Source organism: Bacillus cereus group sp. RP32, assembly GCF_040459735.1.
Lineage (GTDB): Bacteria > Bacillota > Bacilli > Bacillales > Bacillaceae_G > Bacillus_A > Bacillus_A wiedmannii.
Window position 1 is genome coordinate 5,247,501 of the sequence record NZ_JARVHO010000001.1, and the last position, 50,000, is coordinate 5,297,500.

A 50,000-nucleotide genomic window follows, 5' to 3' on the forward strand; every position below is an offset into this window, starting at 1 on the left:
AAAATGCAATAGTTTTTCTAATAAAATTTTTAACTTAGTAAAAAAGTATAAAAACAGCACATTTCTTCTATATAAATATAATTTCTCGCACCATCAAGAGCTACTATCCCTACGTAGCTCATACTCAAATAAAAAAAGCTTTGGAGAAATCTCCAAAGCTTAGTCTTGTTTATGACGCATAGCAGGGAATAATAATACATCACGAATAGATGGTGCATTCGTTAACAACATAACAAGACGATCAATACCAATTCCTAGCCCACCTGTAGGAGGCATACCGTACTCAAGAGCTTCAATATAATCATCATCCATCATGTGAGCTTCATCATTACCTTGTTCGCGCTCTTTTAATTGCGCTTCAAAGCGTTCTTTTTGATCAATCGGATCATTTAGCTCAGTGAATGCATTTGCATGTTCACGTGCAACGATAAATAATTCGAAACGATCTGTGAATCGTGGATCTTCGTCATTCTTTTTCGCAAGTGGCGAAATTTCTACCGGATGACCGTAAATAAATGTTGGTTGAATTAATTTATCTTCTACTTTTTGTTCGAAGAATTCGTTTATAATATGACCAACTTCCATCGTATCCTTAATACCTACATTATGTTCTTTTGCAAGTTCACGCGCTTCTTCTACACTCATTGGATTCCAGAAATCTGCTCCAGAATGTTCCTTGATTGCATCTACCATATGAAGACGTGTCCATTCTGGTTCTAGATTAATTTCATAATCACCATATTGGATTGTTGTTGTACCTAGTACTTGCTTCGCAATATGCGCAACCATATTTTCTGTTAGTTTCATAATATCTTTATAATCAGCATACGCTTCATATAATTCAATCATTGTAAACTCTGGATTATGACGAGTTGATACACCCTCATTACGGAATACACGACCGATTTCATAAACTTTTTCTAATCCACCCACAATAAGGCGTTTTAAATGAAGTTCAATTGCGATACGCATATATAATTCCATATCTAACGCATTATGGTGCGTAATGAAAGGACGCGCGGAAGCTCCACCTGCAATTGCATGCATCATAGGTGTTTCCACTTCAAGATAACCATTGTCATCTAAGTATCTTCTCATTTCACGAATGATTTTACTGCGAGTAACGAATGTTTCACGGCTTTCCATACTTGTGATTAAGTCTAAGTAACGTTGACGATAGCGTTGTTCAACATCTTTTAATCCATGATATTTATCCGGTAATGGACGAAGAGATTTCGTTAATAGTGTAAAGCCCGTTGCCTTCACCGAAAGTTCTCCCACGTTCGTTTTGAACACTTTACCTTCAATACCTACTAAATCACCTAAATCTGCTGTTTTAAATAATTCGTACTCTTCATCTCCAACAGCATCTTTACGAACATAAATTTGAACTTGTCCATGTAAATCTTGAATATGTGCAAATCCAGCTTTTCCTTTACCGCGTTTTGTCATAATACGACCAGCGATAGAAACAGAGATTTCTTTCTCTTCTAATTCTTCTTTAGAGAACTCTCCATATAAGCTTAATAAGTCATTTGTTGCATTTGTACGTTCAAATCGTTTACCAAACGGATCGATTCCTTGCTCACGTAAGTTATGTAACTTTTCACGACGAACAAGCAATTGGTCGTTTAATTCTTCGTGGTTCATGTTATCCATGGTATTGATATCACTCCAGCTCTATTAATTTTTACAATATATACAGTATAGCATTTTCTACTCAACTAGAAAAACTGCCAGCAACTAGCTGGCAGTTCTTCTTTCTTTCACGTAATTATAGGAAGTGTATAGAAGAATGTCAATCTTCCCTATCTATTATTAACCAACGTGAATTGTTTGCTGTTTCGCTTCTACTTCTTCTACAAATGCACCTAATACATTCGCAAGGTCCTCACGCGTATTACAAGCATTGATACCATTACGTACAGTTGCATTACCACGAACACCCTTTAAATACCAGGCTGCATGCTTTCTCATCTCTCTTACAGCGACATTTTCGTTCTTTAAATCGATAAGACGATCTAGATGCAACATACATACGTCAATTTTCTCACGCACTGTCGGTTCCGGCATTAATTCACCTGTTTCCAAATACTTTACCGTACGATAAATCATCCACGGGTCCCCAAGGGCAGCGCGACCAATCATAACACCGTCTACACCAATTTCATCAAGCATACACTTTGCATCTTGTGGCGTTTCGACATCACCATTTCCGATAACCGGGATATTTACAGCTTGCTTTACTTGTTTAATAATATCCCAATCCGCTTTCCCTTCATACATTTGTACTCGTGTACGTCCATGAACCGCTACTGCTTGTCCGCCAGCACGCTCAACAGCTTTTGCATTCTCAATTGCAAAAATATGATCTGCATCCCAACCAATACGCATCTTAACTGTAACCGGCTTTTCAACAGCATCTACAACTGCCGCTACCATTTCATATATTTTATTTGGGTCTAAAAGCCACTTTGCTCCCGCGTCACACTTAATGATTTTCGGTACTGGGCAACCCATATTAATATCAATAATGTCTGCTGTCGTATATTTATCTACGTATTTCGCAGCATCTACAAGAGTTTCTTTCTCTCCACCAAAAATTTGTAAACTTAATGGCTTTTCTCTTTCATCAATATATAACATATCTAATGTTCTTTTGTTATTAAGTAATATCGCTTTATCACTTACCATTTCAGCACAAACTAAACCTGCACCAAATTCTTTTACTGTTAAACGGAATGCAGAGTTACACACTCCCGCCATCGGTGCTAATACAACCGGGTTTTTCATCTCAATATTTGCAATCTTTAACACTCGACTTACTCCTTCCTTCATAGTCACTTCGGCATTAATTCCTCCACTGAAACCTTTAATGCCTTAGCAACTTCCACTACAAAATCTTGGGAAGGCGATCGATTCCCTCTCTCAACTTCACCTAAAACAGATACAGATACCCCTAACTCTTTCGCAAAACCTTCTTGTGTATAACCTTTTAGCTTTCGAAAAGCGCGAATGCGTCTTCCCCATTTTTCTGCTTCCATACCGTTACTCCCTCTCGCCTTTTCATTTCTTCTACTTGTGAACGTAAAATGTTTTGTTTTATATCTTGATTAATCTCTAACAACGGAACGATAACAAAAGCTCTTTCGAACATCCGCGGATGCGGAACAATAAGATTCTCTGCTTCAATATTTTCTTGATTATATAGTAAAATGTCAAGGTCAATGGTCCTCGGACCCCATCTAATTTCCCTTTTTCTTCCTAAATCATTCTCTACTCTTTGTGTAATTTTCAATAATTCTTGCGGTGATAAATTGGTAGAAATTTTTATAACTAAATTTAAAAAGCAACTTTGGTCAGTATAGCCAACTGGCTCTGTTTCATATACAGATGAAATATCGTTAACTTGGATATACGGGTTTTTGTTTAAAAACTGAATCGCTTCAGTTAAATACGTATAACGTTCTCCGATATTTGAACCTAATGCAATGTAAGCTATATTATTCATGGACGTTCTCTCGTAATTTCCACTGCTACAGCACGATAATGCCCAGGTATCGGCGGATCTGGTTTAATTACTTTAATTGTACAACGGAAAATACTCTCATATTGTTTTAATATATCTGCAGCAATATTTTCAGCGATACTCTCTACAAGCTTATACGTTCTATCTTCAACAACTTTTCTACATAACTCGAAAAGCTCTCCATAATTGACAGAATGCTCTAAGTCATCACTTTCTCCTGCCTGTTTCAAATCCAACTCCACCGTTAAGTCCACTTTAAATCTCTGACCCAATTTATTTTCCTCTGGGAATACACCATGATAACCGTAAAACTCCATATCATGAACATAAATTTTATCCAATTACTTTACCCCCTTACCAATCATCGCATCCATCATCTTAGCCATACGTGCCATTTCCTTCACATCATGAACACGAACAAACTCACAACCCTTTTCAATGCCGAGACAAACGGTAGCTCCTGTTCCCTCAAGACGTTCCTCTACCGGTAAATCTAACACATGTCCAATAAAGGACTTTCTTGAAGTACCTAAGAGAACTGGATAACCCAGTACGTTTAACTGTTCTAAATTACGCATCGCTTCTAAATTTTGTTCAGGTGTTTTAGCAAAACCGATGCCTGGGTCTAAAATGATATTCTCATCTCGCACCCCAGCATCTTTAGCAATTTTGATGCTTTCATATAAATCAGCAATCATATCAGCCATTAAATTGCGGTAATTCATGTTATCGCGATTATGCATCAAGATAATAGGTACATCATAATGAGCTGCAACTTCAGCGATTTTTGGTTCCGCCTTCGCTCCCCAAACGTCATTAATAATATGAGCGCCAGCTTCGATTGCTTGTTTTGCAACTTCAGCTTTATACGTGTCGATAGAAATAGGCAATTCCACTTCTTTTGCAACCGCCTGAATCATCGGAACAACTCGCTTTATTTCTTCTTCCACCGATATTTTAGCAAAACCCGGGCGAGTAGATTCACCGCCGATATCAATAATATGAGCACCTTCATCTCGCATTTCTTTCGCATGGCGCACCGCAGCCTCTGCCTCGTTGTAACTCCCACCATCAGAAAACGAATCTGGTGTTACATTTAAAATCCCCATAATTAAAGTTTTTTCATTTAAGTTCAATGTATATTCGCCGCAGCGCAAATCATAATCCCACTTCAAACTACACATCTCCTCTTCGCAATTCATTTCTGCTCCACAATTTCTCTCTCTGCATTTCATAAAGACTCATAAACCTTTTTGTAACCATACCTACTTTACCCGGGAAATCTCGTCCCTCTATATGATAAAGCGGGACAATTTCTTGAATCGAGTTTGTTACGAAGACTTCATCAGCTGAAAGTAATTCATCTTTTGTAAAGAAACCTTCCTTCACTTCGATGCCCAGCTCTTCAGCAACCTTTATAATAAACGCACGAGTGATACCATTTAAAATCCCTGTTTTTAGCGAAGGTGTATACAAAATATCACCTTTCACGAAAAAGAGATTCGAAACAATACCCTCTGCAACATAACCTGTTTCAGTAAGGAAAATACCTTCCTTATTCACAACATTTCCAATTTCACGTTTCCCTAAAATGTTATTTAAATAATGATGAGACTTTAAGCGAGACGCACCCTCTGGTGTATTTCGCACTTGTTTTAAAACAACCCCTTCTTTTTCCACTACGTCTTCGGGGGCTGCTAAAGGTTTTATAAAAACAATAACAGACGGCTCGTCATACATTTCCGTTTGCAATCCAATTTCATCTATACCCGCTGATACATTAAAACGTACATATGCATGCTCTAATTCATTCTTAACGAGTAAATTCTTCAAAATAAGCAGTACTTCATCTTTCGTCATTGTCCATTTAATTTGCAATGTATCCAGTGCATCTATTAAACGGTCATAATGATCATCCAATAAGAAAGGATGACCATTATAAATACGAAATGTCTCAAAAACTCCAAGACCATATAAATAACCATGATCATAAGGAGAAATTCTCGCTTCACTTGCTTCTACATACTCACCATTTACGTAAATTAACACGATGTCACACTTGGGCTGTATTTACGAATGAAATTCTGCAACAACTCTTTCCCGTGGGAAGTCATAATTGATTCTGGATGGAACTGTACACCTTCAATCGGTAATGTTGTATGACGGAGCGCCATAATTTCCCCTTCTTCTGTCCAAGATGTTACCTCTAAGCAATCAGGTAACGTCTCTTTCTTAACGATAAGGGAATGATAACGTGTCGCAGTAAACGGATTAGGGATATCCGAAAAAATCGTCTTTCCGTCATGATGCATAAGCGACGTTTTCCCATGCATTAAGCGCTCCGCACGTATAACCTCTCCGCCAAACACTTGTGCAATGGATTGATGTCCAAGACAAACCCCAAAAATCGGAATCTTTCCAGCAAAGTATTGAATAACCTCCATACTAATACCTGCTTCATTAGGACTACACGGACCTGGCGAAATCATTAAAAAGTCTGGTTTCATATTCTCAATATCTGAAATAGTCACTTCATCGTTACGTTTAACAACAAGCTCTTGTCCAAGTTCTCCAAGAAACTGCACTAAATTAAATGTAAAAGAATCATAATTATCAATCATTAATATCATTTCTCTCACCTAACCGTTTCTTCGCTACGTTCTTTTGCACGCCATAAAGCAATCGCCTTTTTTAACGACTCTTTATATTCATTTTCCGGATTCGAATCAATTACAATTCCCGCCCCTGCTTGTACATGCGCTTTTCCATCTTTAGCAAGCAGTGTTCTAATTACAATATTCAATTCTGTATCTCCAGAATAACCCATCCACCCGATTGAACCTGTGTAAATCCCTCGACGAACAGGTTCTAATTCTTCAATAATTTCCATCGTACGTATTTTCGGAGCACCAGTAATTGTTCCCCCAGGGAATACAGCCTTCACTAAATCAAAAGCATCTTTATCTTCTTCCACCTCACCACGCACATTAGAAACAATATGCATAACATGTGAGTATTTCTCAATTACCATAAATTCATCTACTTCTACAGTGCCATATTTACAAACACGCCCTAAATCATTTCGTTCTAAATCCACAAGCATGACGTGCTCTGCTCTTTCTTTTTCATTCTCAATTAATTCTTTTGCTAATTCTTCATCCTCTTGCTCATTCGCCCCTCTAGATCTCGTTCCAGCAATCGGTCTTGTACTTACTTCGGTTCCCTCTTTCTTAATTAGCAACTCTGGCGATCCACTAACAATTTGAAAATCCCCGAGCTCCAAGTAACCCATATATGGAGATGGGTTAATCTTACGAAGACTTGTATAGATTTCTAGTGGGTGTGTTTGTAACGTTCTTTCTTGCCTTGTCGACAAGTTTACTTGGAACACATCACCAGCCCCAATATATTCTTGAATACATTCAACCGCCTTCATAAAACTTTCTTCTGTAAAAGCAACTGTTTCACTTTTCTCTTCAGGGCATGCGAAAGGTATATTCACTTCTGGCGCTTCTGTCGCCCAAAGAATCTTCCATTCATTTAATCGCTCTTTTGCCTCTTCATGCTTATCTACATAATGTGTAATAATCCATAATACTTTTTCTTTTTGATCATAAACAAACACATCATCAAATAATAAAAAGAATATATCAGGTATATTAATGTCATCCTCCGCATGGGAAGGGAGTTTTTCAATATAACGGATGCAATCATAACTAAAGTAACCAATTGCACCACCTTGAAATGGAGGGTATTCCGGATTATAGTCCGTTTTCCATCGCTCCATATATTCCTGCATTAAATCTAATGGGTTTCCTTGTTTTATTGTTTCCTTACCACTTTCGCTTATATGTAACGTTTCACCCTTCCCTCGGATTACCGCTACTGGGTTCAACCCCACAATGTTATAACGACCGCCACGTCCACTCTCTAACAAAATATGTTGCGGTTTATCCTTAGAAAGAAATTTATACTGCTTAAAGAAATCTAACTGATATGGAATAGAAAGCGCTAAAGATTTTCTTCGTTGCATATCAACACCCCGTCTTCTTTTATCCCACCCTCTTAGATTAACCACCTCAAACTACATTCGTTATATATATAAAGTGGTTATACTCGAAGGCTAGTGAAAATAAATTAATTATACTACCTCTTATTTTACATGAAGTTTTCTAGTCATTCACTCTTTTCCTATTTCCAATCCAAAAAGAAAAAGCATCCTTTTCAAGGATGCTTTTTCAATCACATATAATTAAGACTCAAATTGATAAAGCGGTGTACTTAAATAACGTTCACCGTTACTTGGGATAATAACAAGTACCTTTTTCCCTTTACCTAACTTTTTCGCAATTTCTGTTGCTGCATAAATAACTGCTCCAGAAGAGATACCCACTAAAATACCTTCCTCTTTAGCCACTCTTCTTGCATATTCAAATGCTTGCTCTGCTTTTACTTGAACAATTTCATCATATACCTCTACATCCAATGTCTCTGGGATGAATCCCGCACCGATTCCTTGGATTTTATGTGGACCAGGTTTCCCACCAGATAGTACTGGTGAATCCGCAGGTTCTACTGCATAAATTTTAATATCTTTATACGCTTCCTTCAGCACTTCACCAGCACCAGTAATCGTTCCACCTGTACCAATACCTGCAATAAACGCATCTAATTGGTCACCCATTTGTTCAACAATTTCTGGCCCTGTTGTTAAACGATGAATTTCTGGATTCGATTGGTTTTTGAACTGTTGTGGTATAAAGTAGCCATGCTCTTTTGCTAATTCAGTCGCTTGACGAATCGCTCCACCCATTCCTTCAGGCCCTGGAGTCAATACTAATTCCGCACCGTAAGCACGTAATAAATTACGACGCTCAATACTCATTGTTTCTGGCATTACTAAAATTGCCTTATATCCTTTAGCGGCCGCTACCATCGCTAAACCAATTCCTGTGTTACCACTTGTTGGCTCAATGATTGTATCGCCTTCTTTTAATAATCCTTTTTTTTCAGCATCTTCAATCATAGCTAATGCAATACGATCTTTAACACTGCTCCCTGGATTCATAAATTCTAATTTTAAGTATATATCTGCGCTGTTTGATTCTACGATGCGGTTCAACTTAACGATCGGCGTTTTCCCGATTAATTCTGAAACTGATTGTGCCACTCGCATTCCTGTCACTCCTAACACCGAGTATTTTTATTGGTTTTATCTATATTTAGATTTTGTCAGAAAATTCCCTGTTTGTCAATCTATTTAGAGGGTGGATTCCCTCACTTCCCTTATTACAAACTCTCAATTAAATTTGTAACATCTTCTTTAGAGAACTTGTATCGCTCATTACAGAAATGACAATGAACTTCTGTCTCTTCTTCTTCTTCGCGAATTTGCTCTAACTCTGTTTTACCTAAACTAATTAACACACTCTCAATACGTTCGCGTGAGCATGTGCAATTAAATTGAACATCCATCGTTTCTAACACTTTCACTTTATCTTCTCCAAGAACTGCATACAGTAACTCTTCTGGAGAAAGCCCTTGTTCAATTAACGTTGATACAGGAGGAATCTTCTGCAAACGATCTTCAATGAATGAAATTGTTTCTTCCTGTGCACCTGGCATAATTTGAAGGATAAATCCACCTGCCGCTAATACGCTGTCATCTCCATTCACAAGAACGCCAACTCCTACAGAAGAAGGTGTTTGCTCAGAAACTGCAAAATAATACGTGAAGTCTTCCCCTAATTCTCCTGAAACAATTGGAGATTGACCAATAAACGGCTCACGCATACCAATATCTTTAATTACTGTTACAAATCCCTCAGTACCTACCGCTTGATATACACGTAATTTCCCTTGTTCCGTTCCTTCAAAATCAACATGTGGATTCGTTACATAACCACGTACATCCCCATTTGCATGAGCATCTACTAAGATAGGACCAATCGGACCATTACCTTCTACCTTAATCGTTAACTTTTGGTCACCTTTTAACATCGCGCCCATCATTGTACCTGCAGTTAAAGAACGACCAAGTGCCGCCGAAGCTGTTCTCCATGTATCATGACGTCTTTGCGCCTCACTTACTGTGTTTGTAGTACGCACACTATATGCACGCACTTCTCCATCAAATGCTAACGCTTTTACTAAATAATCTTTCATACTCATTTATTCACCTTTCTCATGCTGTAAATTTGCATTACGCTCGTATAACATATACAAACCTTTTAATGTTAAAAATGGATCTACAACGTCAATTACATTCGATTCTTCTGAAATTAATTTCGCCAATCCACCTGTTGCAATAACTTTCGGTTCTTGTTTAGCTTCCTCTTTCATACGCTTAACAATACCTTCCACTTGTCCAACATAACCATAAAGAATACCAGATTGCATTGCACTTACCGTATTCTTTCCAACAACACTGCTTGGTTTTGTAATTTCAATACGAGGAAGTTTTGCCGCTCTACTATATAAAGCCTCTGCTGAAATCATAATTCCCGGCGTAATAACTCCACCCATATAATGCTTTTCTTCGTTAATATAACAATATGTAGTAGCCGTACCGAAATCGACAATAATAAGCGGACTTCCATACAAGTGGATTCCTGCTACCGCATTTACAATTCGGTCCGCGCCTACTTCACGTGGATTTTCATATTTAATATTTAGCCCCGTTTTTATTCCAGGACCTACTACAAGCGGTTTAATTTTAAAATACTTTTCACACATGCGCTCTAATGCAAACATAATTGGTGGTACGACTGAAGACACGATAATACCTTTCACATCTTCAAACGAAAGACCTTCATGCTCAAGCAACTGCTTTACAAGCATTCCATATTCATCTTCTGTCTTATGACGATCTGTTTCCATGCGCCAATGTTGACGAAGTTCCCCTTCTTCAAACACGCCTAGCACAGCATTTGTGTTCCCTACATCCAATACAAAAATCATATTCTCACCACTTATCTTATTTAATCTATATTTGTGCAGTATGTATAAAACTTATAAAAACATCATATCACACATACTTATATAATCAGCTTTTCTATCCTCATCATTTTACAAAAAGATTACGCTCTATTTCAATTTTTAATACCAGATTTACTTAAATTTTTTTCTACTTCATTTCGTTCCACAAATAAAAAAAGGAGTGACCATCGTCACTCCTTCATCTCTTACTTATCTTCTGATTCTTCATCGTCCTTCTTCATATTGATGTTTACTTTCACATCATCTGAAGATGTTGGACGCTCTGGCAATCTGCCGTAATCATATAAATGATTGATTTGCTCTGCATCTAACGTTTCTACTTCAAGTAACGTTTTCGCAATAATATCTAGCTTATCACGTTTTTCAGTAAGAATTTGTTTCGCGCGAGCATAACATTCTTTTATAATAGTTTGCATTTCCACATCGATTTCATGTGCAATTGCATCACTGTAGTTTTGTTCTGAATGGAAGTCTCTTCCTAAGAACACTTGACCACCTTGTGAGCTACCGAATTGCATCGGTCCAAGCTTATCACTCATACCGAATTCCGTAACCATACGTCTTGCAATACCAGTCGCACGTTGGAAGTCATTGTGAGCACCTGTACTTGCTTCACCAAACACAATCTCTTCAGCTACTCGACCACCAAGTAAACCAGTGATTTTATCAAGTAACTCTGGTTTTGTCATGAAGTAACGATCTTCTTTCGGAAGCATTACTGCATATCCACCAGCTTGACCACGAGGGACAATTGTTACTTTATGAACGATATCTGCTTCATCAAGGACAACACCAATTACAGTATGGCCAGCTTCATGGAATGCAACGATATTACGTTCTTTTTCAGAGATAACACGACTTTTCTTAGCTGGACCTGCAATAACACGATCCGTTGCTTCATCAATGTCACTCATATCAATTTTCTTCTTATCTTGACGCGCAGCCACTAAAGCAGCTTCGTTTAATAAGTTTTCAAGATCCGCACCAGAGAACCCTGGTGTACGAGTTGCAATTGCTCTTAAGTTGATATGATCATCAAGCGGTTTATTACGAGCATGTACTTTCAGCACAGCTTCACGGCCATTTACATCTGGACGATCTACTGTAATTTGACGGTCAAAACGACCTGGACGTAATAATGCTGGATCAAGAATATCAGGACGGTTTGTTGCAGCGATGATAATAATACCTTCGTTTGCACCGAATCCATCCATTTCAACAAGTAATTGGTTCAACGTTTGCTCACGCTCATCATGGCCACCACCAAGACCTGCGCCACGTTGACGTCCTACCGCATCAATTTCATCAATGAAAATGATACAAGGAGCATTTTTCTTTGCATTTTCGAATAAATCACGTACACGTGATGCACCGACACCGACGAACATCTCTACGAAATCAGAACCACTGATAGAGAAGAATGGAACGCCTGCCTCACCTGCAACGGCACGTGCTAGTAAAGTTTTACCTGTACCTGGAGGTCCTACTAATAGAACACCCTTCGGAATACGGGCACCAACTTCAGCGAACTTACGAGGATCTTTCAAGAATTCAACTACCTCAACAAGCTCTTGTTTCTCTTCATCCGCTCCAGCAACATCTCTAAAACGAACTTTTTTCTTTTCGTCATTATATAACTTCGCCTTACTTTTCCCGAAGTTCATAACACGGCTACCGCCGCCCTGAGCCTGGTTTAATAAGAAGAAGAATAAAATGAAGATAATGACGAACGGAATGATAGAAGTAAAGAACGTTACCCAAGCACTTGTTTCTTCTGCTGGTTGATACTTAACTTCAGCACCTTGCGCTTTGTCATTAATTTTCTTTTGTAATTCCTCAGTATTTGGTGCATAAGTAACAAATTGTTCTCCTTGGCTAGAGTTGTTAAATTGTCCTTTTACCTCAAATACACCATTTTTCGGTTGAAGTTGCACATTACGCACTTCACCTTTTTCTAGTTTAGTAATGAATTTATCGTAGCTAACTGATGTCGTTTTTTGTGTCGAACCATTAAAATAGCTCACGATTCCAATTACTACTAGGAATATCAGTAAATAAAAGATGGTATTACGGAAGATACGATTCATTCCTAACCTCCTCTCACGGCATAAACACTATAGTAAATCGTAACATAGAAAAACTTTCCTATACAATTGTGACGCCTGTATTTAATTAATTTGAGTAAACACTTGGTTTTAATACTCCTACATAAGGAAGATTACGGTACTGCTCTTTATAATCTAATCCATACCCTACAACAAATTCATGTGGAACAGTAAACCCAACATAATCCGCTTTCAAATCTACCTTACGGCCTGTCGGCTTATCTAATAACGTAACAATTTTTACAGACTTCGCTTTACGATATTTGAATAGGTCTACTAAGTAACTTAGCGTAAGACCGCTATCAATAATATCTTCAACGATTAAAATATCGCGACCCTCTACAGAAGTATCAAGGTCTTTTAAAATTTTCACTTCGCCTGTTGAAACAGTAGAGTGACCGTAACTAGATACAGCCATAAAATCCATTTCAAGATATGTATCTGTTCTCTTTAATAAATCTGCCATGAATGGCATTGCGCCCTTTAATACACCAATCGCAAGAGGTATTGTGTTTTTATAATCCTCTGCAATAACCGCACCTAATTCGCGCACCTTTTCTTGTATTTGTTCTTCAGAAATTAATACTTTTTCGATATCTTGATTCATCATTTCATTATCCTCCCGGAAGACTCCTTGCTTTTGTAGTGAATAATCATATATTTATCCTTCTTTGCCGCCTCTTTCGAGATAGCAAATGCAGATCGCTTCAACAAGGGTACCCACATAATATTCCCACTTGCATCACAAACGACCGGCCATTCTTCTCTTTTTTCTCTTGGTACTTTTGCTTCGATAAAAATAGTTTTTATCTTTTTTGTGCCATTCATACCTTGTATTGACATGCGATCTCCATTTTCTCTAGAACGAATACGAAGTGGATATGATATATCATTATACTTAGCAACAAATACTGTTTCATTCATGTTACTTGGTATGTCTTCGCTCACCTCTGTTACAAGCTTATCCCCGTTCGATAGCGTAATTGTCCCGGGCACTGATAAATCTTGTGAAAAAGGAGAAACAATTTCTTGTTTAAATCCAAAGCTGCACTCCTCGTATGCGCGAACAATTTTTAAATCACCTGGGAAATCAAGTGAACCCGAAGGTTGTGTCCGCTTAAAAAACTCGATCACTTTGTCAATATGTATAGAGGAAAGAGAAGATGGAATCTTATATTCATAAAGATAGTTTAATATTAGTTGAATCCCTCTTCTTTGTAAAGGCATAGACATGGATTCAAAGGCAGGAATTGATAAGCTAATTTGTTTATCACTTTTTTTTGTAATTACTTTATTCATTTTCTCAAAAGCTAATTCCTGCAAATACGCCTCATCCTCTTGCATCTGCATGCTAAATTTTTGGAATTTCTCATGCACTTGTGAATTTTCTTCTTTCAAATGAGGAAGAACATATTTGCGTAATCGATTCCTTGTATATACTTCCTTTTTATTACTTGGATCTATACGGGGAATTATTTTTAGCTTATTACAGTAATCAACAATCTCTTCCTTCGTTACTCCAAGTAACGGCCTAATTAAATATCCATTATGAAAAGGACGCTTCACTGCAATTCCTGCATATCCTTTCGGAGTACTCCCTCGTACAAGGCGCATTAAAATCGTCTCTACTTGATCATCACCATGATGTCCAAGAGCTACATATCTCGCATCATATTTCTTCATTATTCTTTCCAAAAATGCATATCTGCATTCTCTAGCAGCAACCTGTGCATTCATTCCGTGTTGCTGTTGATATTGCGACACATTAATCCTTATCGTTTCGCAAATAACTCCCAGCCCTTTACAAAGGTCCTGCACAAACTGTAGGTCCTCATGAGATTCATCACCTCTAAACATATGGTCCACATGTGCCACTACAATTTCGAACTGTTTTGCTGCTCTTTTTTCTAACAAATAATATAGAAGAGCCAAAGAGTCAGGACCACCAGAAACCCCTACAACAATTGTTGAACGTTCCTTTAATACATCATGCTGCTTTACAAAGTCATCTACCTTTTCAACAAATGTATCTTTCAACTTCGTAATCACCTTTCATTAAACAAGAACAGCAACGTTAGTTACCTTGTTTATAATGGTACAACTTTTACAAACATTGTGCAAAAAAAAGATATACAAAAATTACATTTTTATCTTACATCATCCGTACATATTCACAAAAGTAATAACATTATCTTTTAAAGTAAAAAACCTAGGCATCCACCTAGGTTTTTAGAAAAAAACAGTGATAAAGAAACATCACACTTAAAATTTATTGTGCCTGCATTCCTACAATTGGAATCGTAGCCCACTTCGGCATATTTTTCTTCACTTTCGCCACAACGATAGTCATATCATCATTTATATAACCATCACAAGAGCGAATCACCTCTTCCATAATGATATCGGCAATTTCTTGCGGATCTTCGGTTTGTAATTCTTTAATTTTTCGTTTCATCCATAGTTCATGATTTTCTACATGTTGCGCTCCCTCGAAAATCCCATCGCTCATCATAATAAGGATATCGCCCGTTTTTAATTGTTCACCTACTACATCAACTTCAACATCCTCAATAATGCCCATCGGCAAATTACTTGCCTCAATTTTCAAAATATTATTCGCGCGTTTAACAAAACTCGGCGTCGATCCAATCTTTAAAAATTTCGCACTCGCATCCCGCAAATCCACCATAGCTAAATCTAACGTCGTAAACATCTCTTCTGTTGTTCTTAAAGAAAGAATAGAATTGATAGATTTAATCGCTATTTCCTCATCAATGCCTGATTGAAGTATTTTTTGTAATAATTTTACCGTTTCTTTACTCTCCATATGAGCTCTTTGCCCATTTCCCATACCATCACTAATTGCAAGCGCATATTTACCAACACTTAAATCCATCATCGCATAAGAGTCACCAGAAACAAACCCACCGCCTTTTGCAGCTGTGGCCAACCCAGTATCAAGAGAATACGTTTTTGCCGAACCAAATGATATTAAGCTGTGGCCGTTCGGATAAGAAGATTTTTCTTCATGTTTAACAACAATATTTTCCTTTAGAATGTCAGAAAGCATCGGCGCAACTAACTTTTCACATTCTCCATGTTCATTAGATGCAACTGGAATCAACATTTCAATATCAATACTTCCTCTATCTAAACAATATATATCAACATGCTCTACTTCTACGCCAAAATCACGAAACGCTTGCATAATCTGTTCTTCCTGCACTTGATGATTTTCTCGTTCTCTTTGGATCTCCTTAGCAAAATCCTCCATAACTTTTGATACACCTAATAGTTGCTCCGCTACTATTCTACGGTTTTCTTTCATTTGTTTTCGTAATTTTTGTCCTTCATAGAAGTGATCTAATTCACCCGCTACTAAATCCGTCACTTTCTTCCCTCTCACACAATGCTTGTCCCATTCACGAACTAACTTCCGATTATGCTGCAACGTCCCCTCTTCCGTTTCACTCATTATTTGTTTCATATAATCGTACGTTTTGTCGAAATTAACTACCCAGCATTGGTCCTTTTTAAAGCATGTTTGACATGTTTTTGCAGTAATTGTACTTAAGAACAAATCCGCTTCTGTCTCTTTATCTTCCTCCTCCACATATCCATATACAGAAAAGCTATTAGATAAAGCAGCAAATACATTGGCAAATTGATTAATTTTATTCGCTGTAACATCACGCATCCTTCTTAAATACTGTTGTTGATCTTGCGAATGTTCCTGTGTGCCTGGCATGAATTTAGCAATACGATCCATAACAAGTTTCGGTGTTAATAAGAAGAACATAATCGCCACACCAGATTCAATTAAAGTTGTCACAATGTTTGTTTGCTTGTCTACATATAGCGTAATCAAGCTCGTCCCAATTAATAAACCTAAACTAACACCTAAACGCTTCCCTTCTTTTAACAAACCACCAAGCAACCCAGAAAAAGCAAGTAGACTAAGTTGAGACAAACTGGAGACATTGGCTAAACTTAATATTAATCCAGTGACGACCCCCACTGTAGATCCTGTAGCAGCCCCCGCAATAAATGCAAACACGAGCACTAAATACCTAGTAAAAATATGTTGAATAGAAGCGTCATATACAAACCAATCTGTTGTACCTGTTAAAACAGATGCTAGTAATATAATTAAACAAACAATTTCTTCTGTCTCTAGCGCTTGTTGTTTACCTTTTCGTTCTACTAAAAGCGGAACACTTTGTAAAAATATCATAGTTAATACGAAGCTAAGCCCTGCCTCAATCGTACTAACGAGTAAATCGTACATGGTGACAGTTTGTTGCGCGAAATATACGACAACTAAATGTGCGGTTAATGCGGAGATAAATACTTGGAATGGAACAAGTCCAACAGTTTTACGTGTAAACCGACTAAAGAAGATATTATAAATGAAGAAAGTAAAAATAGATGCAAAGGTAAAGAATAAATTATCTATCGAAACTGAAAGTGCGCCCCCCATAAGAGCCAAGAACGCGAGCGGCATTTTATCCCGCTTCATAACATAAACAGCAGCAAAAAACGGCAGTGCAAACGGTAAAATGTTTGTTAATATATATGCTCGTCCCAAAAGAAAACCAATAACAACAATAATAAATCCCCATCTAAAGAAAACCTGTTCAAACTTCATTCGCAACTTACTCGTCCACTTTACTGCTCCAAGCTGACTCTCATTCATTGCCAATGCACTTGTATTCATAGTATTCCTTCCTGCTTTAGGCATATTTTTAACACCACCTGCATAGTTTAATTACTGTCATTATAAAAGATGATTATTGGGATTTTTGTCAAAACAACAGTTTTCACTTTTATAATCGTTCGACTTTTTATTCGAAATAACTCTACATATATACACGGTATGTAATTTATTCTCACTATTTTAATTGAACATTCAGAAAATATAGGGTGATTTTGTAGAAGTGTTGTATGTCTTAATTTATTTAACAAAAAAAGATCATGCAAATTTGCATGATCTTTTTAGGATGACCCGTACGGGATTCGAACCCGTGTTACCGCCGTGAAAGGGCGGTGTCTTAACCACTTGACCAACGGGCCGTTAAATTAAATATAGCGGCGGAGGGGATCGAACCCCCGACCTCACGGGTATGAACCGTACGCTCTAGCCAGCTGAGCTACACCGCCATGTCGTCTTATTTAACGGACAATTAGTATCTTACCTCAGATATATTTTAAAGTCAACACATCTTGAAAACTTTTTTAAAAATATATTTTCACATATAAAAAAGCACCCCGAGCAATCGCCCTGGGTACCTCTCTATATGCTAAGAATTAAACGTTCTTATTATCCGCGACGTGCGCCACGGCCACCACGTTTAGATTCTGTGTTACGCTTTAAAGAAGTTAAACGATCTTCACTGTCCTTTAAGAAACGTGCCATCTTTTGCTCGAATGTTTCTTTTGGAGCTCGTTCGTTACCGCCGCCACGGTTATCTCTGTTGAAAGAACGATTACGTTGTGGACGTCCAGAACGTTGTTGATCGCCACCGCCACCGCGTTGGTATTCACCACGTGGACGATCTCCTTCTGTTTTTTCACGCTCTTTCGCTTTTTTAATAGATAGACCGATCTTACCATCTTTTTCAACGTTAATAACTTTTACTTCTACTTGGTCGCCCACTTTTAAGTGATCGTTAATATCTTTCACATAATTATCAGCAACTTCACTAATATGAACAAGACCCGTTAAGCCTTCTGGCAGCTCCACAAAAGCCCCAAAATTTGTAATACCTGTTACTTTACCCTGTAACTTGCTGCCTACCTCGATTGACATAAAAAAAATGCTCCTCCTTAGTGGTTAAAAAGTCAAATTTTACTTTATTATATATAATCCTAAAATATAGTGTCAATAAGACATACTCTACTTAGAAACAGGAAAAATTATCTCCCCTTTTCCAGAGAAGAAATAATCCCTTCTAGCAATCTTTAATACGTACTCTTCATCATTTAACTTTTGAACTTCGTCTTTTAGACTCTTTTCTTTATTCGTTAATGAATCCAGTTCTTTTTTCATGTCCTTAACTTTTGCTTCTTTTGCTCTAATGGAACTGTTTTGTTGATAAAACGTTACACTAATACTCGCAATAATTGTAAAAGCAAAGACAAGAAAAACCGCTAAACGGCGATAAAGTCGCTTCCTGTTCTCATCCGTTTGTATTATATGCTCTTTAACAGGATTTGGACTCTGTTTTTCGATTGTTCTTTGTCTCAGTTCCCTCATTTCCGAGGTCCCCCTAACTTCTTTTTTATACGCCCCCATAATTGGAAGATGTGTCCCTTCAATTTTGCTATATATTGCAGGAACCCTACATGTTTCATTATAAAAAGTTTAACACGATTAGGGAGAAGTTTCCATATGAGCGAAGCAATAAATCGAACAGGCCAGAAAAAAACTTTCCATATGAAAAGTAATATCCAAATCACCATTTTCCATAACACATGTCCAATTGAAAGCAGTATACGAAATAAGAATAATATAAATGCAATAAATAGCTGCGCTATAATAATAACAGGTTTTATCATGAGTAGCTTTATAATTTGAACAAAAAAGTGTGTTGTTTGCATAAAAATATAGATGAGAAAATTTAACAGTCTCATGTATATTGCTTTCAATAAGCTTTGATATGCCGCAAAACCACATAATAATGCCAAAAATACATATATACGTAGTTCAGCTTCATTTACAAGAAGCAGTACATAAAAAACGAATAATGCTTGGACAATCCAAAATAGTATATCATGAATAAATACAAGCCAACGTTTACGTTCTTGCCGCTTTAAAAATCGTTGGTATGTATCTAAAGACGCTCCAATCCAAGCACCCATTCCGATCATTGAGAGCATCGTATACAACTGAATTGTTAGGCTCATTTAAACAACTTACTAAAGAATCCTTTAGTTTTCTCCCCTTGATTCTCATCAATATACAGCATCTCATGAACTTTCCCTTTAATCGATACAACACCTTTTTCTACATCTAAATTTTTCATTTGCAAATTTTGACCACGAATTGTTAAAAAACCCATTACGGTCTCAAGTAAAAACTCCTCGCTATCAAAACTCTCTACCTGCTTTACACCGGTAATATCAATTACACGCCTGCCACGCATAATAATATCATGCTCTACCGAAACATTTTGTTGATTAGAAGACATAGGTGAGTAACCATTATCCACGTAAATCCCCCCATAGATTTATACTAGCTAATAGTAATGTATGAAGGGATAATTGATTTTAGAACAAGCCTTCTTCAGCCTTTACTTTTTCTTCGCGAACTAAACTATACATATTTGCTGCATCTTCTTTTTTAGTCGTTTCTTTCAATTCGTTTATTTTTACAGTTACTATTTTTTGACCAAAACGAATTGTTAATTCATCAGCTACTTTTACATCTGAACTCGCTTTTGCCACTTGACCATTAATTGATATTCTTCCTTGATCAGCTACTTCTTTCGCTAATGTTCTTCTTTTAATTAAACGTGATACTTTTAAAAACTTATCTAGACGCATATCAAATCCCCCTATTAACGCTCTGTTTGTTTTGCCTCTTCCCATAAAACGTCTAACTGCTCTAATGATAAATCTTGCATCTCTTTATTCATTTCAGCTACCTTTGCTTCCATGTATAAGAAACGACCGACGAATTTCTCATTCGTTGAACGTAACGCCTCTTCGGGATCTATTTTATAATGACGAGCTATATTCACAAACGCAAATAGTAAATCGCCAAATTCACCTAACATTTTCGCCTCATCCATATTTGTAACTTCTTGTTGGAACTCTTGCCATTCTTCTAAGGCTTTCTCTATCATCGGTTGTACATCAACCCAATCGAAACCAACTTTGCCAGCTTTTTTCTGGATTTCATAGGCGCGTAGTAACTGTGGCAAACTTTTTGGAACCCCATTTAAAACAGATTCTTTCACGAATCCTTTTTCTTGTTTTTTAATTTCTTCCCAATTGGCAATTACTTCATCGGCATTATTTACATCCGTATTCCCAAATACATGCGGGTGGCGGCGAACCATTTTCTCAGATAAAGTTCGAATAATATCATCTATAGAGAACCAACCTTCATCCTCCCCGATTTGAGCATGCAACATAACTTGTAATAATATATCACCCAGTTCTTCTACTAAGTGATCATCATCCTCTTCATCAATTGCTTCCAACACTTCATAAGCTTCCTCAATTAAATACTTCTTTAAAGATTGATGTGTTTGCTTTTTATCCCACGGACAACCATTCGGTCCACGAAGGTCTGCAATAATTTCTCTAAGCACATCAAACTGTTGATACAAGGACGCACGTTCTTTAACTGGTGGTACATATACACTCGTTAAATTATTCAACTCTGTTTCATGATCTAACATGTACAACGGCACCTTTTTAACTTGTTCAAATGAAGTCCCTGCAGCTGTTACGATATACACTTCATAATCATCTGATAGCATCTCCATTAATGTTAATTTCACATCAGATGCAACGAATGCGTCATATACTTGGCAAAAGATTAAATGTTGACGTAATTCTAATTGTCCTCTTTCAAATGATGTGGCGTCAATTAATTGGAATCCTTCAATCGGATCAATCTTTAGACTCGCAAACATAGGATCAAGGAAACTTTGTCCACCTTCAATGCGCACTTCAACATTCGCTACTTCGCCTTTTTCCAACAGTAGCTGAACCGTTCTTTCCGCTACAAGCGGATGCCCTGGCACGGCATAGATGATTTCTGTGCCTTCAGCTTGTTCTAGTAATGTATTCGCGATTGTTTCATATACAATTTCAAATGTATCATGCGCTTCATATACACTGTCAAAGGCTGTATATTGTATACCTTCTTTCTCCAACTCTTCTATAACGGGATGTTCCTTCGTTCTAACAAACATGTGATCTGCTTCTTTTATTTTTCGATATACACCCATCGTTAACTGATCTAACTCACCAGCACCTAATCCTAAAATAGTAATGATTCCACTCACAACCTGACACCTCTATCCACTCTTCTTCAATGAACCTTCTTTTTTCTCTTTTTTCATAACGGTTCCTATTTCCGCTTTTGTAAATACACGTAATTTTAAAATTAAAAACACATATGTTAATCCACCGATAGCTACACCTAACAATGCCTCAAGTGTTGCAATTCCTCTATGCCTTGTATCAATTACTAATCCAGACATTTGCATCACACGTATAAATATTATTAATACAAACCCCATACCGATACCACTAATAACTACACCTAACATATTCCGCTTATCGATAAGCGATTCGGATACAGCTTGCATAAGTAATGCACTATTTAGCACAGAAATTACAATTAACGCAACTAGTGTTGCAATTGCAGCTCCCTTCACACCAAAATACGGCATTAATGTATAATTTAAAGCTAACTTTAAACAACCCCCAAATATAACGAATATTGCTGGTTTTAATGTTTGTCCTAACCCTTGCAAAATAGAAGCAGTTGTAATCGACAATGAACTAAATAAAATAGATAAAGATAAAATGGATAAAACATCTGACCCATCACTATTTTCAAACAACATAATATTCGTAGGCTGAATAATACAAGTTAATCCAATGGCAGCTGCAAATCCAATAACAAATGTTATTTTCATTGCTAACTTTACCTTTTCTCGAATAAAGGAAAGATCTCCTCTTTCCTTCGCCGCTGTAATAATTGGAATAAGTGACAATGAGAAAGAAGTTGTCACGACAGTACCTAATTGCATAAGCGGGATACTTCTGTCGTAAACACCTTTTAATATCTTTGCACTTTCAGCTTGCTCTCCTGCCCCAATAAGTAAGGAATAGAAGGAAATGGAATCAGCCATTTGTATAAAAATAAGTACTAAGTTACTAACACAAATCGCCAATCCCTGCCAAAACAGAATTTTAATGATTCTCTTTTTTCCCTTAATTCTCTTTACACTCTTGAAAAATATAGAACGAAAGTCATGACGCATATAAAGTACAAGTACGATAATCCCAATTAGTCCGCCTGCGATTGAACCTAACATAGCACCTGCACCGACTGTATATAAATCAAATCCGCGAGCAATTAGGAATAGAGATAAAAATACAATAATAGAAACACGAATTGTTTGTTCTATCACTTGCGAAACAGCTGTTGGCATCATATTATTGAACCCCTGAAAATATCCTCTTGCTACAGATAAAAACGGCATCAATATGAATGAAAATGAAATAACACGTAATAACTTATCTAAGTGTATATCACCCATGGCTGCTGCAATTGTTTCGGCACCAAAAAACAATGTGAAAAAGCCTACGAAACCAATTCCTAATAAAAACCAAAAAGATACACAGATAATTTCTTCTGCTTCTTGTTGTTTCCCTCGCTCTAATCGTTCCGCAACCATTTTTGAAATTATAATGGGGAACCCATAAGTAGCTAAAATTAAACAAAATCCATAAAACGGATAAATTTGTTGGTAAATATAAAAACCAATATCACCCGCTATATTTTGATATGGAATACGGTAAAAAGCGCTTAATACCTTTGTAACAAAACTTGCGATTGTTAATATAATAGCCCCACGCCAAAAGGCTTGATACTTCTTCGATTCCATACAAGAAAACTCCTTTTTCTATTCTCACCCCTCGTATTATATCATAAAGAAAAGGACAAGCTTCCTTGCCTACACGAGTAATAATACGTTCGTGCAATGCTAGAAATGTTCAACGAAAAAAGGTAGCAAAGCGCTACCTTCATTCAATATACATATATCTCCAAATATTTGATTTCTCAAAAAGAAATATCATAATTAGGAAAGATTGCTACTTCTAAAATTCGATATAGCCTTACTGCTCCATTTGTTTCGCTAAAAAGCTTGCAGCTGTATTTACTGACTTATGCTCTACTTCACTTATAATATCCTCTTTAGAGAAGATAACAACAGCTCCAATTGGATCTCCATTCGCAACAATCGGGCCAATTGTATAGGAACTCACTTTTTCTGTTACTCCATCAATAATTGAAATTTCGCTTTCATCTGTCATAATTACAGACTTACGCTCTTCCATTGTCTTCTCAATTAAATCGCCAACACTTTTATTTAAGTATTCTTTTTTAGATACGCCTGCTACTGCGATAATAGAATCACGATCGCATACAAGCACATTATGTCCTAAGCTATCGTATAAAGCTTCCGTATATTCCTTTGCAAAATTACCTAGTTCACTAATTGGAGAATATTTTTTCAAAATCACTTCTCCATCGCGATCAACAAATATTTCTAGCGGGTCTCCTTCTCGAATACGTAAAGTTCTACGAATTTCCTTCGGGATTACTACCCTACCTAAATCATCAATTCGACGTACGATTCCAGTTGCTTTCATTCTAATGCTGCCTCACTTTCTACTGATGATCAAAGTGGTGAATTTACCTGTTCATGTAAAAATCACCAACTGTTAGACATAGTATTTTACACATTAGTTCTTCTATGCACGCCGAATTGTATTTTTTTATCTTATATTAGGCATTTATGACTTCTTTTTTTACATCTGGTAGGCCTTTTAATAAATTTTCAGCAATTGTTAACCACTTCGATGTCTCTAAACCATTTGTTTTCATAACGATTTTCAATTGCGATCCTTCCATTCCTAGACCAATCATACGTCCAAAACTATTTCCAAGCATGAATAATTTTCCGCCATCAATATTTTGACTTGCTTGTTCTGAGAACAGAATTGTCACTTCAAATTTATTTTGCTTAATTAACTCAATTTGTTCTTTCATTGCCAATACTTTAATATTTGCAATTTGCAATAAGTAACCAACTTCTTGCGGGTAATCACCAAATCTATCTATCATCTCTTCCTGCAACTCTTCAATATCCTCAATTGCAGAAACACCTCTAAACTGTTTATACATCATAATCTTTTGTTTACTATCTGAAATATAAGCATCTGGTAAATATGCATCTACTTCTAAATCAATTTCAACATTAACTGTATTTTCAACCCCATCTGTTCCTCTACGCTGTTCAATTGCATCTTTTAACATTTGAGAATATAGATCAAATCCGACAGAATCAATAAATCCATGCTGTTCGGCTCCTAACAAGTTACCTGCACCACGAATGGATAAGTCTCTCATCGCAATTTTGAAACCTGACCCAAGCTCTGTGAACTCTTTAATGGCTTGCAGACGCTTCTCTGCAACTTCTGATAACACTTTATCTCGTTTGTATGCAAAGTATGCATATGCAACACGATTAGAACGTCCAACACGACCACGAAGCTGATACAGCTGCGATAATCCCATTCGATCTGCATCAAATACAATTAACGTATTTACATTCGGAATATCTACACCCGTCTCAATAATTGTTGTACTTACAAGAACATCATGCTGCCCTTCTAAAAACGATAGCATAACAGACTCTAATTCACCTTCGTTCATTTTCCCATGTGCATACGTTACACGCGCGTCTGGAACTAACATCGAAATTTCATCTGCTTTTCTTTCGATATCCTCCACACGATTATATAGGAAGTAAATTTGCCCACCTCTTGCAAGCTCTCGTTCTATCGCTTCTCGCATTAACGCTGGATTATACTCTACTACATACGTTTGGACTGGGAAACGATTTTCTGGTGGTGTCTCAATAACAGATAAGTCACGCACACCAAGCATAGACATATGGAGTGTACGCGGAATCGGAGTTGCCGTTAATGTTAACACGTCAACATTTGCTTTTAATTGTTTAATTTTTTCTTTATGCGTTACACCAAACCTTTGTTCTTCATCAATAATAAGAAGGCCTAAATCTTTATAAGTAACGTCTTTAGATAAAATACGATGCGTTCCGATTACGATATCTACCGTACCATCTTTTAAGCCTTTAATTGTTTCATTTTGCTGTTTTCTCGTACGGAATCTACTTAATAATCCTATATTGATTGGATAATCTTGAAAACGCTCTCGAATTGTTTCATAGTGTTGTTGTGCAAGGATCGTTGTCGGCACTAAAATTGCAACTTGTTTTTCATCCATAATTGCCTTAAATGCCGCACGGATAGCTACTTCCGTCTTTCCATATCCTACATCACCACAAAGAAGCCTATCCATCGGACGTCCACGTTCCATATCTTTCTTAATCTCGTCAATAGAACGTAATTGATCCTCTGTCTCTTGATATGGGAAAGAAGATTCAAATTCTTGTTGTTCTGCCGTATCTGGTGTATATGCATAACCTTTTGAAGCTTCGCGCTCAGCATATAGTTTAATTAGGTCATCCGCAATGTCTTGTACAGATTTTTCAACTTTCGTTTTGACCTTTTTCCAATCATTTCCGCCCAATTTATAAACTTTAGGATCCTTACCTTCAGATCCTACATATTTCTGCACTTGGTCAATTTGTTCAATTGGAACGTATAACTTATCATTACCTTGATATTTAATATTCAAGTAATCTTTATGAACACCATTAATCTCTAGTGTCTCGATACCTAAGAATTTACCTATACCATGATTTACATGAACTACATAATCTCCAACTTTTAATTCCGAATAACTTTTAATACGTTCAGCATTAGATAACTTCTGCTTACGTTGTGATTTTTTAACTTTTTTATGAAAAAGCTCTTTTTCAGTAATAACAACAAGCTTTTGCATCGGCATTTCAAATCCTGCATGTAAATCACCTACAGCAATTTGCAACCTTCCAGGCAATAATATATCTGTGCCCTCTACGATATCTGCCTCAATATCATAATCACTTAAAATATGTTGTAGTTTTTTTACACGTTCATCATCTGTGCCGAGCACAACAGTCGTAAAATGCCCTTCGTTCCATCTATCAATTTCAGTTTTCAACAACTGCATCTGCCCATGGAAATCTTGCATTGTTTTACATGTCACATTCACAATGTTTTGCGGATGTGTATGTGCTATATGACGTAAGAATAACGTTAAATATACAAAACTTCTTTTTTTATGATGAAGAAATTCCTCAAACGAGTGTGAGAAAGATAAATCTTGAATAATTGTTCCCTCACCAAGAAGTGATATATACCATTCCGCCTCTTCCGTTTCAAGATGTGATGCCGTTTCTTGAATACGGGAAATCTCATCCAAAACCACAATACCATCTTCTGGTAAATAATCTATCAGACTAGCAGGTTCTTTATAGAAAATAGATAAATATTTAAACATCTGTTCTATACTTTGCCCGTTTTTTAACATCTCAATTTCATGACTTACCGTTTCAAGCACTGTAGTCTTCAATTTATCATCGGAAAGTTTTTGCATCGTCTTAGTCAAGCCTTCCTCAAGATGCTCAATTCCCGACTTCAATTCTTCCTGTGAAAATAAAAACTCTGTTGCTGGACCAAATCTAACACTTTCTTTTTTATCTTGAGAGCGCTGTTCATCCACATCAAATAATCGAATAGAATCAACTTCTGTATCGAAAAATTCAATACGAAATGGTAACTCTTCAGTTAATGGGTAAATATCTAATATTCCCCCGCGCAAACTGAATTCCCCAGGAGCTTCTACCATCGACTTACGCTCATAACCAATATGATGTAAAGTATGCAAGAATGTATCTAAATCAATCTCTTGCCCTAGATTGATTTCGATTTGCCTTTGCTTCCACAACTCTTTCATTGGTAAAAATCTGCGTAGTCCTGCAACTGGCGCTACAATAATCCCGTTCTCTCCTGCCGCTAAACGATTCAATACTTCAATACGTTGCGCCTTCAATTCTGGGCTTGCAACACCAATTTCTGATGCTATCAATTCATTTACTGGGTATAACCACACATCTTTTTCACCAAGTAACGCCACTAAATCTTCATGCACTTTTTGTGCTTGATATAAATTATGCGTCACAATAAGTTGTGATTTTTTTGTTTTTTTATATAAGGCCGCCATTAATAACGAACGAGAAGAGGTTGCCATACCTGATACAAGTTGTTCTTTTAAACCATCTTCTAGTCCATTAATAACCGATTGGATCTCTTCATTTTTATAAAATTGCTCTAATAAACCTATCATTTTCAAAACCCCTCTCAACATAAAGAGCAAGCCACTATATTTTATGCAAATATTTTGGAAAAAGAAAACAGAAAAATGCTTTGGACATGCCAAAGCGACAACATTTTATTGCAGAAATTTTTCATATTCATAATACTCCGGATAAGATGCGAGCGTTTCTTGACACGATTCACAAATCGTTTTTATATATATATTTCCATTCTCATGAAAATGAATCATCTCTACTACTTCTTGCTCTGTTAGTTGAAATAAAACGTCGCTATACACTTTTTCTGCAGTAACGGAGCCTACATTACTCCCGCAATGTCTGCAATAATAATATCCTTCCATACTAGCCTCCTAAAAATCCAATTACTACTAGTATGGGTAAAAACAAGACAAAATATTCTCAATCATACCCTTAACTATTGAAGGTATTCATGATTTGAAGAAAAGGTTTATTTAACCATTCTTCACATGCATCCGCTGCTTTTTCAATAGAATGACTCACATCAGGAATTTCTTCCGATGTAAAACGTCCTAATACGTAATCTACTACCTTCATGCCATTTTTCGGACGATCAATTCCCATGCGGATACGTTGAAACTCTTGTGTTCCTAAATGTGAAATTGTTGATTTCACACCATTATGTCCACCAGCACTACCTTTCATACGAAGGCGTAATTTACCTACAGGGATGTCTAAATCATCGTACAGAACAACGAAGTCCTCAACATCAATTTTATAGTAATCCATGAGTGGTCGAATACTTTCCCCAGATAAATTCATATATGTAAGTGGCTTTAATAAGATTACTTTTTCTCCATTAACAAATCCTGCACCAAATACTCCTTTAAATTTTTGTTCATTCAAAGAAATATTCCAACGCTTTGCAAGTTCATCAATCGCCATAAATCCAATATTATGCCTTGTTAATTCATATTCTCTACCCGGGTTCCCAAGTCCTACTATCAATTTCATTCTTGTACCACTACTTTCTTTTTTCGATACGAAAAGACGTAACCAATCTTGGTTACGTCTCATTCTATCCAATTAATTGAATAATACACTTACAGATTCTTCTTCGTATACACGAATGATTGCTTCTCCGATTAGTGGAGCAACTGAAAGTTCATGTACTTTGTCGATTTTCTTCTCTTCTGGTAATACGATAGAGTTCGTTACAACTAACTCTTTAATATTTGAGTTTTGGATACGCTCAATTGCTGGACCAGATAATACTGGGTGTGTACAGCAAGCATATACTTCAGAAGCACCGTTCTCAACAAGAGCGTTTGCTGCTAATGTAATTGTACCAGCTGTATCAATGATGTCATCAATTAAAATTGCTGTTTTACCTTCAATATTACCGATAATGTTCATTACCTCTGATACGTTCGGACGAGGACGACGCTTATCAATAATAGCGATTGGTGCTTTTAGGCGATCTGCCATTTTTCTAGCACGAGTTACCCCACCGTGGTCAGGTGACACGATTACGATATCTTTAAGACCTTTTGTTTCAAAGTAATCTGAAAGAATCGGTACACCCATTAAGTGATCGATTGGGATATCAAAGAACCCTTGAATTTGTGGAGCATGTAAATCTAGAGTGATTACACGAGTTGCACCTGCTGTTTCAAGCAAGTTTGCTACAAGTTTCGATGTAATTGGTTCACGAGAACGCGCTTTACGGTCTTGACGCGCATAACCATAGTAAGGAATAACAATATTAATTGTTTTTGCAGATGCACGTTTTAATGCATCGATCATAATAAGTAATTCCATGATATGTTCGTTTACTGGGAAGCTTGTAGATTGAATAATGAATACATCGCAACCACGGATACTTTCTTCAATGTTAATTTGAACTTCTCCATCACTAAAACGATCAACAGAACATTTTCCTAGTCCTACTCCAATGTGCTTTGCAATTTGCTCAGCAAGTTCCTTATTAGAGTTTAAAGAGAATACTTTCAAATTAGAATTTAGATATTGAGTCGACATCTAGATTAACCCTCCACATTATGATTTTTTCTTATTCAGCAATTGATCAACATAGTCTTCTTTGTTAACTTGACGTGCACGTGCTACAGATAATGCTTTTGATGGAACATTCTCTGTAATTGTAGAGCCTGCTGCCACATAAGCACCATCTTCAACTGTTACAGGAGCGACAAGGTTTGAATTACATCCAATAAATACCCCGTTACCAATCACAGTTTTGAATTTATTCTTACCGTCATAGTTCACCGTAATTGAACCACAACCAAGATTCACGTCTTCTCCAACTAGTGCATCCCCGATATAACTTAAGTGTGAAGCTTTACTTCTATTACCAAAAACAGTTTTTTTGATTTCCACGAAGTTTCCAACGCGTACTTCATCTCCAATAACTGAATCTGGGCGAATATGTGCAAATGGACCAACCGATACTTCTGTACCAAGTTTACTATCATGTACAGTAGATTGTCGAATTGTCGTACGATCTCCAATTTCACTATCGCGAATTACTGTGTGCGGTCCAATTTCACAATCAGAACCAATTACAGTATTCCCCTCAATAATTGTTCCTGGATGAAGAACTGTATCACTACCGATAATTGCATCAGCAGAAATATACGTGTTACTTGGATCAATAATTGTAACACCATTTACCATGTTCTTACGGTTGATACGGTTTTTCATAATAATTTCCGCTTGCGATAGAGCGACTCTGTCGTTAACACCTAACGTTTCATCGAAGTGCTCTGTTTGATAAGCCGATACGATATGACCTTCATTTTTTAAAATCTCAATAACATCTGGCAGGTAATATTCACCTTGTACGTTATCATTTGAAACTTTAGAAAGTGAGGCGAATAAAGCTTTATTATCAAAACAATACGTACCTGTATTGATTTCTTTAATAGCTAATTCTTTCTCATTTGCATCCTTATGCTCAACAATCTTTTCAACATGACCATTCTCATTACGAACGATACGACCATATCCAGCAGGTTCTTCTATGTAAGCTGTTAGCACCGTTGCCATTGCCCCTGCTTCTTTATGTTGCTGAAGCAATGCTTCCATCGTTTCAGCAGTTATTAGCGGCGTATCACCACAAATAACTAAAGTTGTTCCTTCTTCATTTGCAAGTACACTTGCAGCTTGATCGACAGCGTGTGCTGTACCAAGTTGTTCTGCTTGTAATGCAAACTCACTTACGTTTCCTAGCTGTTCTTGTACCATTTCAGCACCATGTCCTACGACTGTTACAAGTTTCTGCAATCCTAATTGCGTTACTTGATCGACAACATGTTGTACCATAGGTTTTCCACATACAGGATGAAGCACTTTGTATAGCTTAGACTTCATACGTGTGCCTTTGCCTGCAGCTAGAATCACTGCAAATCTGTTTGACATATAGACCCTCCATCGCAACCTATTTATCCATTAACGATATTATCCTAAATCATCATATATTTCAAGAAACACATTTTAACTATTAAATTTTACCATAATTCTTATACGATGTTTTACTCTTTAGTATCTTTTTTAAGAAATAAGCTATACTATTTAAAATGATTTTGAAAAAATTAGAAGTTTTCCTCTTCACTTTAATAAATTCAGAATTTTCCGTACAAAAATAGATAAAACCACACAAAAAAACAAACTCCTGTAAATGCTTACAGGAGTTTGTTGCAAAATTATAGGGATTTCTTTAAAAAGCCCTTTTCATTCGAATTTTACGAAGCACCCGCTTCTTCAAACTCAACCTCTTCTAACTCGCCTAAACGATGATACTCTGTTAAAACCGCATCTTGAATTTTAGAGCGTGTATTAGAATTAATTGGATGTGCAATGTCACGGAATTCTCCATCTGGAGTACGTTTACTTGGCATTGCTACAAATAATCCATTATTACCATCAATTACACGAATATCATGAACAACAAATTCATGGTCTAGAGTAATAGAGGCAATTGCTCTCATGCGGCCTTCTGTGTTTACGCGGCGTAATCTTACGTCAGTCACTTCCATCTTGTGTTCACCACCCTTTTCTAAATAAGCGATATATTTGTATAAATTCCACAAAATTTCTATTTTCCCTTTAATTTTTTAAAAATTTTTAAGATAAAAATTTTTAATGTAATTGAATATAGAGATTAGTGGAGGTTATCGCTTACAAAAGATTACTTAACTAGGGCAATTACTTCGATTTCAATTGAAACATCTTTCGGTAATTTTGCTACTTGTACACAAGAACGAGCTGGCTTATGAGTAGAGAAATAAGAGCCGTATACTTCATTAACAGCATTAAAATCATCCATATCTTTTAAGAATACTGTTGTTTTTACTACTGTATCAAATGAAGCACCTGCTTCTTCTAATACCGCTTGTAAATTTTGAAATACTTGCTCTGTTTGTACTGTCACGTCTCCTGCTACAAGCTCTCCACTTGCAGTTAACGGAATTTGTCCTGAACTGTAAAACATATTATTTACAATAATCCCTTGTGAATATGGTCCAATTGCTTGTGGTGCATTGCTTGTTTGAACAACTTTCATATTTTTTCACCCTTTTATTATTTATTTTTACTCTTTAAAAATAGTGCACGAAAAGCAGTTTGTCCATCTATTTTATAATTTATAAATAGAATAAAAAAAAGATAAAGCGATCTGCTTTACCTTTTTACTCAGCCTCTACAAGCCCTTCATCAAATGGTGCCAGTGAATAATTTCCCTTTTCCACTTGAATCGCTTTTTCTTTCACATCAACTTCTGATAGACGAATTAATGATACAAAATTATTAATTAGTCGTTCTTCAATATCTGTGGATTCTACTAATACACCAATACCAACAACATTAGCCTTAAACTCTTCTAACATACTCATCATACCTTGAATTGTCCCGCCAGCTTTCATGAAGTCATCAATAATTAAAACATTTGATCCCTCTGGAAGGCTACGCTTTGCTAACGTCATTGTTTGAATTCGCTTAGAAGAACCTGATACATAGTTAATACTAACAGTTGGGCCTTCTGTTACCTTATTATCTTTCCTTGCAATTACTACCGGTATATCTAAGTAATTTGCCACCGCATAAGCAAGTGGAATCCCCTTCGTTGCCACCGTCATAACCGCATCAATTGGTTGCCTAGCAAAAACAGAAGCAAACAAACGACCTGCGCCATTAATATGGCGAGGATTACTTAAAAGATCTGTCATATATAAGTAACCACCAGGCAAAATACGATCTGGATTTTCAAATAAGCTACAAAGCTCACCAATAATTAGATCTGCCTCTTCCTCACTTATATATGGTATATATTTCACTCCTCCTGCTGCTCCTGGTACCGTTTGCAATGTGCCGACCCCTTGTTGTTCAAACGTTTGCTTAATAATAACTAAATCTTCACTAATGGAAGACTTAGCTGATTGATACCTTTCAGCAAAAAAAGTGAGAGAAACTAGCTGACGAGGGTTTTGTAACAAGTAATACGTCATATCGACTAATCTTGTACTTCGTCTAATTTTCATACTCCCACCTCAAATCACGAATATTCTAAACAAATCATAACGTATTATACGTCTTTATTCAAGCGTTTCTCGCTCTCCTAATAAACGTACTGCGTATACTTGTTCACAAAATCCTTTTAATCCGTTATATATACGATGCATTCGCGAATCATGGTGCACAAGACCAAATACGGTTGGGCCACTTCCACTCATTAATACGGCATCCGCCCCAAATCGCTTCATCTGTGCCTTAATACGTGCAACTTCAGGATGCATCGCAAACGTTACATCTTCTAAAACATTACCAACAGTATCACAAATCCCTTTGTAGTCCCCAGCATTTATGACGTTAACCATTTTATCTACATTTGGATGTGTAACTCGATTTAACTTTAAATTTCCATACACATCAGCAGTAGATACACCAATATGGGGTTTTGCCAAAATAACCCAACAAGAAGGTGGAGTTTTTATGTGCTCAATTTGCTCTCCTCTTCCAGTGGCAATTGCTGTCCCACCATATACACAAAACGATACATCTGATCCGATTTTTGCGCCAAGCTCTGCTAACTGATCAATTGTAAGCCCTAAATTCCATAATTTATTAAGGCCACGTAATGTCGCTGCTGCATCACTACTTCCACCTGCTAATCCAGCTGCTACTGGAATCGTTTTTTCAATAGTAATAGATACGCCTTTTTTCACATTAAACTTCTCTTTTAATAATTTCGCTGCTTGATAAGCTAAATTTCTTTGGTCGTCTGGGACATACCGATTATGGGATAAAATTTCAATACGGTCTTCTGCTAATTCCATTAGTTCTAAACGATCCGCTAAATCAATTGTTGTCATAATCATTTTCACTTCATGATATCCGTCTTGTCTTTTTCCCAGTACATCTAACGACAGATTAATCTTTGCTGGTGCTTTCACTAGTAGCTTCAATCTATTCACCCACTCTATGTACTCAATCTTTTATCGTTTATTTTACCATAAATTTATAGTAAGACGATGACACTTCCCTAATTATAACGAAAAGCATTCAGAATGAAACTACTTATGTAAAATGATGGCACCTTTTCGAGTACAAAAAGCCGAGGAATCACTCCTCGGCTACCGTAGCATAGAAAGTATCTTACAACTACTGGTTTTGTTTCATTAATTGCTGTTCTGCAATTTCTATAGCACGTTTCACCATGTTACCAGCATCTTTCGCACGAATTCCGCCCCAGCCCTCTTTCTGAACAACATCATAAAAGCCTAGCTCTTTTGCAAGCTCTTCTTTAAATTGATTTGACATGACACCTCTTCGTCTACTCAATGCAGAGTCCCTCCTTATTTTGCTACGGTATAATTAGTATGCAAAATAATATAGCTTTTCATTTGTGGGAATATATGTAACGATACATGAATTATAAAATCACTTCATTATGAGGTTCACCATAAAACGTTAACTCTACTGTCTCTGTTAAAACATCCGCATAGCTATATGATACACGTTGCAACGCATCTTCTTGCTGATCCAATTGTACAACAAAAACAGAACGGTACGTTTCTGCAAGTACACCTGATTGTTCTACTGTTTTTCTTCTCCCACTATTTGCCTTTAACATCAGTCTCTGTCCAAGATGGTGATCTAATTCGCTTTTAATTTCATCTAAACGTTTTGACATATACTTCGTTACACCTCGCTGTAATTTAGATTGAACACTTAAAACACGATATATCTATCCCAATTATTAACCGCAACTCACAGACAATATCATTATAAAAGCATCATGCGTTCAAATAGATAGAAGAAATACTATATTGTAAAAGTATCATTATGTAGTCTGCGCGTTCTTGTCTCTTTTTATCCAAGCTGATTTAAATCCTTCCCATACAAAAAAGCAAGATACATATGTACCTTGCTTATTCTTCATAATGTTGAAAGGGTAATCCAGTTCGTAAAATCCCCCTCGTCTCAATCCCGCCAAGTCCCTTTTCGCCGGTAATCGTATTACGTACAACATCCCATACATTTACTCTTTCCATAAATGACGTAAAACTAATTTTACCAACCACATATACAGGATCTAGTGCGTGAATATTAATTCTAGATGGTGAACTAGCAAAGTTAGCACCCGCTCGAATTAATGCTTCAAAGTGTGATTGGCATGCCCCAGCAAAAATAACGAGTTGATCCAATGATGGATATTTTTTTCTCACTTCTCGAACAGCCTGTACAAAATGCCTTGAATGCCTATATGCTGCTAAATCTCCCTTTACCCCTTTTGATTTTGTATATGCATCGTGCCCCGTAATAACTAAAATGTCTGGACGAAAATGATCTATTAAATCTACTACCTTTTCATGCATCTCTGTTTCTTTACAATGAATACCTTGTACAGGAACACCAATTTTATTATATAAGTCTAAGCACTTGCGCAAATATAACGGGTCACCATCTATATGCAATACACGTCCTGGCATTTGAAAATAATTCACCTCACTTGTATATCCACCCGTTGAAGTGTGTTCATGCCTTTGTTTCATTAATACATAATCTTGTTGAAACAAACGATACGTACGCTCCATCGTTTCTTTCTCACGCTTCGCTCTTTTTTTATGCTCTCGTTGATCTATACTAATTAAATCTTCAAGTGGCGCATCTGCCACCAGTCTAATTTCCTCTCCAAATAATATAGCTATCTCGCCTTTTATTTCTATAATACGAAAAAGGATATCCCTATTATGAGAATATCGTTCCACTAATTCTCCAACATGTAAAGCCATTCTCCTACCTCCAAACTCGTTAGGCCATCTTACCTGTTTTTAAAGTATGAATGTAGGAGAGGAAAGGTGACAAAAGGGACAGTTCAAGTTGAACTGTCCCTTTTCTATTCTTATGACAATTTATGAAGAACTAATGCATTACTTAATGTTGCAAACTCCTCGATAGATAGCGTTTCGCCTCTTCGTTTTGGATCAATTCCCACTTCTGTTAAAATTCGATCCAACAGCTCTTTATCTTTCGGGAAACCATTTAAATTATTTGATAAATTATTCATTAAAGTTTTACGACGCTGTGCAAAACTTGCTCGTACTACTTCAAAGAAGAATGTCTCATCTGTTACTTCTACAACTGGTTTCGGGCGCTTTAGGAGACGAATAATCGCAGAATCAACATTTGGTTGTGGCACAAACACTGTACGTGGTACAGTCATAACTGTTTCCACCTCTGTATAATACTGAATAGCAATGGATAAAGAACCATACTCTTTCGTTCCAGGTTTAGCAGCTAAACGATCTCCAACTTCTTTTTGCATCATAACAACAAATCCACGAACCGGTAATTTCTCTTCCAACAATTTAAATAAAATTGGCGTTGTAATATAGTACGGTAAGTTCGCTACTACCATTACATCTTGCCCTTCCTCAAATTGCTCACTAAACACCTCATGTACATCTGCCTTTAGTACGTCTTTATTTATAACTGTAACGTTGCTATATGGAGCTAACGTCTCATCTAAAATCGGTAATAACCTCTGATCAATTTCAAAAGCTACTACTTTTTTAGCACGCTTCGCTAATTGTTCTGTTAACGCACCAATACCTGGTCCAATTTCAATTGCACCACTTTCTGAACCAATTTCAGCGTGATCGACAATACGATTTAATACATTCGTATCAATTAAAAAATTTTGTCCTAAACTTTTTTTGAATGAAAATCCATACTTTTCAACAATGTCTTTCGTACGGTTTGGCGTTGCGATATCCTTCATTTTCTTTCCTCCTGTATGACTTGCTTATAAGCTTCTGCAAACGATTCTTTTGAAACTTGAAACATTTGTAAACGTTTATGTAACTGTTTTGCGTTTGTATAACCAATCTTTAATAGCTTACCCATTCTTTCTCTGCGACTCTTTGCCATTTCTCCGCCCACTAAACCTGCATCGACTAAATCGCTCCAACTAATTTCACTTGTGTAAGCTTCCATTTCTTCATGTATATTCTCTAAAGCACGGCGAATTGATTCATTAGAAGCATGTTCAATCCCGACACCCTTTTTCCTTTTGGCAAGTGCTTCTTCCTTCGGTAAAAAAGCATGTTTACATCCAGGCACCTTATCAGAAATAATTTTTCGAATACGCTCTCCAGGATAATCCGGATCTGTGAAAATAATAACGCCCCGTTTTTGCAGCGCTAATTTAACTTGCTCAATAACATGATCACCGATTGCTGAACCGTTCGTTTCAATTGTATCCGCATCAACAGCACGCTTAATCGCAACTGTATCATCTTTACCTTCTACAACGATAATCTCTTTAATTTTCATGCTTGCCTCCACACTCGTTTCGTCTCTACTTAGTAAAACAAAAAAATGACGACTTTTCCATTATTATTTTCCCCATTCTTACATTTTAAAAAATAGAATGTCCAAAACTTTGTTCTCTCTCCTTATTGTAACACTTCCTCATTCGCCCTTATTTTTTCACAAAAATAAAAAAGAATGGGTTCTCCCACTCCTTTTTATTCAACACCAAATAAAGCTTTTGCATTTTTTGTTGTTATTTCTGCTACTTCCTCATAAGAAATTCCTTTTAAATTCGCAATTTCTTCTGCTACGAGTTTTACATAACTCGGTTCATTTCGTTTTCCTCGAAATGGATGTGGTGTTAAATATGGACAATCTGTCTCTATTAACAATTTCTCTAATGGAATCTCCACAGCAACTTCTTTCGGCTTCTTAGCATTTTTAAATGTAACTGGTCCACCTAACGAAATTAAAAAGTTCATATCAACACATCGCTCTGCTACTTCTACGCTGCCGCTAAAGCAATGCATAATGCCTCCTACTTCAGCTGCATTCTCTTCTTCTAGAATATCAACAATATCTTGAGTTGCATCGCGGTTATGTATAATAATCGGCAATTTCACTTTTTTAGCTAATGCAATTTGTTTACGGAATACTTCCTTCTGTATTTCTTTTGGAGACTTATCCCAATGATAATCTAATCCCATCTCTCCAAGTGCAACGACTTTAGGATGAGAAGCAAGTTCTTCTAACCAAGCTAGATGTTCTTCTGTCATGTCAATTGCATCAACTGGATGCCATCCAACCGCAGCGTAAATAAAATCATAAGTTTCAGCTAATTCAATCGCCTTTTTTATCGTTACTTCATCAAAACCAACAACAACTGTATAGGTAACTCCCGCTTCTTTCATTCGTGCAATAACCTCTTGCAAATCTTCTTCAAATTGCTCTGCATTCAAATGTGAATGTGTATCAAACAACATAATACATAACTCCTTTTATATTGAAATCAAGTTTATTCTAAAAAATAAGCTCTTTAATAACTTAACGATAACAATACTATAATTTTAATGCAAAAATAGAGAGTGTAAAAAGAAAAAAGACGCTTCACACATGTTACACGTGAAACATCTCTTTTCTTGTCTTAATTACTTGATTTTTGTACCGTTTGGTAGATTTTGGTCGATTGATGCTAATGACAATACGCCATTCTCTTCACCCGCTAAAATCATACCTTGTGATAATTCACCGCGTAATTTTACAGGTTTTAAGTTTGTTACACAAATAACCTTTTTACCTTTTAGGTCTTCCGGCGAATAGAATTTTGCAATTCCTGAAACAACTTGACGCTTTTCTGTACCTAAATCCAGCTGAATTTTTAACAACTTATCTGCTTTTTTCACAGGTTCAGCTGATAGTACTTCAGCTACGCGTAATTCTACTTTAAAGAAATCATCAATTGTAATTTCTTCTGCTTTCGGTTCTTCTTCTTTTTTCTCTTCTACTTTAGGAGCAGAGCTTTTCATTTGTTCTTTAATGTACCCTACTTCTACTTCCATTTCTAAACGCGGGAAAATCGGGTTTCCTTTTTCTACTTTTGTTCCAGCTGGAATACAGCCAATTGTAGATAGGCTTTCCCAAGATTTATGTGCCTCTTCAGTAAGTCCAAGCTGAGCAAACATCTTACTTGGTGCTACTGTTAGGAACGGCATAAGCATAATACCTGTTTGACGAAGCACCTCTGCTAAGTGAGCCATTACAGAAGCTAATTTTTCACGATCATTCTCATCTTTCGCTAATACCCACGGTTGTGTTTCATCAATATATTTATTTGCACGGCTAACCAATTGCCAAATTGAGCTTAGCGCTACAGAGAATTCCATATTCTCCATTGCCTCTTCTACTTTTTTCAATGTATCTTTTGCAAACGTTACTAACGTTTCATCGAATTCCGTTACATTTTCTTTAAATGCAGGGATTTCTCCGTTAAAGTACTTATCAATCATAGCTACTGTACGATTTAATAAGTTACCTAAGTCATTTGCTAAATCGAAATTAATGCGCTCCACAAATCCTTCTGGTGTGAATACGCCATCAGATCCGAATGGAACTTCACGAAGTAAGTAATAACGTAATGCATCTAATCCGTAACGATCGATTAAAGTAACTGGATCTACTACGTTTCCTTTTGACTTACTCATCTTTCCATCCTTCATTAAAATCCAACCATGAGCAAAGATTTTTTTCGGAAGAGGTAAATCTAATGCCATTAAAATGATTGGCCAATAAATTGTATGGAAACGAACGATTTCTTTTCCAACTAAATGTACATCAGCTGGCCAGAATTTCTTATACATCTCTTCATTTTCTGTTCCATAACCTAATGCTGTAATGTAGTTAGATAATGCGTCAACCCATACGTAAATAACGTGTTTCGGGTTACCTGGAACACGAACTCCCCAGTCAAATGAAGTACGAGAAACAGCTAAATCTTCTAGGCCTGGTTTAATGAAGTTATTAATCATCTCATTCTTACGAGACTCTGGCTGAATGAAATGTGGATTATCTTCATAGAATTTTAATAGTCTGTCGACATATTTACCCATTCTAAAGAAATACGATTCTTCACGAACAAGTTCTACATCATGACCACTATCTGGGCTTTTTCCTCCAACTACTTTTTCACCTTCCATAATTGGATCTACTAATTGATGCTCTGTATAGAATGTCTCATCTTGTACAGAATACCAACCTTCATATTCATCAAGATAAATATCACCTTGATCTACTAGTTGCTTGAAGATTTTTTCAACAACATCTTTATGACGATCTTCAGTTGTACGAATAAAATCATCATAAGAGATATCCATTTTCTCCCAAAGTTCTTTAATTCCTGCAACAATGTTATCCACATATGCTTGTGGTGTAACATTTAATTCTTCTGCTTTCTTTTGGATCTTCTGTCCATGCTCATCAGTTCCTGTTAAATAATGAACATTGTATCCTTGCATACGCTTATATCGTGCCATCGCATCTCCTGCTACTGTTGTATAAGCATGTCCAATGTGTAATTTTCCACTTGGATAATAAATTGGGGTAGTAATATAAAAGGACTTATTTTCCTCTGTCATTGTTTTGGACCTCCCGGATAACCTCATATGTATTTATAAATAGTATATCAAAAACTTATATATAAAGTGAAACTTTAATCTGTGGGGGGGTTCACTCCTGCGGATTATTAGCCCGCACCAATCAGGCTTTTACGAGCAATCCGACTCCAACTTAACTTCTTTGCTCCACCCAAATTTTAAATTTAGAATCTTACTGCTTGGCAAATAGCGGGATAAAAACGAGTTAATACTTAATATCTTTATCATCTATTGCTCATATTTCAAGAAAATATACAGTCCTTACTTACAATCTATAAATTTTTCTGAAAATAAAGTGAAATAATAGTAGAAATTACTCTCATTCTATTATATATAAGAAGTAAGAAATCTATAAATCTTTTTAAAAAATATAGAATTAAAGAATTGACGGAAATGTAAATGATTGGTATCATATGTCCATAGGGTATTTTGTCGAAAAATGACGAATCTAGAAAATAGACTCGAAACTTATAAACTATTTCTTTAGGAGGAAAAGAATTATGAAATCTACTGGTATCGTTCGTAAAGTTGATGAATTAGGTCGTGTAGTAATTCCAATCGAATTACGCCGTACTTTAGGTATTGCAGAAAAGGATGCTCTTGAAATCTACGTTGATGACGAGAAAATCATCTTAAAAAAATATAAGCCAAACATGACTTGCCAAGTAACTGGTGAAGTATCTGATGGTAACCTATCTTTAGCTGAAGGTAAAATTATCTTAAGCAAAGAAGGCGCTGAGCGAATCTTAAACGAACTTCAAGATTATATCGAAACAGCAAAATAAGCTTCTCAATTATGAGAAGCTTATTTTTTATCGACATGATAGATTTGATATACATCGCGTTTCGACAAATCTCGATCTTTAGCGACTGTTTTTATTGCCTCTTTTGAATTCATACCTTTTTCGTTTATATAATGTTCAATATGATCATATACCGAAATAGATTCCCACCATTGTTCTTCTGGGGTAGGTTCTTCCGTTGAACCAGCTACTAAAATACAAAACTCGCCACGAACTTCATTTTGTTTCGTCCACTCAATTGCTTCCTCAACTGTTCCACGAATAAATTCCTCAAATTTTTTCGTTAACTCTCGACATAATACAATTTCTCTATTTCCCAACACTTCTTGCATCGAGATTAAAGTATCATCTAAACGATGGGGCGCTTCATAAAACATCATTGTAGTTTGTACATAACGAAGCTTCTCTAACTCCATTTTTCTTTCTTTTTTATTTCTTTGTAAAAATCCATAGAAATAAAATTGTTTTGTTTCAAGACCTGATGCAATTAATGCTGTAAGGGCTGCATTTGCCCCAGGAAGCGGGATTACATGATACTGTTCTGCTACAGCCTCTACAACAATATCGTAACCTGGATCGGAAATACAAGGCATACCAGCATCACTAACAAGTGCTACAGTCTTTCCTTCGTCTAACTTCCCTAATATTTTCTTACCACTTACTTCCTTATTATGCTCATGGTAGCTCATAACGGGGGTTTCAATTTCGAAATAATTACAAAGTTTTTTCGTTTGTCTCGTATCTTCAGCAGCAATTAAATCAGCTTCTTTTAAAATTCGGATTGCACGAAATGTCATATCTTCTAAATTTCCAATAGGAGTTGGTACTAAATATAAAACTCCCTTTTCATTTTGTTGAAAGCTTTTTTGTTGCCACATAGCGTTCTCCTTTTTGCATATATTCTTCTTTTTGTTTTCTATTTAACTGCTTAAAATAATACTCTGCTTGCATAGCTGTACGCTTATCTTCATGAAATTCTATGTATTTTAAAACAACAGGAAGTCTAGCACGCGTATACCTAGCCCCTTTTCCACTATTATGGGTCTGAATCCGCTTCTCTATATGATTTGTATATCCTGCATAATAACTTCCGTCAGAGCACTCTACTACATAAAAACAATGCTTATTCTTCTCCATATAAAATTGAACGAATCTCCTTTGTATATTCATTATTTTCTTCATATACAAAAAGGGGTGGCAATATTTTCAAATCTGCGTTTCCGTCCTTAATTCCTTCAATTAACAATGTATTCGCTTCTTTCCCTGCCTTAGGATAAACAAATCGTACACGCTTTGGTTCAATTTTGTATTTACGCATTAATGTAACAATATCTAGCAAACGACCTGGACGATGTACAAATGCTACTTTCCCGCCTTGCTTTACTAATTGACTACTTGCAGATACAACATCCTCTAATGTACACATAATTTCATGACGAGCTATCGCTAAATGTTCATTCATATTTTTCTCAGAAGTTGCAGGTGTTTGAAAATAAGGGGGATTACATGTAACTACATCATATTGATGACGTCCAAGTTTCTCCGGCATATCTTTCAAATCCCCATGTATTAAGTGAATTCTTTCTTCTAACTTATTGTATTGAACGCTTCTGATTCCCATATCATATAAACGTTCTTGAATTTCTACACCTGTAATGTTTCCCTTTGTTCTTGTACTTAATAAAAGGGGGACAACTGCGTTACCTGTACACAGATCAAGTACATTACCTTTTTGAATCGGCACCCAAGCAAAGTCTGCAAGTAAAACAGCATCTAACGAGAAATTGAATACTGATGGGCTTTGTACAATCTTCATATCTTGCGCTAATAAGTAATCTAAACGTTCATCTTCATATAAATTCATATGTTACTCCTTTTCTTACACTTAACCTACCCTATTTCTTCTTCTACTAATAAAAAAACATATTTCATTCTACTCTCATGTATAAAAAATTACCTTTCCAATTATCATTGGAAAGGTAATTTCACTTTTTATTTAAAAATGACAGGCAGAATAAACAATCTCCCTCTTTACGTACACTTCCATAATGCAGATTACAAATATGAAAACCTTCTTGATATAGCCTTGCTAAATTATCGTAGCCTTCGCCAATATCAGTTGTCTTCGGCTTCACTTCTTTACGTTTTTGAGTTTTTTGTTTTTCCTTAATCTGCACTTCTTCAAAGCGGTGTCGCAAATTTTCATTTTCCATTTTTATATGTTGGTTCTCTTCCAACAACTCTGCAAGATGTTGTTTTAATTCTCCCAACTGTTTGTATAAATGTCCAATTTGCTCTTCCATACTAGAAACCGATGCAAAAATATCTTTTTTCTCCACAAGCACCCACCTCATTAATCTGTGGTTTGACTCGAAACGACCCCTTTATTCACTAACTCATCTAACGTATATTCTACTATCCGTTCCTTGTCTACTAGTTCCACTTGAATTAATCTTTCTAAAATATTTAATCCGATAACACGGCCAGTACCATGCGGGGTTTGTATACGTTGATCTAAATCAGGAAGTTGTTCCTTTGCTGCCTCATATTCATCATTCTCATATTTTAAGCAACACATTAAGCGACCACATAAACCAGAGATTTTTGCAGGATTTAATGATAAATTTTGATCCTTTGCCATCTTAATGGATACAGGTTCAAAATCTCCTAAAAAAGTAGAACAACAAAGCATACGACCACACGGACCAATACCACCAAGCATCTTCGCTTCATCACGAACACCAATTTGTCTTAGTTCAATTCTTGTCCTAAAAATTGCCGCTAAGTCCTTTACTAGTTCGCGGAAATCAATCCGACCATCCGCAGTAAAGTAGAAAATAATCTTATTGCGATCGAACGTATACTCTACATCTACAAGTTTCATATCAAGATTATGCTCTACTACCTTTTGCTGACAAACTTGATATGCTTCTTTCGCAGCATGTTTGTTCTCTTCAACAATGGTACGATCATTTTCATTTGCAATACGAATAACCTTTTTTAGCGGTAATACAACGTCGTTTTCATCAACTTGCTTTTTGGTAATAACTACTTTTCCGTACTCAATACCTCTTACTGTTTCTACAATTACAAACTCATTTTCAGAGATATCGAACTGATTCGGATCGAAGTAATACACCTTTCCGGCCTTCTTAAAGCGAACACCTACTACATCATACAAAACGGTCATCCCTCCTGCAACCGCAACACTAACTGTTCGAACACAAGCTGCGCATTTACATTAGCGTTGATTCTATTTTTTGCCTCTAATATATTAAAGAGAGCTGATACAATGCGCTTCTGAGCATAGGAGAAAGATTCAAACATCTCTTTCTGCTCATGAAAAACAAGACGATCTTCTTCTCCAAGTTGAACATATAATAAATCCTTATAAATAAGGAGCAACATATCTAAACCTTGCTGTAATTGTTCTTTCTCTCTAAAGTGTTTTCCCCATTTTTCTTGTACAAAAAAAATAGAGGCTTTATCCTTTTCGAGCGCTTCACATAATTTTATCACTAAAGCTCGTGCTTGTGCAAACCATTCATCACTACATAAAGCTAAAGCTTCATCAAAACTATTCGTGAGTTGCGCAGCAAGTGTCGATAAAGATGCCGTAATACCTTCATCCTGTAATCTTCTAATTAAAGATTCCGTAGGTAACGGTCTAAATGTAACAACTTGACAGCGAGATAAAATCGTATTTAAAATTTGATGACTTTGTTCAGTAAGTAAAATAGCTGTTGTATCACTACTTGGTTCTTCTAAAAATTTTAAAAGTGTATTCGCTGCATTTGCTGTCATACGATCTGCATGCTCAATAATATATACTTTTTTATTTGCTTCTAATCCTGTTTTTGAAAACTCTTCTTGTAAATCATGAATTTGCTGTTTCTTAATAGATAATCCGTCTGGTTTTACAATATGTAAGTTAGGGTGGTTACCTGAATCAATTCGCTTACAATTTGTACATACGTGACAAGGCTCTACTCCATTCCGCCCAGAACAGAGGAAACTCTTTGCCATTTGAATTGCCGTTGCAAACTTTCCAGTCCCTTTCCCTCCCTCTAACAAGTAAGCGTGGGATATACGCTCTTTTGCAATGCTATTCATCAACATTTTTACACCGATGGGTTGTATAGCAGAAAGCTGCTCCCACGTCTTCGTCATAATGCATACCTCACTTATTTCATTCTTTCCTTCTATTATAACAATTTATCTTCTATAATCTGAACAACTTCTTCTATAAGTTTTTCCATTGGTTGATCAGCATTTACCAATACAATACGATCTGAGAAACGTTCTACAACTTGTAAATATCCTTCACGGACACGTTTATGGAAAGAGATATCTTCCATATCTAATCGATTCACTTCACGTCCTGCATCTTTTTCAATGCGAGCTAAACCAATCTCTGGTTCAATGTCTAGGTAAATCGTTAAACTAGGCATACAGTCCTCTGTTGCGAAACGATTTATTTCAAATACTTTATCCATGCCTAATCCTCTTGCATATCCTTGATACGCTAAAGAGCTATCTATAAAACGATCACATAATACAAGGTAGTCCTCGTTAAGTGCCGGCATAACCTTTTCCACCAAATGTTGTCTACGTGCAGCAGCATACAGAAGCGCCTCTGTACGTGCCTCCATCATCGTATATTCTTGTTTATGTAAAATTGTTCTAATATCCTCTGAAATTGCAATGCCACCTGGTTCTCTCGTCGCTATTACCTTTTGTTCTTTTTGTTCAAAGTACGGCAATAAACTTTTAATTAACGTTGTTTTACCCGAACCTTCTGGACCTTCAATTGTTACAAATAATCCCTTCATTCTAAAACCTACTTTCTATATCATACACTTTCATATATTCCGTGTTACCTTGAAAACGAGCGCCTGATTGCTCTAAATACATAATTTGCTCTTTATGTTCTGAAGTAATTCTTTCTCCATACATAATCAATGGAATTCCAGGTGGGTACGGAATTACCATTTCTGCCGCTATCATCCCAACTGCTTCTTCTACAGATACTACTTTTGTTTCATATCCTTCCAGTTGTTTATATGTATACGGTAAAGGAGAAAATTCTCCTTTATAAGTATAACGAATAGATTCCTTCTTGTCTTTCACCTCATAATATTGCAATGCCTCTCGGATCATCTCTATAGCCTTCATATACTCCTTATTTACTTGCAAGGGCAAAATAAATAGGACATTATATGGATCCGCCATTTCTGTATATATACCAACCTTTTCAAATACAGACTGTAATTCGTATCCTGATAACTGACAACGTGTCTGTACAGTAACCTTTAACTCGTCTTGTAATGGATATTGTAAAATAGCTATTTGTGGAATAGAACACAATTCGTCTTTAAATCCCCGTAAAAACTCGACAATTTCATCATGTCCCTTTTCTTTTATACGTGCTATTGTAAAGCGTGCAATATCAAGAGAAGTCATAATTGGATACGATGGACTACTAGATTGTAGCATATTTAAATAGGTAGAAACTTTTTCTTCTTTCACTAAGCGACTATTTATATGTAAATAGGACCCCATTGTCATCGCGGGTAATGTTTTATGTGCAGAATGAACTACAATATCTGCACCATATGCTAATGCTGACTTTGGAAATGCTCCCCCTAAACAAAAATGGGCTCCATGCGCTTCATCTACTAAAACAGGGATTTTATGTGCATGTGCATAAGCGATGCTTGCCTCTAGATCCATCCCCATACCATAATAATTAGGATGCGTTAAAATGAGTGCTTTAGCATTTGGATATTTTTCAATTGCTTCCTTAATAATTTTATCATGAATTCCCACTGGTACATTATAAGCTTCATCAATCCATGGATCTAAAAAAATTGGATTTGCGCCCGCTAATTTTAAACCATTAATAATTGATTTATGACAATTTCTTTGTACAAGAACAACATCATGTTCTCCACAACAAGACAAAATCATTGCTAGGTTCCCTACTGTTGAACCATTAATTAAAAAATAACTTTTTTTCACTCCATATACATCAGCTAATAACTGTTGTGCCTCATCTATACATTCAAACGGACTATGTAAATCATCTAACCCTGACAACTCAGTTACATCGATAGATAGTATATCTTTAAACTCCCCTACAGCTTCCTGAGGGAAGTTTAAACCATTTTTATGACCTGGAACATGAAAGGATAACGGCCCTCTTTCTTTAAACCCTGTTAATGCCTCATATAAAGGTATGCGATTTTGATTCATCTATATCTCTTCCTTATTATTTCATTCTTCCTCTATTATACAGAACAAAAAAAATAATAGGCATATGCCTATTTAAAAATATGATACTTCTAATTTCCGAAGCTGTTTTAAATAATATATATACTTCGGATCACTTGTCTCCGTATTCACCATATCCTTTTCACATTCATAACATATTAAATTATTATAAACATATATCCCTTCTTTTCTTTCTGTCTCACAAACAATACAAACTTCATTTTGTGCTTTCATAACCTTCCCTCCCTATTTAAATGGACATATTTTATACTTCTATTCCTTAACAATTTACAGAAAAATATACATCCATCTCTTATATAATATGATTAACCCTTGGGCAACGTGTTTGTATTACCATTACTTCTTTTTTCGTACTGTTTGAAAACAGAAAAAAACACAAGTCAAAAGACTTGTGTTTTTAGTTGCTTGGCGACGTCCTACTCTCACAGGGACAAGGTCCCAACTACCATCGGCGCTAGAGAGCTTAACTTCCGTGTTCGGTATGGGAACGGGTGTGACCTCTCTGCCATCATCACCAAACTATGAAGGCATATTCCTTCAAAACTAGATAACATTTGCTACATATTATATGGTTAAGTCCTCGATCTATTAGTATTCGTCAGCTCCACATGTCACCATGCTTCCACCTCGAACCTATCAACCTGATCATCTTTCAGGGATCTTACTAGCTTACGCTATGGGAAATCTCATCTTGAGGGGGGCTTCATGCTTAGATGCTTTCAGCACTTATCCCTTCCGCACATAGCTACCCAGCTATGCCCTTGGCAGAACAACTGGTACACCAGCGGTGCGTCCATCCCGGTCCTCTCGTACTAAGGACAGCTCCTCTCAAATTTCCTACGCCCACGACGGATAGGGACCGAACTGTCTCACGACGTTCTGAACCCAGCTCGCGTACCGCTTTAATGGGCGAACAGCCCAACCCTTGGGACCGACTACAGCCCCAGGATGCGATGAGCCGACATCGAGGTGCCAAACCTCCCCGTCGATGTGGACTCTTGGGGGAGATAAGCCTGTTATCCCCGGGGTAGCTTTTATCCGTTGAGCGATGGCCCTTCCATGCGGAACCACCGGATCACTAAGCCCGACTTTCGTCCCTGCTCGACTTGTAGGTCTCGCAGTCAAGCTCCCTTATGCCTTTGCACTCTACGAATGATTTCCAACCATTCTGAGGGAACCTTTGGGCGCCTCCGTTACACTTTAGGAGGCGACCGCCCCAGTCAAACTGCCCACCTGACACTGTCTCCCGGGTCGATAAGACCCGTAGGTTAGAATTTCAATACAGTCAGGGCGGTATCCCACCAGCGCCTCCACCGAAGCTAGCGCTCCGGTTTCAATGGCTCCCGCCTATCCTGTACAAACTGTACCAAAATTCAATATCAGGCTACAGTAAAGCTCCACGGGGTCTTTCCGTCCTGTCGCGGGTAACCTGCATCTTCACAGGTACTATAATTTCACCGAGTCTCTGGTTGAGACAGTGCCCAAATCGTTACACCTTTCGTGCGGGTCGGAACTTACCCGACAAGGAATTTCGCTACCTTAGGACCGTTATAGTTACGGCCGCCGTTTACTGGGGCTTCAGTTCAGAGCTTCGCTTACGCTAACCCCTCTCCTTAACCTTCCAGCACCGGGCAGGTGTCAGCCCCTATACTTCGCCTTACGGCTTCGCAGAGACCTGTGTTTTTGCTAAACAGTCGCTTGGGCCTATTCACTGCGGCTTTCCGTTAAGAAAGCACCCCTTCTCCCGAAGTTACGGGGTCATTTTGCCGAGTTCCTTAACCAGAGTTCTCTCGCACACCTTAGGATTCTCTCCTCGCCTACCTGTGTCGGTTTGCGGTACAGGCACCTTTTATCTCGCTAGAAGCTTTTCTTGGCAGCGGGGAATCAAAGACTTCGCTCCATAAGGAGCTTCCCCATCACAGCTCAGCCTTCACGATAAGCGGATTTGCCTACTTATCAGCCTAACTGCTTGGACGTGCACAACCAATCGCACGCTTCTTCTATCCTTCTGCGTCCCTCCATTGCTCAAACGATAAAGAGGTGGTACAGGAATATCAACCTGTTGTCCATCGCCTACGCCTGTCGGCCTCGGCTTAGGTCCTGACTAACCCTGAGCGGACGAGCCTTCCTCAGGAAACCTTAGGCATTCGGTGGACGGGATTCTCACCCGTCTTTCGCTACTCATACCGGCATTCTCACTTCTAAGCGCTCCACCAGTCCTTCCGGTCTGACTTCACTGCACTTAGAACGCTCCCCTACCACTGATACCATTG

At 36.9% G+C, this 50,000-nt stretch carries 50 protein-coding genes, 2 tRNA genes and 2 rRNA genes (1 of these 54 only partly in view); 1 reads left to right on the forward strand and 53 read right to left on the reverse strand.

All coding sequences use genetic code 11. The features are described from left to right. Positions 1-159: 159 nt before the first annotated feature. The 42 genes from lysS to metG all read right to left on the reverse strand — a co-directional run bounded on the left by lysS (position 160) and on the right by metG (position 40,612). Positions 160-1,659 carry a lysine--tRNA ligase gene (gene lysS, locus QCI46_RS27030; protein WP_000369672.1) on the reverse strand — a complete coding sequence of 500 codons (1,500 nt, stop codon included), beginning with the start codon at positions 1,657-1,659 and terminating at the stop codon, positions 160-162. A 159-nt stretch (positions 1,660-1,818) separates the two neighbouring features. After that, entirely contained in the window at positions 1,819-2,817 is a 999-nt protein-coding gene (dusB, locus tag QCI46_RS27035; protein WP_353841799.1) for a tRNA dihydrouridine synthase DusB, read from the reverse strand. Positions 2,818-2,840: 23 nt separating this feature from the next. Next, entirely contained in the window at positions 2,841-3,044 is a 204-nt protein-coding gene (locus QCI46_RS27040) for a helix-turn-helix domain-containing protein (protein WP_000387029.1), read from the reverse strand. Next, complete coding sequence (folK, locus tag QCI46_RS27045) at positions 2,996-3,511, reverse strand: 2-amino-4-hydroxy-6-hydroxymethyldihydropteridine diphosphokinase (RefSeq protein WP_353841800.1); 516 nt, start codon at positions 3,509-3,511, stop codon at positions 2,996-2,998. Before folK ends, QCI46_RS27040 begins: the two co-directional genes overlap by 49 nt. Then, a complete protein-coding gene (gene folB, locus QCI46_RS27050) occupies positions 3,508-3,870 on the reverse strand; it encodes a dihydroneopterin aldolase (RefSeq protein ID WP_000358076.1) in 363 nt (120 codons plus the stop codon). Before folB ends, folK begins: the two co-directional genes overlap by 4 nt. Further along, positions 3,871-4,731 carry a dihydropteroate synthase gene (gene folP / locus QCI46_RS27055; protein WP_353841801.1) on the reverse strand — a complete coding sequence of 287 codons (861 nt, stop codon included), beginning with the start codon at positions 4,729-4,731 and terminating at the stop codon, positions 3,871-3,873. Then, on the reverse strand, positions 4,706-5,578 hold the full coding sequence (gene pabC / locus QCI46_RS27060; RefSeq protein ID WP_353841802.1) for an aminodeoxychorismate lyase: 873 nt from the start codon (positions 5,576-5,578) through the stop codon (positions 4,706-4,708). The genes folP and pabC overlap by 26 nt, the downstream gene beginning before the upstream one ends. Next, positions 5,572-6,159, reverse strand: a complete 588-nt coding sequence (gene pabA / locus QCI46_RS27065) for an aminodeoxychorismate/anthranilate synthase component II (RefSeq protein ID WP_000602298.1) — start codon at positions 6,157-6,159, stop codon at positions 5,572-5,574. Before pabA ends, pabC begins: the two co-directional genes overlap by 7 nt. A 5-nt stretch (positions 6,160-6,164) precedes the next feature. Beyond that, complete coding sequence (gene pabB / locus QCI46_RS27070) at positions 6,165-7,562, reverse strand: aminodeoxychorismate synthase component I (protein ID WP_353841803.1); 1,398 nt, start codon at positions 7,560-7,562, stop codon at positions 6,165-6,167. Between the two features lie 219 nt (positions 7,563-7,781). Further along, the gene (gene cysK, locus QCI46_RS27075) at positions 7,782-8,705 is read right to left on the reverse strand and encodes a cysteine synthase A (RefSeq protein ID WP_001261726.1); all 924 of its coding nucleotides are present in this window, start codon (positions 8,703-8,705) and stop codon (positions 7,782-7,784) included. 113 nt (positions 8,706-8,818) lie between these two features. Beyond that, the gene (gene hslO, locus QCI46_RS27080; RefSeq protein WP_327960063.1) at positions 8,819-9,694 is read right to left on the reverse strand and encodes a redox-regulated molecular chaperone HslO; all 876 of its coding nucleotides are present in this window, start codon (positions 9,692-9,694) and stop codon (positions 8,819-8,821) included. Between the two features lie 6 nt (positions 9,695-9,700). Beyond that, entirely contained in the window at positions 9,701-10,489 is a 789-nt protein-coding gene (locus QCI46_RS27085; RefSeq protein ID WP_000578367.1) for a type III pantothenate kinase, read from the reverse strand. Between the two features lie 224 nt (positions 10,490-10,713). Beyond that, a complete protein-coding gene (ftsH, locus tag QCI46_RS27090) occupies positions 10,714-12,615 on the reverse strand; it encodes an ATP-dependent zinc metalloprotease FtsH (RefSeq protein ID WP_001079657.1) in 1,902 nt (633 codons plus the stop codon). Between the two features lie 85 nt (positions 12,616-12,700). Continuing rightward, a complete protein-coding gene (gene hpt, locus QCI46_RS27095; RefSeq protein ID WP_000981845.1) occupies positions 12,701-13,243 on the reverse strand; it encodes a hypoxanthine phosphoribosyltransferase in 543 nt (180 codons plus the stop codon). Next, positions 13,240-14,670, reverse strand: a complete 1,431-nt coding sequence (gene tilS / locus QCI46_RS27100; protein ID WP_353841804.1) for a tRNA lysidine(34) synthetase TilS — start codon at positions 14,668-14,670, stop codon at positions 13,240-13,242. Before tilS ends, hpt begins: the two co-directional genes overlap by 4 nt. A gap of 232 nt (positions 14,671-14,902) precedes the next feature. Further along, positions 14,903-17,374 carry a stage II sporulation protein E gene (spoIIE, locus tag QCI46_RS27105; RefSeq protein WP_001123543.1) on the reverse strand — a complete coding sequence of 824 codons (2,472 nt, stop codon included), beginning with the start codon at positions 17,372-17,374 and terminating at the stop codon, positions 14,903-14,905. 260 nt (positions 17,375-17,634) lie between these two features. Further along, positions 17,635-17,706 (reverse strand) — tRNA-Glu (locus QCI46_RS27110). 13 nt (positions 17,707-17,719) lie between these two features. After that, positions 17,720-17,793: transfer RNA gene (locus QCI46_RS27115), tRNA-Met, on the reverse strand. A gap of 160 nt (positions 17,794-17,953) precedes the next feature. Continuing rightward, positions 17,954-18,442: a S1 domain-containing RNA-binding protein gene (locus tag QCI46_RS27120; RefSeq protein WP_000021454.1), complete on the reverse strand. Its 489-nt coding sequence runs from the start codon at positions 18,440-18,442 to the stop codon at positions 17,954-17,956. A gap of 87 nt (positions 18,443-18,529) precedes the next feature. Further along, positions 18,530-18,889 (reverse strand): cell division protein DivIC, encoded by a 360-nt coding sequence (gene divIC / locus QCI46_RS27125; RefSeq protein WP_001208737.1) that lies wholly within the window; start codon positions 18,887-18,889, stop codon positions 18,530-18,532. Then, a complete protein-coding gene (gene yabQ / locus QCI46_RS27130) occupies positions 18,886-19,539 on the reverse strand; it encodes a spore cortex biosynthesis protein YabQ (protein WP_000059764.1) in 654 nt (217 codons plus the stop codon). Before yabQ ends, divIC begins: the two co-directional genes overlap by 4 nt. Then, positions 19,536-19,844, reverse strand: coding sequence for a sporulation protein YabP (yabP, locus tag QCI46_RS27135; RefSeq protein ID WP_000368630.1), 309 nt, complete (start codon positions 19,842-19,844; stop codon positions 19,536-19,538). Before yabP ends, yabQ begins: the two co-directional genes overlap by 4 nt. Before the next feature lie 58 nt (positions 19,845-19,902). Continuing rightward, complete coding sequence (locus tag QCI46_RS27140) at positions 19,903-20,178, reverse strand: RNA-binding S4 domain-containing protein (protein ID WP_001234876.1); 276 nt, start codon at positions 20,176-20,178, stop codon at positions 19,903-19,905. Between the two features lie 14 nt (positions 20,179-20,192). After that, entirely contained in the window at positions 20,193-21,653 is a 1,461-nt protein-coding gene (gene yabN, locus QCI46_RS27145; RefSeq protein ID WP_000014264.1) for a bifunctional methyltransferase/pyrophosphohydrolase YabN, read from the reverse strand. A gap of 12 nt (positions 21,654-21,665) precedes the next feature. Beyond that, on the reverse strand, positions 21,666-23,267 hold the full coding sequence (locus QCI46_RS27150) for a putative polysaccharide biosynthesis protein (protein WP_353841805.1): 1,602 nt from the start codon (positions 23,265-23,267) through the stop codon (positions 21,666-21,668). A gap of 232 nt (positions 23,268-23,499) precedes the next feature. Then, positions 23,500-24,036 carry a stage V sporulation protein T gene (spoVT, locus tag QCI46_RS27155; RefSeq protein ID WP_000648313.1) on the reverse strand — a complete coding sequence of 179 codons (537 nt, stop codon included), beginning with the start codon at positions 24,034-24,036 and terminating at the stop codon, positions 23,500-23,502. 136 nt (positions 24,037-24,172) lie between these two features. Next, positions 24,173-27,703, reverse strand: coding sequence for a transcription-repair coupling factor (gene mfd, locus QCI46_RS27160; protein WP_000579706.1), 3,531 nt, complete (start codon positions 27,701-27,703; stop codon positions 24,173-24,175). A 105-nt stretch (positions 27,704-27,808) separates the two neighbouring features. Then, positions 27,809-28,033: an anti-sigma-F factor Fin family protein gene (locus tag QCI46_RS27165; protein ID WP_000399441.1), complete on the reverse strand. Its 225-nt coding sequence runs from the start codon at positions 28,031-28,033 to the stop codon at positions 27,809-27,811. A gap of 70 nt (positions 28,034-28,103) precedes the next feature. Continuing rightward, positions 28,104-28,664 (reverse strand): aminoacyl-tRNA hydrolase, encoded by a 561-nt coding sequence (gene pth, locus QCI46_RS27170; protein WP_080377450.1) that lies wholly within the window; start codon positions 28,662-28,664, stop codon positions 28,104-28,106. A 72-nt stretch (positions 28,665-28,736) separates the two neighbouring features. Then, positions 28,737-29,690: a ribose-phosphate diphosphokinase gene (locus tag QCI46_RS27175; RefSeq protein ID WP_000107420.1), complete on the reverse strand. Its 954-nt coding sequence runs from the start codon at positions 29,688-29,690 to the stop codon at positions 28,737-28,739. A gap of 18 nt (positions 29,691-29,708) precedes the next feature. Then, positions 29,709-31,088 carry a bifunctional UDP-N-acetylglucosamine diphosphorylase/glucosamine-1-phosphate N-acetyltransferase GlmU gene (gene glmU, locus QCI46_RS27180; RefSeq protein ID WP_353841806.1) on the reverse strand — a complete coding sequence of 460 codons (1,380 nt, stop codon included), beginning with the start codon at positions 31,086-31,088 and terminating at the stop codon, positions 29,709-29,711. A gap of 323 nt (positions 31,089-31,411) precedes the next feature. After that, a complete protein-coding gene (gene spoVG / locus QCI46_RS27185) occupies positions 31,412-31,705 on the reverse strand; it encodes a septation regulator SpoVG (protein WP_000454042.1) in 294 nt (97 codons plus the stop codon). 152 nt (positions 31,706-31,857) lie between these two features. Further along, positions 31,858-32,232 (reverse strand): RidA family protein, encoded by a 375-nt coding sequence (locus QCI46_RS27190; RefSeq protein WP_000869826.1) that lies wholly within the window; start codon positions 32,230-32,232, stop codon positions 31,858-31,860. Positions 32,233-32,356: 124 nt separating this feature from the next. Then, a complete protein-coding gene (gene purR, locus QCI46_RS27195) occupies positions 32,357-33,205 on the reverse strand; it encodes a pur operon repressor (protein ID WP_353841807.1) in 849 nt (282 codons plus the stop codon). Positions 33,206-33,259: 54 nt separating this feature from the next. Then, the gene (ispE, locus tag QCI46_RS27200; RefSeq protein ID WP_000772096.1) at positions 33,260-34,129 is read right to left on the reverse strand and encodes a 4-(cytidine 5'-diphospho)-2-C-methyl-D-erythritol kinase; all 870 of its coding nucleotides are present in this window, start codon (positions 34,127-34,129) and stop codon (positions 33,260-33,262) included. 196 nt (positions 34,130-34,325) lie between these two features. Next, on the reverse strand, positions 34,326-34,505 hold the full coding sequence (gene sspF / locus QCI46_RS27205) for an acid-soluble spore protein SspF (RefSeq protein WP_001985066.1): 180 nt from the start codon (positions 34,503-34,505) through the stop codon (positions 34,326-34,328). Between the two features lie 91 nt (positions 34,506-34,596). Continuing rightward, positions 34,597-34,857 carry a biofilm formation stimulator Veg gene (gene veg, locus QCI46_RS27210; RefSeq protein WP_000044349.1) on the reverse strand — a complete coding sequence of 87 codons (261 nt, stop codon included), beginning with the start codon at positions 34,855-34,857 and terminating at the stop codon, positions 34,597-34,599. 238 nt (positions 34,858-35,095) lie between these two features. Beyond that, the gene (gene yabG, locus QCI46_RS27215; protein WP_001173738.1) at positions 35,096-35,959 is read right to left on the reverse strand and encodes a sporulation peptidase YabG; all 864 of its coding nucleotides are present in this window, start codon (positions 35,957-35,959) and stop codon (positions 35,096-35,098) included. Positions 35,960-36,069: 110 nt separating this feature from the next. Continuing rightward, positions 36,070-36,948 carry a 16S rRNA (adenine(1518)-N(6)/adenine(1519)-N(6))-dimethyltransferase RsmA gene (gene rsmA, locus QCI46_RS27220; protein ID WP_000651555.1) on the reverse strand — a complete coding sequence of 293 codons (879 nt, stop codon included), beginning with the start codon at positions 36,946-36,948 and terminating at the stop codon, positions 36,070-36,072. Continuing rightward, on the reverse strand, positions 36,945-37,502 hold the full coding sequence (gene rnmV, locus QCI46_RS27225; RefSeq protein WP_000692830.1) for a ribonuclease M5: 558 nt from the start codon (positions 37,500-37,502) through the stop codon (positions 36,945-36,947). The genes rsmA and rnmV overlap by 4 nt, the downstream gene beginning before the upstream one ends. A 194-nt stretch (positions 37,503-37,696) precedes the next feature. Next, complete coding sequence (locus tag QCI46_RS27230; protein ID WP_000895836.1) at positions 37,697-38,464, reverse strand: TatD family hydrolase; 768 nt, start codon at positions 38,462-38,464, stop codon at positions 37,697-37,699. A 165-nt stretch (positions 38,465-38,629) separates the two neighbouring features. Further along, entirely contained in the window at positions 38,630-40,612 is a 1,983-nt protein-coding gene (metG, locus tag QCI46_RS27235) for a methionine--tRNA ligase (RefSeq protein WP_048542191.1), read from the reverse strand. A 518-nt stretch (positions 40,613-41,130) separates the two neighbouring features. Here metG and QCI46_RS27240 point away from each other — a divergent pair. After that, on the forward strand, positions 41,131-41,415 hold the full coding sequence (locus QCI46_RS27240) for a transition state genes transcriptional regulator AbrB (RefSeq protein WP_000843039.1): 285 nt from the start codon (positions 41,131-41,133) through the stop codon (positions 41,413-41,415). A gap of 20 nt (positions 41,416-41,435) precedes the next feature. On the opposite strand, the gene rsmI is transcribed toward QCI46_RS27240, so the two are convergent. The 11 genes from rsmI to QCI46_RS27295 form a co-directional block, all read right to left on the reverse strand. Further along, positions 41,436-42,311, reverse strand: a complete 876-nt coding sequence (rsmI, locus tag QCI46_RS27245; RefSeq protein ID WP_000267812.1) for a 16S rRNA (cytidine(1402)-2'-O)-methyltransferase — start codon at positions 42,309-42,311, stop codon at positions 41,436-41,438. Continuing rightward, positions 42,280-42,570 carry a GIY-YIG nuclease family protein gene (locus tag QCI46_RS27250; protein ID WP_000414343.1) on the reverse strand — a complete coding sequence of 97 codons (291 nt, stop codon included), beginning with the start codon at positions 42,568-42,570 and terminating at the stop codon, positions 42,280-42,282. The genes rsmI and QCI46_RS27250 overlap by 32 nt, the downstream gene beginning before the upstream one ends. Then, positions 42,557-43,297: a tRNA1(Val) (adenine(37)-N6)-methyltransferase gene (locus QCI46_RS27255; RefSeq protein WP_060486369.1), complete on the reverse strand. Its 741-nt coding sequence runs from the start codon at positions 43,295-43,297 to the stop codon at positions 42,557-42,559. The genes QCI46_RS27250 and QCI46_RS27255 overlap by 14 nt, the downstream gene beginning before the upstream one ends. A gap of 121 nt (positions 43,298-43,418) precedes the next feature. Beyond that, entirely contained in the window at positions 43,419-43,772 is a 354-nt protein-coding gene (gene yabA, locus QCI46_RS27260) for a DNA replication initiation control protein YabA (protein ID WP_000412057.1), read from the reverse strand. Positions 43,773-43,786: 14 nt separating this feature from the next. Continuing rightward, on the reverse strand, positions 43,787-44,614 hold the full coding sequence (locus QCI46_RS27265; protein ID WP_000272429.1) for a PSP1 domain-containing protein: 828 nt from the start codon (positions 44,612-44,614) through the stop codon (positions 43,787-43,789). A gap of 5 nt (positions 44,615-44,619) precedes the next feature. After that, complete coding sequence (gene holB / locus QCI46_RS27270; RefSeq protein ID WP_046954526.1) at positions 44,620-45,603, reverse strand: DNA polymerase III subunit delta'; 984 nt, start codon at positions 45,601-45,603, stop codon at positions 44,620-44,622. Positions 45,604-45,638: 35 nt separating this feature from the next. Next, positions 45,639-46,265: a dTMP kinase gene (gene tmk, locus QCI46_RS27275; protein WP_353841808.1), complete on the reverse strand. Its 627-nt coding sequence runs from the start codon at positions 46,263-46,265 to the stop codon at positions 45,639-45,641. A gap of 1 nt (position 46,266) precedes the next feature. Continuing rightward, a complete protein-coding gene (locus QCI46_RS27280; RefSeq protein ID WP_353841809.1) occupies positions 46,267-47,688 on the reverse strand; it encodes an aminotransferase class I/II-fold pyridoxal phosphate-dependent enzyme in 1,422 nt (473 codons plus the stop codon). 72 nt (positions 47,689-47,760) lie between these two features. Beyond that, positions 47,761-47,940 (reverse strand): sigma factor G inhibitor Gin, encoded by a 180-nt coding sequence (locus QCI46_RS27285; protein ID WP_353841810.1) that lies wholly within the window; start codon positions 47,938-47,940, stop codon positions 47,761-47,763. A 190-nt stretch (positions 47,941-48,130) separates the two neighbouring features. Further along, positions 48,131-48,246: ribosomal RNA gene (rrf, locus tag QCI46_RS27290) — 5S ribosomal RNA — on the reverse strand. A gap of 49 nt (positions 48,247-48,295) precedes the next feature. Further along, positions 48,296-50,000 (reverse strand): 23S ribosomal RNA (locus tag QCI46_RS27295); it runs 1,217 nt beyond the window's last position.

Bases quoted from the DNA above. Each gene is read 5' to 3' on its own strand.
- QCI46_RS27120 (WP_000021454.1), bottom strand. From the start codon at position 18,442: ATGTCAATCGAGGTAGGCAGCAAGTTACAGGGTAAAGTAACAGGTATT.
- rsmA (WP_000651555.1), bottom strand. From the start codon at position 36,948: ATGAAGGATATCGCAACGCCAAACCGTACGAAAGACATTGTTGAAAAG.
- glmU (WP_353841806.1), bottom strand. From the start codon at position 31,088: ATGTCAAACAGATTTGCAGTGATTCTAGCTGCAGGCAAAGGCACACGT.
- QCI46_RS27250 (WP_000414343.1), bottom strand. From the start codon at position 42,570: ATGGAGAAGAATAAGCATTGTTTTTATGTAGTAGAGTGCTCTGACGGA.
- rsmI (WP_000267812.1), bottom strand. From the start codon at position 42,311: ATGTGGCAACAAAAAAGCTTTCAACAAAATGAAAAGGGAGTTTTATAT.
- QCI46_RS27165 (WP_000399441.1), bottom strand. From the start codon at position 28,033: ATGGAAGGATATTATTATTGCAGACATTGCGGGAGTAATGTAGGCTCC.
- cysK (WP_001261726.1), bottom strand. From the start codon at position 8,705: ATGCGAGTGGCACAATCAGTTTCAGAATTAATCGGGAAAACGCCGATC.
- QCI46_RS27190 (WP_000869826.1), bottom strand. From the start codon at position 32,232: ATGAAAGTTGTTCAAACAAGCAATGCACCACAAGCAATTGGACCATAT.
- QCI46_RS27230 (WP_000895836.1), bottom strand. From the start codon at position 38,464: ATGTTGTTTGATACACATTCACATTTGAATGCAGAGCAATTTGAAGAA.
- rnmV (WP_000692830.1), bottom strand. From the start codon at position 37,502: ATGAAAATTAAAGAGATTATCGTTGTAGAAGGTAAAGATGATACAGTT.
- QCI46_RS27040 (WP_000387029.1), bottom strand. From the start codon at position 3,044: ATGGAAGCAGAAAAATGGGGAAGACGCATTCGCGCTTTTCGAAAGCTA.
- holB (WP_046954526.1), bottom strand. From the start codon at position 45,603: ATGACGAAGACGTGGGAGCAGCTTTCTGCTATACAACCCATCGGTGTA.
- mfd (WP_000579706.1), bottom strand. From the start codon at position 27,703: ATGATAGGTTTATTAGAGCAATTTTATAAAAATGAAGAGATCCAATCG.
- purR (WP_353841807.1), bottom strand. From the start codon at position 33,205: ATGAAAATTAGACGAAGTACAAGATTAGTCGATATGACGTATTACTTG.
- veg (WP_000044349.1), bottom strand. From the start codon at position 34,857: ATGTCAAAACGTTTAGATGAAATTAAAAGCGAATTAGATCACCATCTT.
- hslO (WP_327960063.1), bottom strand. From the start codon at position 9,694: ATGAAAGATTATTTAGTAAAAGCGTTAGCATTTGATGGAGAAGTGCGT.
- yabG (WP_001173738.1), bottom strand. From the start codon at position 35,959: ATGGCTTTACATGTTGGAGAATTAGTGGAACGATATTCTCATAATAGG.
- QCI46_RS27150 (WP_353841805.1), bottom strand. From the start codon at position 23,267: ATGGAATCGAAGAAGTATCAAGCCTTTTGGCGTGGGGCTATTATATTA.
- lysS (WP_000369672.1), bottom strand. From the start codon at position 1,659: ATGGATAACATGAACCACGAAGAATTAAACGACCAATTGCTTGTTCGT.
- tmk (WP_353841808.1), bottom strand. From the start codon at position 46,265: ATGAAGGGATTATTTGTAACAATTGAAGGTCCAGAAGGTTCGGGTAAA.
- QCI46_RS27255 (WP_060486369.1), bottom strand. From the start codon at position 43,297: ATGAATTTATATGAAGATGAACGTTTAGATTACTTATTAGCGCAAGAT.
- yabQ (WP_000059764.1), bottom strand. From the start codon at position 19,539: ATGAGCCTAACAATTCAGTTGTATACGATGCTCTCAATGATCGGAATG.
- QCI46_RS27280 (WP_353841809.1), bottom strand. From the start codon at position 47,688: ATGAATCAAAATCGCATACCTTTATATGAGGCATTAACAGGGTTTAAA.
- pabA (WP_000602298.1), bottom strand. From the start codon at position 6,159: ATGATATTAATGATTGATAATTATGATTCTTTTACATTTAATTTAGTG.
- spoIIE (WP_001123543.1), bottom strand. From the start codon at position 17,374: ATGCCTAAAGCAGGAAGGAATACTATGAATACAAGTGCATTGGCAATG.
- folK (WP_353841800.1), bottom strand. From the start codon at position 3,511: ATGAATAATATAGCTTACATTGCATTAGGTTCAAATATCGGAGAACGT.
- pth (WP_080377450.1), bottom strand. From the start codon at position 28,664: ATGAAATTGATAGTAGGACTTGGGAACCCGGGTAGAGAATATGAATTA.
- folP (WP_353841801.1), bottom strand. From the start codon at position 4,731: ATGAATTGCGAAGAGGAGATGTGTAGTTTGAAGTGGGATTATGATTTG.
- pabB (WP_353841803.1), bottom strand. From the start codon at position 7,562: ATGCAACGAAGAAAATCTTTAGCGCTTTCTATTCCATATCAGTTAGAT.
- QCI46_RS27285 (WP_353841810.1), bottom strand. From the start codon at position 47,940: ATGAAAGCACAAAATGAAGTTTGTATTGTTTGTGAGACAGAAAGAAAA.
- spoVG (WP_000454042.1), bottom strand. From the start codon at position 31,705: ATGGAAGTGACTGACGTAAGATTACGCCGCGTAAACACAGAAGGCCGC.
- divIC (WP_001208737.1), bottom strand. From the start codon at position 18,889: ATGAGGGAACTGAGACAAAGAACAATCGAAAAACAGAGTCCAAATCCT.
- QCI46_RS27175 (WP_000107420.1), bottom strand. From the start codon at position 29,690: ATGTCGACTCAATATCTAAATTCTAATTTGAAAGTATTCTCTTTAAAC.
- metG (WP_048542191.1), bottom strand. From the start codon at position 40,612: ATGACAGAGGAAAATAAGTCCTTTTATATTACTACCCCAATTTATTAT.
- hpt (WP_000981845.1), bottom strand. From the start codon at position 13,243: ATGATGAATCAAGATATCGAAAAAGTATTAATTTCTGAAGAACAAATA.
- spoVT (WP_000648313.1), bottom strand. From the start codon at position 24,036: ATGAAAGCAACTGGAATCGTACGTCGAATTGATGATTTAGGTAGGGTA.
- QCI46_RS27085 (WP_000578367.1), bottom strand. From the start codon at position 10,489: ATGATTTTTGTATTGGATGTAGGGAACACAAATGCTGTGCTAGGCGTG.
- QCI46_RS27140 (WP_001234876.1), bottom strand. From the start codon at position 20,178: ATGCGTCTAGATAAGTTTTTAAAAGTATCACGTTTAATTAAAAGAAGA.
- ftsH (WP_001079657.1), bottom strand. From the start codon at position 12,615: ATGAATCGTATCTTCCGTAATACCATCTTTTATTTACTGATATTCCTA.
- QCI46_RS27240 (WP_000843039.1), top strand. From the start codon at position 41,131: ATGAAATCTACTGGTATCGTTCGTAAAGTTGATGAATTAGGTCGTGTA.